38 protein-coding genes and 2 tRNA genes (1 of these 40 running past the window's edge) are annotated in these 57,671 nt (G+C 42.4%); 30 read left to right on the forward strand and 10 right to left on the reverse strand.

All coding sequences use genetic code 11. The annotated features are described in order from the left end of the window. Positions 1-470 precede the first annotated feature (470 nt). The 3 genes from KFO40_RS04285 to KFO40_RS04295 all read right to left on the reverse strand — a co-directional run bounded on the left by KFO40_RS04285 (position 471) and on the right by KFO40_RS04295 (position 2,749). Positions 471-1,058, reverse strand: a complete 588-nt coding sequence (locus tag KFO40_RS04285) for a tyrosine-type recombinase/integrase (protein ID WP_149953342.1) — start codon at positions 1,056-1,058, stop codon at positions 471-473. 157 nt (positions 1,059-1,215) lie between these two features. Continuing rightward, positions 1,216-1,488 (reverse strand): hypothetical protein, encoded by a 273-nt coding sequence (locus KFO40_RS04290; protein WP_118407508.1) that lies wholly within the window; start codon positions 1,486-1,488, stop codon positions 1,216-1,218. 244 nt (positions 1,489-1,732) lie between these two features. Beyond that, the gene (locus KFO40_RS04295) at positions 1,733-2,749 is read right to left on the reverse strand and encodes a DUF3871 family protein (protein ID WP_005681910.1); all 1,017 of its coding nucleotides are present in this window, start codon (positions 2,747-2,749) and stop codon (positions 1,733-1,735) included. A 920-nt stretch (positions 2,750-3,669) separates the two neighbouring features. Between KFO40_RS04295 and KFO40_RS04300 the strand changes: the two genes are divergently transcribed. Next, positions 3,670-5,514 (forward strand): DEAD/DEAH box helicase family protein, encoded by a 1,845-nt coding sequence (locus KFO40_RS04300; RefSeq protein ID WP_195578880.1) that lies wholly within the window; start codon positions 3,670-3,672, stop codon positions 5,512-5,514. An 80-nt stretch (positions 5,515-5,594) separates the two neighbouring features. Here KFO40_RS04300 and KFO40_RS04305 read toward each other — a convergent pair whose 3' ends face one another. Further along, a complete protein-coding gene (locus KFO40_RS04305; RefSeq protein WP_211146111.1) occupies positions 5,595-6,476 on the reverse strand; it encodes a hypothetical protein in 882 nt (293 codons plus the stop codon). Positions 6,477-6,911: 435 nt separating this feature from the next. Continuing rightward, positions 6,912-8,702 carry a site-specific integrase gene (locus tag KFO40_RS04310; RefSeq protein WP_211146112.1) on the reverse strand — a complete coding sequence of 597 codons (1,791 nt, stop codon included), beginning with the start codon at positions 8,700-8,702 and terminating at the stop codon, positions 6,912-6,914. A gap of 174 nt (positions 8,703-8,876) precedes the next feature. Here KFO40_RS04310 and guaB point away from each other — a divergent pair, with 174 nt between their 5' ends. The 8 genes from guaB (at position 8,877) to KFO40_RS04350 (ending at position 19,634) form a co-directional block, all read left to right on the forward strand. Further along, positions 8,877-10,355: an IMP dehydrogenase gene (guaB, locus tag KFO40_RS04315; protein WP_008020388.1), complete on the forward strand. Its 1,479-nt coding sequence runs from the start codon at positions 8,877-8,879 to the stop codon at positions 10,353-10,355. 142 nt (positions 10,356-10,497) lie between these two features. Further along, positions 10,498-12,042, forward strand: a complete 1,545-nt coding sequence (locus KFO40_RS04320; RefSeq protein ID WP_211146140.1) for a peptidylprolyl isomerase — start codon at positions 10,498-10,500, stop codon at positions 12,040-12,042. Positions 12,043-12,096: 54 nt separating this feature from the next. Beyond that, positions 12,097-12,942: a hypothetical protein gene (locus KFO40_RS04325; protein ID WP_009038960.1), complete on the forward strand. Its 846-nt coding sequence runs from the start codon at positions 12,097-12,099 to the stop codon at positions 12,940-12,942. A 9-nt stretch (positions 12,943-12,951) separates the two neighbouring features. Then, the gene (locus KFO40_RS04330; protein ID WP_008641845.1) at positions 12,952-14,334 is read left to right on the forward strand and encodes a peptidylprolyl isomerase; all 1,383 of its coding nucleotides are present in this window, start codon (positions 12,952-12,954) and stop codon (positions 14,332-14,334) included. A 22-nt stretch (positions 14,335-14,356) separates the two neighbouring features. Beyond that, a complete protein-coding gene (locus tag KFO40_RS04335; protein ID WP_008020395.1) occupies positions 14,357-16,123 on the forward strand; it encodes an OstA-like protein in 1,767 nt (588 codons plus the stop codon). A 1-nt stretch (position 16,124) separates the two neighbouring features. Further along, complete coding sequence (locus KFO40_RS04340; protein WP_004314386.1) at positions 16,125-16,424, forward strand: hypothetical protein; 300 nt, start codon at positions 16,125-16,127, stop codon at positions 16,422-16,424. Positions 16,425-16,441: 17 nt separating this feature from the next. Further along, on the forward strand, positions 16,442-18,343 hold the full coding sequence (gene mutL, locus KFO40_RS04345; protein ID WP_211146113.1) for a DNA mismatch repair endonuclease MutL: 1,902 nt from the start codon (positions 16,442-16,444) through the stop codon (positions 18,341-18,343). Positions 18,344-18,446: 103 nt separating this feature from the next. After that, complete coding sequence (locus KFO40_RS04350) at positions 18,447-19,634, forward strand: OmpA family protein (protein WP_004314384.1); 1,188 nt, start codon at positions 18,447-18,449, stop codon at positions 19,632-19,634. Between the two features lie 28 nt (positions 19,635-19,662). Here the strand turns inward: KFO40_RS04350 and KFO40_RS04355 are convergent, their stop codons facing one another. The 4 genes from KFO40_RS04355 to KFO40_RS04370 form a co-directional block, all read right to left on the reverse strand. Further along, positions 19,663-19,836: a hypothetical protein gene (locus KFO40_RS04355; protein ID WP_182425129.1), complete on the reverse strand. Its 174-nt coding sequence runs from the start codon at positions 19,834-19,836 to the stop codon at positions 19,663-19,665. Next, positions 19,802-20,041 carry a DNA-binding protein gene (locus KFO40_RS04360; RefSeq protein ID WP_074708745.1) on the reverse strand — a complete coding sequence of 80 codons (240 nt, stop codon included), beginning with the start codon at positions 20,039-20,041 and terminating at the stop codon, positions 19,802-19,804. The genes KFO40_RS04355 and KFO40_RS04360 overlap by 35 nt, the downstream gene beginning before the upstream one ends. Before the next feature lie 158 nt (positions 20,042-20,199). Beyond that, entirely contained in the window at positions 20,200-20,901 is a 702-nt protein-coding gene (locus KFO40_RS04365) for a hypothetical protein (protein WP_008641853.1), read from the reverse strand. A 37-nt stretch (positions 20,902-20,938) separates the two neighbouring features. Beyond that, a complete protein-coding gene (locus tag KFO40_RS04370) occupies positions 20,939-21,397 on the reverse strand; it encodes a hypothetical protein (protein WP_008641854.1) in 459 nt (152 codons plus the stop codon). Between the two features lie 281 nt (positions 21,398-21,678). On the opposite strand from KFO40_RS04370, the gene KFO40_RS04375 reads away from it, so the two are divergent. Further along, positions 21,679-24,102, forward strand: coding sequence for a DUF2339 domain-containing protein (locus KFO40_RS04375; protein WP_211146114.1), 2,424 nt, complete (start codon positions 21,679-21,681; stop codon positions 24,100-24,102). A gap of 94 nt (positions 24,103-24,196) precedes the next feature. On the opposite strand, the gene trpS is transcribed toward KFO40_RS04375, so the two are convergent. Then, positions 24,197-25,291, reverse strand: coding sequence for a tryptophan--tRNA ligase (trpS, locus tag KFO40_RS04380; RefSeq protein WP_004314379.1), 1,095 nt, complete (start codon positions 25,289-25,291; stop codon positions 24,197-24,199). A 426-nt stretch (positions 25,292-25,717) separates the two neighbouring features. Here trpS and carB point away from each other — a divergent pair, with 426 nt between their 5' ends. From carB to rpsI, 20 genes are all read left to right on the forward strand, one after another. After that, a complete protein-coding gene (gene carB, locus KFO40_RS04385) occupies positions 25,718-28,939 on the forward strand; it encodes a carbamoyl-phosphate synthase (glutamine-hydrolyzing) large subunit (RefSeq protein ID WP_211146115.1) in 3,222 nt (1,073 codons plus the stop codon). 244 nt (positions 28,940-29,183) lie between these two features. Further along, positions 29,184-29,957 (forward strand): peroxide stress protein YaaA, encoded by a 774-nt coding sequence (gene yaaA / locus KFO40_RS04390; protein WP_211146116.1) that lies wholly within the window; start codon positions 29,184-29,186, stop codon positions 29,955-29,957. Between the two features lie 3 nt (positions 29,958-29,960). Then, on the forward strand, positions 29,961-30,515 hold the full coding sequence (locus tag KFO40_RS04395; protein ID WP_211146117.1) for a sugar O-acetyltransferase: 555 nt from the start codon (positions 29,961-29,963) through the stop codon (positions 30,513-30,515). A gap of 312 nt (positions 30,516-30,827) precedes the next feature. Then, a tRNA-Val gene (locus KFO40_RS04400) sits at positions 30,828-30,902 on the forward strand. Positions 30,903-30,937: 35 nt separating this feature from the next. After that, positions 30,938-31,012, forward strand: a tRNA-Val gene (locus KFO40_RS04405). Between the two features lie 142 nt (positions 31,013-31,154). Further along, positions 31,155-32,501 carry an adenylosuccinate lyase gene (gene purB / locus KFO40_RS04410; protein ID WP_008020410.1) on the forward strand — a complete coding sequence of 449 codons (1,347 nt, stop codon included), beginning with the start codon at positions 31,155-31,157 and terminating at the stop codon, positions 32,499-32,501. A 74-nt stretch (positions 32,502-32,575) separates the two neighbouring features. Further along, positions 32,576-34,063 carry a pseudouridine synthase gene (locus KFO40_RS04415; protein WP_138274731.1) on the forward strand — a complete coding sequence of 496 codons (1,488 nt, stop codon included), beginning with the start codon at positions 32,576-32,578 and terminating at the stop codon, positions 34,061-34,063. 138 nt (positions 34,064-34,201) lie between these two features. Then, positions 34,202-35,605: an asparagine--tRNA ligase gene (asnS, locus tag KFO40_RS04420; protein WP_211146118.1), complete on the forward strand. Its 1,404-nt coding sequence runs from the start codon at positions 34,202-34,204 to the stop codon at positions 35,603-35,605. A gap of 139 nt (positions 35,606-35,744) precedes the next feature. After that, a complete protein-coding gene (locus KFO40_RS04425; protein WP_004305582.1) occupies positions 35,745-36,236 on the forward strand; it encodes a DUF4488 domain-containing protein in 492 nt (163 codons plus the stop codon). Between the two features lie 257 nt (positions 36,237-36,493). After that, entirely contained in the window at positions 36,494-37,702 is a 1,209-nt protein-coding gene (locus KFO40_RS04430) for a glycoside hydrolase family 88 protein (protein WP_128859348.1), read from the forward strand. Between the two features lie 195 nt (positions 37,703-37,897). After that, positions 37,898-41,995, forward strand: a complete 4,098-nt coding sequence (locus KFO40_RS04435; RefSeq protein WP_211146119.1) for a hybrid sensor histidine kinase/response regulator transcription factor — start codon at positions 37,898-37,900, stop codon at positions 41,993-41,995. Between the two features lie 973 nt (positions 41,996-42,968). Continuing rightward, positions 42,969-45,572: a DUF4962 domain-containing protein gene (locus KFO40_RS04440; RefSeq protein ID WP_211146120.1), complete on the forward strand. Its 2,604-nt coding sequence runs from the start codon at positions 42,969-42,971 to the stop codon at positions 45,570-45,572. A gap of 26 nt (positions 45,573-45,598) precedes the next feature. Beyond that, positions 45,599-46,333 carry a DUF3575 domain-containing protein gene (locus KFO40_RS04445; RefSeq protein WP_032849642.1) on the forward strand — a complete coding sequence of 245 codons (735 nt, stop codon included), beginning with the start codon at positions 45,599-45,601 and terminating at the stop codon, positions 46,331-46,333. 37 nt (positions 46,334-46,370) lie between these two features. Next, positions 46,371-47,381 carry a DUF6562 domain-containing protein gene (locus tag KFO40_RS04450; protein ID WP_008776688.1) on the forward strand — a complete coding sequence of 337 codons (1,011 nt, stop codon included), beginning with the start codon at positions 46,371-46,373 and terminating at the stop codon, positions 47,379-47,381. Between the two features lie 48 nt (positions 47,382-47,429). After that, positions 47,430-48,983 carry a hypothetical protein gene (locus KFO40_RS04455; RefSeq protein ID WP_211146121.1) on the forward strand — a complete coding sequence of 518 codons (1,554 nt, stop codon included), beginning with the start codon at positions 47,430-47,432 and terminating at the stop codon, positions 48,981-48,983. Between the two features lie 126 nt (positions 48,984-49,109). Further along, positions 49,110-51,656 carry a DUF4962 domain-containing protein gene (locus KFO40_RS04460; RefSeq protein WP_211146122.1) on the forward strand — a complete coding sequence of 849 codons (2,547 nt, stop codon included), beginning with the start codon at positions 49,110-49,112 and terminating at the stop codon, positions 51,654-51,656. Positions 51,657-51,696: 40 nt separating this feature from the next. Continuing rightward, positions 51,697-54,912, forward strand: a complete 3,216-nt coding sequence (locus tag KFO40_RS04465) for a SusC/RagA family TonB-linked outer membrane protein (RefSeq protein ID WP_128859342.1) — start codon at positions 51,697-51,699, stop codon at positions 54,910-54,912. Between the two features lie 21 nt (positions 54,913-54,933). Next, positions 54,934-56,628, forward strand: a complete 1,695-nt coding sequence (locus KFO40_RS04470; protein WP_211146123.1) for a RagB/SusD family nutrient uptake outer membrane protein — start codon at positions 54,934-54,936, stop codon at positions 56,626-56,628. Positions 56,629-56,831: 203 nt separating this feature from the next. Then, positions 56,832-57,293, forward strand: coding sequence for a 50S ribosomal protein L13 (gene rplM, locus KFO40_RS04475; protein WP_087322380.1), 462 nt, complete (start codon positions 56,832-56,834; stop codon positions 57,291-57,293). A gap of 6 nt (positions 57,294-57,299) precedes the next feature. Then, a protein-coding gene (gene rpsI / locus KFO40_RS04480; RefSeq protein ID WP_004297203.1) for a 30S ribosomal protein S9 crosses the window boundary here: on the forward strand, positions 57,300-57,671 show its 5' portion. Its footprint extends 15 nt past the window's final position; only the first 372 of its 387 coding nucleotides appear in the window; its start codon is at positions 57,300-57,302; its stop codon lies off the right edge, out of view.

Raw genomic sequence — 57,671 nt, forward strand, 5'->3', positions numbered from 1 at the left:
TGTTTTACAATGCTAAATTTACCGATGTTAAGAAAATGTTAAACTCATAAAATGACTTGGATAGAAACATAGAATACGTGGGAACTACTGAATATTACTATCATGAGGCTCTGGACTGCCCACTACTTAATAATAAACAATAGCCCACGCCAGAAGAATATATAGTTCATCCCTTAAGATGAATATATAACACTGACGTGAGCGTTCTTGCCTATTATCCTAAGTAGTTGAAATTGTCCAGATTTCATGATAGGATAATATTTTAAACGCTCTTCGTTAACTATGTCCTTTCAGAACTATCTCCATAGAAGTCTGAAATTGCTACAAAGTTACTAAAAGCTGTTTAATTTGCAAGAACTATTGTTTATTAAAAGTTGAGAGCTGTCTCTACTCAATAATTCAAGGTTGGTATGAAACTTGTCAAATCCCCATATAAGTAGAAATTCTGAACTTTCATACCAACCCAATTGTCAGAAGCTAAGACAATCATAGGTATTTAATAATTCTTCTTGCCTTAATCCCAAGTATCTTTTAGTGATTGATACACTGGAATGATTGAATAGCTCCATGAGCTTAACAAGTGCAAGCTCTGAATTATCGTTATTCATGTTGTAGACCTGTCTGCCAAAAGTCTTTCTAAGAGAATGACACGAAAAATTGCCTATTTGTAGCCTGTATTTTTTCTTAATCTCCTTCAACATGACATTGATTCTCTGAACTGTGTACACTGTCCCCTTCTGACTTATCAATACAGGCGCATTTATGCCAACTGGATTTATATGACCGTAACAATCTCTGATATGTTGCTGTAGCTGCATATTAATCCTAATTGTCCTCTGCTTCCCTGTCTTAATCTCTGTAATGGTAAACTCTTCTGCATCTAATATCTGATTCCACCTTAAGGCGAGAATATCAGAAATTCTTAGACCTGTGAAGCAACCTAAAGCAATAAGAAGTGACATCTTATAATTATTATCCCTTGCCAATTTTCTTATTAAGTTCATTGCTTCGCTCCATTGCAGATAATCTGCTGTTGTACTTGAATATTTAAGTGACATAACGTTCTGTTTTATAGTGAAACTAATATAAGTGAATATTAATTTTAAACTGGAATATCTAACCTGCTGATTATTAGCAAAACATTCACTAATAGAGAAAGTGAACATTTTTATAAAGCAAGGACACTAAGTAAATAATGTCCTTACTTCATTCAACCTATATAAAAGGTAAGTGAGCTTCATCCAACACGCCACTGTCAACTATCCGTTTGCAAAGTTCATGCGATGCCTGATTTCTAAGGTCTGTGCCATAGTCCTTATTACCAACCATGCGGATAATCTCCACTATGGTTTTCATTAATTCCTGCTGTAGTGTACGGTGGTAATACCTTGTACTTTCAGCAAACCTTTTAGGATTCCAACTATAATCGTTCAAGGCTCTTTCAAGTTCTTGCGCTGCCTTGTATTCGCGACTGCCTTCTATTACCATATTTATAATATTTAAGAGGTTTATAAATAGAAAGAGTACCTATATATAGTATATAGATACCCTTTCAGTAGTACTATCATCTCTTAGTAAGACAATAGCCAATCAATAGAATATATCCAATTATCATAACTGGATATAATAGCACACTTACAAAGAACGTAGCAATCACAGCAAGTAGATAAAACAAACTCCTCATAGTTTCAGATATTGAGTATTTGACAATCCTGTGTATTCTCAAATACCACTAACTAAGAAACCATTGGTATTTGTCATCACCGTGTAAAGCGGAACATATACCCGTTGCAAGTTCTGTAGCATTATAGGCTCTATCCAAGAATGAATCTATATAGCTGCTCTTATTTGCACCTGTGAGCAAGTTGTAGAACTTCCACATAGACAAATCATTCCCCAAGCTGCCAAAGTTCTCGTCATTGATATACGCTTTAGCCACATTGTTAACCTGTGTATCAGTAAGCAACATTTTAGGTATATCTTTCTGATAGCCTTGCGGTAATGACTGATAAAGTCTCATTCTTCCAAGTAGTTGGCAAAACTGATGCTCCGTCATACTGGTATTGCCTAAAGACTGCATCAAATGTATGTGTTTGGCTGCATCGTATTTGTGGAACATTTCCAATACCGCTTGATATAAATCCCTTGTATTGGTAACTTCCAAGCAACTAAGATAACCGTCTGTAGATACACATAGATTTGTGCAAACCTTACAAGTAAAGCCAATAAACACTTTAAACCGCTCCGCACCCTTCTTTGAATAAAGATTGGTGTGGTTATAAGCTCTTACACCACCAATAGTAAGGGTTAGCCTGTTACCGTGTACTGTCTCATAGATAGTAGGAACTTCAATAACAAAAGCGCACCTTTCGTAGTAGATAGTCTTATCACTTTCTAATAACTGATTGGCTGGTTTGTGTATTGCTTCGGGAATCCTACCTTTGATTACATGAGAAACACGAATATCTGGCGATTCAATTTGTTCACCGCTAAAGAATGTATTGGTTGCATCCTGTACCGCTTCAATGAAAGCCACATGAGATAATGTAGCTTCGTTGTCCTTTGCGAATACGGGTATAATACAATCATTCCTTAGATGCTCCAAACTGGCTTCAATCGTATTGGCTTCAATGAATAGAGGTCGTTTCTGCTTAATAATTGGCTCTTCAATTATTACCGCTTCTTCTGCAAATTCACCAAAGTTTCTACTAGTTCTTTGTACTGGCATAATCTGTAATGTTGATTCCATAATCTGTAATTATTAAGTTAATATTAGAAATTCCTCTGTCTGAAAGCTAAGCAAGCCACAATCAGTATTAATAATCCAATAAAGAACTGTGGCATTAAGACTACTGGCACAATTAGAATTATCCCAAACGTCAATAAAATCTTTAAATTCTCCATACGCATAATAATAGATTAGTAAATAGTGTATTTAAGGACAAAATGAGGGCTTGACATGAAGTTCTTTCTTATCACTTTCCTTTGTGCATCTTTATATGTAGACATATACAAATCGTTGATAAGTCCGCACATTTAAGAAGTTCAAAAGGTTTGTGGGCTGAATAGCAATTCATGCAATCCTTTCATTTTTCCTAATGATTGGTGAGGGGTATTTTGGGTAATAGAAGGGGCTTATGCACAATATACATCTGATGCGCTCACTGACAAATTAAATATTTTACTTGATAGCTGTATAAAGTCTAAATAGAAACACTGCCTAAATCTAAAGGGCGGGGGTATGATTTTAAGTACCTATATTTTTTGAGTTGGGTATCAAAAGGAACTTTACCAGTAATATATATCACTCTCAAATGCCATTATTGGCCTTTAGGATATACTCCCCTATAGAATAACGGACTTATGCCAGTATCAGTATAAAGTTTGCAGATTGTCCACAATTCATGATTTTACTGTCGGAATATTAATTACCTTTGCAATATCAGGACAATGAGAAACACCCCAAATATAATCCTCAAAATTATTCCGATTTCATGTTAGAGATACCCTAAACGGGTATAATTCGACCTGATGCGTATCAGGTTTTATTATTCTTGTGACTGTCCAATATTTCTACCATGACTCCCTTATACTAAAGATAAAAATCCTCTATAAAGTGGACAACGTTAAATTAGATTATTCCAGTCAAATTAACTTTTAACTTAACTTATGAAGAAAGAAATGATTAAAATTCCGGCAAATATCAAGTATTTAACCGAACGGGAGAAGTTCATAGAAGAATTCGGGAAACCGTTTGAACTTCCCAATGGTATTTTGAATAAAGAGATACCCGGCTGTGGAGCAACTACAGTCGCACTGACAGATGAACATAAAACTATTATATGCAGCCCTCGCAATGAACTGTTGAAAAACAAACATGAACAATACCCTGATACCTTGCTTGTAATTGGCGGGGTGGACACCAAAGAGATTGAAGCATATTTGCAGACTGCGGAGCTTCCCAAGATTCTGGTCTCCTACGATTCCGTGTATAAATTGATTGGCTGTATTAAATATAAATCAGATTGGCGTGTAGTAGTGGATGAATTCCAATGCCTGTTGGCAGATAGCAGTTTCAAGTCTGAAATTGAGTTGCACTTTTTGGATAATTCAAGGTCGTTTCCGTATGTTACATTCTTATCGGCAACTCCAATTCTTGACAAATATCTGGAACAGATTGACCACTTCAAAGATATGAATTACTATCAGCTTGACTGGGAGGAAAAGGATATTGTCAGAGTATATAGAGAACGCACAAAGAATCCTATCAATGCAGCATTGGAAATAGTTCGCTATTACCAGAACGGCAATTATCCTTCTGTGTATGTTAATGGGGAAAGGATTTATTCCAAAGAATGTGTTATATTTCTCAATAGTGTAAATAATATTGTGAACATTATTAAACAAACGGAACTCAAACCGGAAGAAGTGAATATCATTGTAGGTAATTCTGACGATAACGATAAACAGATTGCAAGGATTGGGGAAGGATTCAAACGGGGAAGAATTCCCTTGAAGGGGGAGACGCACAAGAAATTCACCTTCTGTACTTCCACCGCTTATGCGGGCTGTGATTTCTACTCCACCAATGCCGCAACTTTTGTCATTAGCGATTGTAGTCGCCCGAACACTGCGGTTGATATAGCAACGGAATTGGTACAGATTGCAGGCAGGCAGCGTCTGGCATGCAACCCCTTCAGGCAGTTCCTCACCTTCGTTTACAATGTCAATGCAGAGGAGGTAGAGCAGGAGACATTCAATGAGCATCTGTGCCGGAAGGTCAATGTGACACTTGACGAGATTAGAGACAACAACAATGCCGGTGAAGCATTGAGAGCCAAACGTATCAAGGATTTTAGGAGAATCCCCGACAATGTAAAATATCAGGATTCATATACAATGTACGATGAACAGAAAGGAGAATTTGTTTTCAACCGTTTAGCCTATGTAAATGAGCAATACTGTTTTGATGTCCAGAAGTTCAATTATCAGAATGGGGTAATTGTAAAGAAACTGCTCCAAGATAGTAGTTTCGATGTCAGTGAGAATCAAACTTATGCCGTTTACCAAGAACAGTTGAAACATCTAATCAAAAAGGAGCCATTTGTAGACAGGATGCAGGCATACTGTGAATATCGTGCCAAGCAAGGGCTGATTGTCAATCTCGCAATGTCAACACTGGAAAGCAAATATCCAGAATTGAGGTATTATTATGAGGCTTTGGGCGTTGACAGGATTAAAGCTCTGAATTATAAAGAGAAGAAACTGCTCAATGAAATCCATATCATGAAAACCAAAAATAAGATTCGTCATGAATTACACGGCATTATTCATATCGGAGACAGAATATTAACTACTGATATTCAGCAAACCTTACATGATGTATATGACAGGCTAGGCATTGACAAGTCACTGAAGGCGACCGACCTCAATGAATTCTTTGAGATTCATCCTGTCAAGATACCGACCGCCAACGGCCGGAAGAATGGCTTTGAGATTCGAGGAATATTGTAAACAAACAGAAAGAGGCTGAACTCAAAAATCAATTTGAGACAGCCTCTTATTTTTATGTATCATGTACAATCCGGTTATTCTTATTGCTGTTGAGCGTTACGCATCTTAATAACTCGCTCGATGATTAGTCGCTGAATACAGCTAATTTTATCTTCACACTTAGCTGCTTCAATCCGCAACTTCTCTGTTGCTTCGATGCTGTTTAACACATTACAGACCGTATTAAAGTCATATTCCGAGATGCAATAATTAATGGCCTTAATATATCTGGTCTGTTTTGCAGCTTTCACGCCAAAGGCTTGTACTGTTGCCTTCATCAATTGCTCTGCCTGCGCATAAGTTCTATATTCTTCTTTAAAAAGAGAAGAACTCATAGCAAGGGCTTTGCTTTGTAATAAAGAAACAGTAGTGCTTATACCAAAATATCCCTGTACGGCAGTACCGGACATAGAGTACATTATGCCAAACTTGCGGATATTCAGAAATAATTCATCTCCCGTTACAATTCCGGCATATCCTATCCACTCATCCTTTGAAGGACATTGGGAGAGATATGCAGTTGTTGCCACTCTGCGGTAAGCGTCAGAAACGCTATCACATTCCACTAATTCAGCTTGCAGTGGCTCATCCGTCAAACCGAGCAAGTTAACATTGTCGGCTTTATCCAGATAGACCATTACGGCCGGAGCATTATCGGGAAGATTCCCTATTTTACTACCTACGTAATCGTATAGAGGAACATTCTCTGCGTAGAATGGTTTTGCATCACAGAAGCAAAACACGGTCGGCAGGAGCTTGCTCTTATCTATAGATTCATAGGTTTTATTCTTCTCAAGGCATTTACGCCTGATAGAATAATCGGTGAAGGCAGGAATGATTTCCAGTTCTTCGCCATTTACTAATATCGTGGCAACAAAGTACCATTTGGGAGCTTCTTCGCTCCCCAAATTTACATGTTTCATAAAAGTTATATTATTATTGAAACTATCAAACGGTATATAAGAGCGGGCATACTTATACCTTCATATATACCCGGCAATCCGAGAATTGCCTAATTAATAATATTAACAATTATGAACTAATTGTTACAGCTTATCACTTCCAAGCAAAAGCGATAGCTTAAAGCACCGAGGTGCTGGGGTCGGATTGTACATGATTTCAAAGAGCGGGTTGTTCAATGCTTACTCATCAACAATATGAGTTAATCATTTAACTGCTGCAAAGATAAACCATTTTACTGATAATATCCAAATTCTACAATCCATTATGGTTAATTTCGTCCGGATTATTGTACAAATATAGACTGTCTGTTAACGTCAGTTAATGAGATTTTATCATACCTCCTTACAGCCGTAGCTGTTCGAGGAGAATATGGCGGTTTGGGTAGTAGAATCACTTTACTTGTCTTTGGCCTTCAATATTGCCGCTACAATTTCTTTCATGTCATTAAGGCTGTCATTATCCAGAATCCCCATTTTGAAAGCCTTATCAACAATCTGCATGACAGTTTCCACATTTACCTCTATCTTTATACATTTGACAATTAACAGCTTAAGCTCGTCCCTCAAATTGGACAGATTACCAACAGACAGCCGTTCCACATATTTATGGGCTACTTCAAGGCCGGAGGCGGGAGATTGCATAAAAGCCTCTATTTCTTTCACAATACCACTTATCTCGCTATTGTAATCATATAGTTTGCCGTCCTTCACATACCCCATACGTTCAAACATGTCACTGGCTTTATTGATTCGGGATGCAAAAAATTGAGTGTCCAACAGAGTATCGAAGGTGATATTATTAGTTGCATCGTTCGTAGGCTTCGCTTCATTGAGAGAATTTGTCTCCACCTTGCCCATATTAAAAATGCCATTATTTAAACTTTTGAAAGCATTAGAGACTTTCTTTGCTTTATCTTTACTGTTTAAATGAGAATAAACTTTGTCTATCATTTTTGTATCTTCATGTCCTGTCGCTATAATAACAGTTTCCTTGGGGATGCCTTTTCTACACAATATTGTGATAAAAGTATGCCTTGCTGTATGTGTATGCAGTAATTTATAAAGAGGTTGGGTTTGTTTAATCCCGTTTTCTTCATAAGTGATAGGCTCGTCTAATCCTGCTTGTTCTGCTACTTCTTTTAAGGCTTCATTGACAATGGACTTTCTTTCTTTATAATATAATAATTCTTTATTCTCATATTTAGATATAATTTCTTTGGCTAATGGCAATAGTGGAATTATAGCTCTGGCTTTTGTCTTTTGTTGTATAATAGAGATAGTTCCTGCTTCTTCGTCCATTTCATTATCTCCATTAAAGAATTTTTGCATATCTCCAATTCGTTGCCCAACTAAACATTGTAATATGAATAAATCTCTAATTTCTGTGTATTTCTTTATTTGTCTTTCTGTTCCCGTGATGATATGCTTGTAGAATTTATTCAGTTGCTCTTCTGTTAATGAAACTTTTTTGTTGTCTGCTAATTCTTTGTTGGATTTATCTTTCACGAACTCAAAACTGTTTAAATTGCTGTCAGACCATTTGAAAGGAATATCCAGTCTTTTATCTGCTATCCCTAGTAAATTAAATATAGTTCCTTTAATTATGTTACGCAAAGTGTTATGAGGATGCAATGGGTTTTCTTTTATGATTTGCTTTTGGTAGCGATTGATAGTATCTAAATTCATGCTCTCCCATGTATTGGGAATTTCATTCTCTTTGAGAAAACGCTCGAATTTGTCTATGTTAGAACGATATTGTTTCTTACTGCTTTCTGCACAAGTCTTTGCTTCTATAATTTGTTTCATTATAAAAGTTACGGGTTTCTGTAATTCTTTCTTCATCTTATCTTTATATATGTGTTGTTTTAATAGTTTCATACTTTCTCCAATCTCGTCTGGATGCATACAAAGATAATGCTTAAATTCGATGAAATATTCTTTTAGTTTTGTGATTTTCTTGTTCACTATAGTGTTATTTATATTATCTAACTCTGATAGGCGTACGCTGATATATGCTTCTTGTCTTTTTTCATTCCAGTGGCCTGGATATATCTTTACCCCTGTAGATAGTTTAACCTGTTTGTTGTTTATTCTGCATACTAAATAGAGATTGGTTGGCTTCTCGCTACGTGGTTTTCTTAAATTGAAACGAGCTTGCATCTCATTAATAAAAATCTGCCTTTCCATAATCTTGTTCTTTAAAGTTGTTCTTTAATTCGGTTCTTTGAATGTGTTCTTTTAAGGCAATTCTTTCTGATAAGTATTAATTAGCTCCCCTCATTAAATATTCTGGCGCACAGTTTGCGCATTTTGAATAAAAACCGTATATTTGCACGCAATAATTTTTAAACGCATAGCCCTATGTCATTTATTGCTGATAAGATTGTAATGGATGGGTTAACTTACGACGACGTATTGTTGATCCCCGCTTATTCTGAAGTTTTACCGCGCACTGTCGATCTCTCGACTAAGTTTTCAAAAAACATTGAGTTAAAAATTCCTTTTGTGACGGCTGCCATGGATACGGTTACCGAAGCGAAAATGGCTATTGCCATTGCTCGTGAAGGTGGTATCGGCGTGATTCACAAAAATATGTCTATCGAAGAACAGGCAAGACAAGTTGCTATTGTAAAACGTGCCGAAAATGGTATGATTTATGATCCCGTAACTATTAAAAGAGGTTCTACTGTGCAGGATGCACTGGACATCATGGCGGAATACAAAATCGGTGGTATCCCTGTGGTAGATGATGAAGGTTATTTGGTGGGTATTGTTACTAACAGAGATTTGCGTTTCGAAAGAGACATGGCTAAACATATTGATCTTGTCATGACTCCGAAAGAAAGATTGGTAACTACAAACCAGTCTACTGATCTGGAATCTGCTGCACAGATTCTTCAGAAACATAAGATCGAGAAACTTCCGATTGTCGGAATGGACGGAAAGTTGATCGGTCTTGTTACTTATAAAGATATTACAAAAGCAAAAGATAAACCGATGGCTTGTAAAGATGCCAAAGGTCGTTTGCGTGTAGCTGCCGGTGTAGGTGTGACTGCCGATACGCTGGATCGTATGCAGGCATTGGTAGATGCCGGTGCGGATGCAATTGTGATTGATACGGCTCACGGACACTCTATGTTTGTGATTGAAAAACTGAAAGAAGCTAAGAAACGCTTCCCGAACATTGATATCGTAGTGGGTAATATTGCTACCGGAGAAGCTGCAAAAGCGTTGGTAGAAGCAGGAGCGGATGCAGTGAAAGTCGGTATCGGTCCGGGTTCTATCTGTACCACTCGTGTGGTTGCCGGTGTAGGTGTTCCACAGTTGTCTGCTGTCTATGATGTAGCAAAAGCCTTGAAGGGTACAGGTATTCCTTTGATTGCCGATGGTGGTTTGCGCTATTCGGGCGATGTAGTGAAAGCGTTGGCTGCCGGTGGATATTGTGTAATGATCGGATCGTTGGTTGCCGGAACAGAAGAGTCTCCGGGCGACACAATCATTTTCAATGGACGTAAATTTAAATCCTATCGTGGTATGGGATCGTTGGAAGCGATGGAGAACGGTTCGAAAGACCGTTACTTCCAGAGCGGAACTGCTGATGTGAAGAAGCTGGTTCCGGAAGGAATTGCTGCCCGTGTTCCTTATAAAGGTACACTTTTCGAGGTTGTCTATCAGTTGTCAGGTGGTTTGCGTGCAGGTATGGGATACTGCGGTGCTGCCAATATTGATAAACTTCATGATGCTAAGTTTACCCGCATTACCAATGCAGGTGTAATGGAAAGCCATCCGCACGACGTGACGATTACTAGTGAATCGCCTAACTATAGCCGTCCGGAATAATAGATAGATACGGTGAACTATTAACGGTGAACGGTGAACAGGCTGTGTTGTCAGCAAGGTGTTCACTGCTCACCGTTTGTTGTTTATCTGTTATTGCCTCTGTGATGTTTGTTGTTTATTGTTTGGAAAATAAAAAATGATGATGAAAAGAAGCCTGTTGTTGGGATGTATTTCTCTCTTTGTTGTCGCGGTCTTTGCGCAAGAAGATCCGGTATTGATGCGTGTTAACGGAAGAGAGGTACTCCGTTCGGAATTTGAAAATGCATACCGCCGTTATGTAGAACGCTCAAATGCCCGGCTTTCACCAAAAGAGTATGCGGCACTTTTCGCTCAATCAAAGTTGAAGGTGGAAGCAGCCAGGGCTGCCGGGCTTGATACGACTACAGTTTTCCGTAAACAACACGAGAAATGTTGGACAGAATTGGTAGAATCTTATCTGATTGACAAACAAGTGATGGATAGTTGTGCCCGTGTCTTGTATCAGAAGATGGGATTGAAAGCACGTAGCGGCCGGGTGCAAGTCATGCAAATTTTTAAACGTTTACCGCAGACGGTTACTTCCCGTCATTTGGAAGAAGAAAAAGCCCGGATGGATTCTATATACCGGGTGATACAGAATCAGCCGGATTTGAATTTTAACCGTTTGGTGGAAATCTATTCGGATGATAAGCAGAGTAGATGGATAGAAGGTCTGGAGACAACGAGTGAATTTGAGGATGTCGCTTTCTCTTTGGCGAAAGGTGCGGTATCACAGCCATTCTTCACTCCTGAAGGGATTCATATCTTGAAAGTGATTGACCGGGAGGAAGCATTTGCTTATGAAAATGTCAGTGGCAGGTTGATAGAGCGGTTACGGCGTAAGGAAATTTTAGACAAAGGCACGGCAGCGATGCTCGACCGATTAAAAAAGTCATGGCAGTATACCCCGAATCAGGCAGCAATGGAAGAGCTGTTGACGAAAGGCCGGACAGAACAAAATCTCTTTACGATTGATGGACAGGCATATACCGGAGCTATGTTCACGCAGTTTGCCTCTTCTCATCCTCAAGCTGCCAAACGCCAGTTGGAAGGGTTTATAGCTAAATCATTATTGGATTATGAAAGTCGGAATATAGATAAAAAGCATCCGGAAATTCGTATTGCCTTGCGGGAATCTGACGAAAACTATTTGGTAAAAGAGATCACACGGCAGAAAATAGAGTTGCCTGCCATTAATGACCGGGCCGGATTGGCTACCTATTTCAAATTTCATTCGTCGGATTATCGGTGGGAGAGTCCCCGGTATAGAGGAGTCGTGCTTCATTGCGTTGATAAAAAGACGGCAAAGCAAGCTAAAAAAATGCTGAAGAAAGTGCCGGAAAAAGAGTGGGCGGACCAGCTTCGGCAAACTTTTAATACATCCGGGACGGAAAAGATACAGGTTGAACAAGGTATTTTTGCCGACGGAGACAATAAATATATAGATAAACTGGTCTTTAAGAAGGGTGGTTTCGAACCCGTGATGTCTTATCCTTTTACCATTGTGGTAGGCGAAAAAATGAAAGGACCGGATGATTATCGGGAAGTAATTGAACAGGTGCGAAAGGATTATCGAAGCTATCTTGACACGTGCTGGGCGCGGGAATTGAGGGAGTTTGGTAAGGTTGAAATAAACCAAGAGGTTTTAAAAACAGTTAATAATAACTGATGTAACCGATTATTCACTATCTTCGTACCTTAAATAAGTAGATTTTAGTTGCCAATGCGAATATTAGTCCTCTTACTGATTACCCTTCTTGGTTGTGGAGCGTGCAAGGAACAGCGCGACCACAAAGGAAAGACTCCTTTGGTAGAGGTGGACGGTAACTTTTTATATAAAGAAGATTTGATGTCCGTGCTTCCGGTCGGATTGTCAAAAGATGATAGTATTCTCTTCACCGAACATTATATTCGTAGTTGGGCGGAAGAGATTTTATTATATGAGAAAGCTGCGAACAATATTCCCGATAATGTGGATGTTGACAAACTGGTGGAGAATTATCGGAAAGCGTTGATTATGCATACTTATCAGCAGGAGTTGATAAACCAGAAGCTGTCGAATGATATTTCCGAACAAGAGATCGCAGAATATTACGGGAAAAACAAAGAACTGTTTAAACTGGAAACCCCGTTGATTAAGGGATTGTTTATCAAAGTGCCGTTGACGGCTCCCCAGCTGAACAATGTGCGCAGGTGGTATAAGTCGGAAAAACAGGATGCTGTCGAGAGCCTGGAAAAATATAGTTTGCAGAATGCAGTGAAATACGAATACTTTTATGACAAATGGGTGTCCGTGACTGATGTACTGGATATGATTCCACTGAAAGTAGAGGCACCGGAAGAGTACGTAGACAAACACCGTCAGGTAGAATTGAAAGATACGGCCTATTATTATTTCCTGAATGTGAGCGATTATCGCGGAATTGGTGAAGAGAAACCGTATGAATTTGCCCGTTCGGAAGTGAAAGACTTACTGGTTAATCAGAAACGGGTGAGCTTTATGGAACAGGTAAAGAACGACTTGTATCAGCAAGCAGTAAGTAAGAAGAAGATTATATATAATTATTAAATACAAAGAATGAAGAAGTTTGTGAACTTTAGATTTGTTGTTACCCTTGTCCTGGCAATATTTGCTAATGTGGCAACCTATGCACAAGATAATGTGGTTGATGAAGTAGTTTGGGTAGTAGGTGACGAAGCTATTTTGAAATCAGATGTAGAAGAGGCCCGTATGGATGCCTTGTATAATGGACGCAGATTTGACGGCGATCCTTATTGTGTAATTCCTGAAGAGATTGCCGTGCAGAAGTTGTTCCTGCATCAGGCAAAGTTGGACAGTATCGAGGTTTCCGAAGCGGAAATCATCCAGCGTGTGGATATGATGACCAACATGTACATTCAGCAGATCGGTTCCAGAGAGAAGATGGAGGAGTATTTCAATAAAACTTCCACCCAGATTCGTGAGACGCTACGTGATAATGCACGTGACGGATTGACCGTTCAGAAGATGCAGCAGAAACTGGTAGGAGAAATCAAAGTGACTCCGGCAGAAGTACGCCGTTATTTTAAAGACCTTCCACAAGATAGTATTCCTTACATTCCGACACAGGTAGAAGTGCAGATCATTACTTTACAACCGAAAATTCCTATCTCGGAGATTGAGGATGTAAAAAAGACGTTGCGTGATTATACGGATCGTGTGACAAAAGGAGAAATTGACTTCTCTACATTGGCGCGTTTGTATTCGGAAGACAAGGCATCTGCCATTAAAGGTGGTGAATGTGGATTCATGGGACGTGGTATGATGGACCCTGCTTATGCGAATGTAGCGTTCAGTTTGCAAGATCCGAAGAAAGTTTCCAAGATTGTGGAGTCGGAATTTGGTTTCCACATTATCCAGTTGATTGAAAAACGTGGTGACCGTGTCAACACTCGCCATATCTTGTTGCGTCCGAAAGTATCGGAAAAAGAACTGACCGAGGCTTGTGCCCGTCTGGATTCTATTGCCGATGATATTCGTGCCAACAAATTTACATTTGATGATGCGGCTGCCGTTATCTCACAGGATAAAGACACCCGTAACAACCATGGTATTATGGTGAACATCAATGAAAATTCAGGTGTGACTACTTCTAAGTTCCAGATGCAGGATCTTCCTCAAGACGTTGCTAAGGTAGTGGATAAGATGAATGTAGGTGAAATTTCCAAAGCCTTTACAATGATTAATGAGAAGGATGGAAAAGAAGTATGTGCTATCGTGAAGTTGAAAGCAAAAATCAACGGTCATAAAGCAACCATTGCAGAAGACTATCAGGACCTGAAAGAAATTGTGATGGAGAAACGCCGTGAAGAGATGTTGCAGAAATGGATTCTGGACAAGCAGAAACATACTTATGTACGCATCAACGAAAACTGGCAGAAGTGTGACTTCAAGTATCCGGGTTGGGTCAAGAAGGACTGATGTAACCTTGCTTTGATTTTATATGCTGAAAACAAATAAAAAAAATAAACAACAAGACAGGCATAGATGGCTCCTTATAGGCTTTCTATGCCTGTTTGGTGTATGTCTTGTAGCACAAGTGAGGCCAACGGGACAGAAACCTGTGACAGGGGATTCAATTAAATCGGCTGCGGATACGTCTAAGTCGGCTTCAAAAGCCAAAACACCGGCAGGCAATAAGAAACAATCGGACAACAAGAAACAACCGGAGAATAAAAAGACCAAAGTTTATCTGCTTCATGCTGATGAAGGTCAGGCGGATAAGTTGGCGCGTCCGGATGTGCAGGTGTTGATTGGTAACGTGAAATTGCGCCATGACAGTATGTATATGTACTGTGACAGTGCACTGATTTTTGAGAAAACCAACTCTGTGGAGGCCTTCAGTAATGTACGTATGGAACAGGGAGACACTTTGTTCATCTACGGTGATTATCTTTATTATGACGGCATGACGCAAATAGCGCAGCTTCGTGAAAATGTGAAGATGATTAATCGGAACACCACCCTGTTAACAGATAGCTTGAACTACGACCGTCTCTACGACCTCGGATATTATTTCGAGGGAGGAACCTTGATGGATGAAGAGAATGTATTGACTTCCGATTGGGGAGAATACAGTCCTGCAACAAAACAGTCGGTATTCAACCATGATGTGAAGTTGGTAAACCCTAAGTTTGTGTTGACTTCCGATACATTAAGGTATAATACGGAAAGCAAAATCGCAGTTATTCTCGGACCTTCCAATATCGTCAGTGATAATAATCATATCTATTCGGAACGGGGATTTTATAACACAATGACCGAACAAGCCGAACTGTTGGACCGTTCGGTACTGACCAATCAGGGAAAGAAACTGGTAGGCGACAGTCTGTTCTATGACCGTATCATCGGTTATGGCGAGGCGTTCGATAATGTGAAGATGACAGATTCCATTAATAAGAATATGCTGACGGGTGATTATTGTTTCTATAATGAATTGACAGACTCCGCGTTTGCGACGAAACGTGCGGTGGCAATCGACTACTCGCAAGGGCCTGACAGTCTTTTTATGCATGGCGATACATTGCAGTTGGTGTCTTACAACCTGAATACCGATTCCGTTTTCCGGTTGATGAAAGCTTATCACAAGGTACGTATGTATCGTACGGATGTTCAGGGAGTATGTGACTCACTGGTCTATAATTCGAAGGATTCCTGTATGACCATGTATACCGACCCTATTCTTTGGAATGAAGGGCAGCAACTACTTGGCGAGCAGATCAAGATTTATATGAATGACAGCACGATTGACTGGGCGCATATCATCAACCAGGCGTTGACGGTGGAAATGAAAGATTCTATTCATTATAACCAAGTGTCCGGCAAAGAGATGAAAGCCTATTTCATTAATGGAGATATGCGTCATATTGAAGTGATTGGTAATGTGTTGACCGCTTTCTATCCGGAAGAAAAAGACAGTACGATGACCGGCTTTAATTGTCTGGAAGGTAGTGTGCTTCATCTTTATATGAAGGATAAGAAGATGGAAAAAGGACTGTTTATCGGTAAATCCAACGGAACGATGTATCCGATGGACCAGATACCGCCTGATAAATTGCGTCTTCCCACTTTTGCCTGGTTCGACTATGTCCGTCCGCTGAATAAGGATGATATCTTTAACTGGCGGGGTAAGCGTGCGGGTGATACACTGAAACCGACCACCGATCGGCGCCCCAAAACAGAAAAGCGAAACTTAATAAATATGAAGTAGTATGGGAATGTTTAACTCAATGAGAAAGCCCCGTGGCTTTAATCATCAATACATTTATGTAGACGAGCGGAAAGAAAAGCTCGCAAAGATGGAGGAGAACGCCAAACGTGACTTGGGGATGCTTCCGGAAAAGGAATTTAATCCGGAGGATATTCGCGGTAAGTTCATCGAAGGTACTACGCATTTGAAAAGAAGAAAAGCGAGTGGCCGCAAACCGGTCTCTTTCGGAATCATACTGATAATCATTGCTTTCCTTCTTTATCTGTGGCATTATTTGGCGACAGGAAGCTGGAACTTTTAATTATTAATTTACGAAGAATGAGCGATATAATTCATTTGTTACCTGATTCGGTAGCTAACCAGATTGCTGCCGGTGAAGTGATACAACGTCCCGCGTCTGTCATCAAGGAGCTAGTGGAGAATGCGATTGATGCAGATGCACAAAATATACATGTATTGGTGACTGATGCAGGTAAAACCAGCATTCAGGTGATTGATGATGGAAAAGGAATGTCCGAAACGGATGCCCGTCTTTCTTTTGAACGGCATGCCACCTCCAAGATACGTCAAGCGGCAGATCTGTTTGCTTTGCGTACAATGGGATTTCGCGGAGAGGCATTGGCTTCCATCGCTGCAGTGGCACAGGTAGAGTTAAAGACACGTCCGGAATCGGAAGAATTGGGTACGAAGTTGGTGATTGCAGGCTCTCAAGTGGAAAGTCAGGAGGCTGTATCCTGTTCTAAAGGAAGTAACTTCTCTGTAAAGAACCTATTTTTTAATGTACCTGCCCGTCGTAAATTTCTAAAGGCTAATTCAACGGAATTGAGTAACATCCTTGCCGAATTTGAACGGATCGCTTTGGTGCATCCGGAGGTTGCCTTTTCGCTTTATAGTAATGATTCGGAGTTATTTAATCTTCCGGTATCACAATTACGTCAACGTATCCTTGCTATTTTCGGTAAGAAGCTCAATCAGCAGTTACTGAATATAGAGGTCAATACTACCATGGTGAAAATCTCCGGATACGTAGCCAAGCCGGAGACTGCCCGTAAGAAAGGGGCACATCAGTATTTCTTTGTCAACGGGCGTTATATGCGTCATCCTTATTTTCATAAGGCAGTCATGGAGGCTTATGAACAGTTGATTCCCACCGGTGAACAGATTTCCTACTTTATCTATTTCGATGTAGATCCGGCTAATATTGACGTGAATATCCATCCGACAAAGACTGAAATCAAGTTTGAAAATGAACAGGCCATTTGGCAGATACTTTCAGCATCCGTGAAGGAGTCGTTGGGTAAATTCAGTGCGATCCCTTCTATTGATTTTGATACGGAAGACATGCCTGACATTCCGGCATTTGAGGAGAAAATGTCTTCCGAGCCTCCGAAGATACATTATAATACAGATTATAATCCGTTTAAAGTTTCTGCCGGTGGCGGTGGTGGCGGATCGTACAGCCGTTCGAAAGTGGAATGGGAAGATTTGTACGGAGGGCTGACGAAAGCCAGTAAGATGAATAACCCGCAACCGGAACCAGAAATGGATTGGGAAGACTCTTCTATTGGCGGCCAACCCACTTTCGTTGAAGAAAAGATGGAGACGGTCACCTCTGCCGCTTCTTCTACTTTGTATGCCAGTGAACCGGTGATAGAGAAAGGAAATCAGCATTTGCAGTTTAAAGGGCGGTTTATCCTGACTTCAGTTAAATCCGGTTTGATGCTAATCGATCAGCACCGGGCACACATACGGGTGCTTTTTGATCGTTATATGGTACAGATCCAACAGAAACAGGGGGTATCACAAGGCGTCCTGTTCCCGGAAATCTTACAGTTGCCGGCTTCGGAAGCTGCTGTACTGCAAAGTATTATGGATGATTTGTCTGCAGTCGGTTTCGATTTGAGTAATCTGGGAGGCGGTAGCTATGCCATTAATGGTATTCCTTCGGGGATTGAAGGTCTGAATCCGGTGGAACTGGTGCGTAATATGCTGCATACGGCGATGGAAAAAGGAAGTGACGTCAAGGAAGAAATCCAAAGTATTCTGGCATTAACATTGGCTCGCGCGGCGGCTATTGTTTACGGACAGGTGTTGAGTAATGAAGAAATGGTAAGCCTTGTAGACAACCTTTTTGCCTGTCCCTCACCGAATTACACCCCTGATGGGAAAACTGTTTTGACAACAATCAAGGAGGAAGACATCGAAAGATTATTCAAATAAAACAAATAATTTCATCTTTTTCTAAAACCTTTTAGTTCGGTTCGTGTTATTTAAATAGTTCAACAAAGAAAAAGATTTAAATAACCACTTAACTATTAGGTATATGAAAAAGATTCTGATGTTGCTGGCATTTGCCGGCGTTGCGTCTGTCGCTTCTGCGCAGCAGACAATGACTGTAACTGAATACGAAGTGATTCAGGTACAAGATAAATATCAAGTAATAACTAATCCTTTCTGGAGTAACTGGTTCTTCTCTGTAGGAGGCGGCGCCCAAGTGCTATATGGAAACAATGACCATATCGGCAAATTCAGAGACCGTGTTGCTCCTACATTTAACGTGTCTGTCGGCAAATGGGTAACTCCTGGATTCGGACTGCGTTTGCAATACAGCGGATTGCAGGCAAAAGGATTCACTACCAGCGAAACTGCTAATTATGTAGTGGGTGGTCCGAGAGAAGACGGTTCTTACAAACAAAGATGGGACTACATGAACTTGCATGGTGATTTGATGATTAACCTGAACGCACTTTTCGGTGGATATAATCCGAACCGCGTATATGAAATTATCCCTTATATAGGTGCCGGTTGGGCTCATGCTTATTCTCGTCCTCACACTAACTCCGCTACTTTCAATGCAGGTATTATCAACCGCTTCCGTTTGTCGAATGCTGTTGACTTGAATCTGGAGTTGAGTGCAACAGGTCTGGAAGGCAAGTTTGACGGAGAACATGGAGGTAGACCCGATTATGATGGTATCTTAGGTGCTACCCTCGGTGTGACTTATTACTTCCCTACCCGCGGATTCCAACGTCCTACTCCACAGATTATCTCTGAACTCGAATTGAACCAGATGCGTAATCAGATGAATGCAATGGCAGCAGCTAATATGCAATTGCAACAACAGTTGGCAAATGCACAACAACCGGTAGAAGTAGAAGATACTGAAGAAGTTGTTATCACAGATACTAACATTGCTCCGCGTACCGTATTCTTCAAGATCGGTTCTGATAAATTATCTCCGCAAGAAGAAATGAACTTGTCATATCTTGCCAGCAAGATAAAAGAATCTCCGAATGCTACATACACAATCAACGGATATGCTGACTCTGCAACCGGTACTCCTGCTTTCAATCAGAAGTTAAGTTTGGAACGTGCACAGGTTGTTAAAGACTTGTTGGTTAAGAAGTATGGCATCTCTGCCGATAGACTGAAAGTTGCAGCCGGTGGTGGCGTTGACAAATTCGGTCAACCGATTCTGAACCGTGTAGTATTGGTAGAATCTGCACAGTAATAAAAAGTAAAAAAAGCGATTTCAGCATTCAGCGATTCTCTGTAATCGCTTGCAGGAAAGAGATAGCGGCTGAAAGCGAACCTTGAAAAGAGAGGTTCATGCTTTCAGCCGCCTTTTTTATATCTGTTATTTTGGGGATCCCCTCTGGTATTTTATTTTGTTTTAGTTTATTTGACAGGCTGATAATCTCTGGATTTTCCATAAAATCTTGGGGCCGGCACATAAATAGGTTGACTGGGAATGCCGATATTCTGCAGCTTGCCTTCCTGACGGAGTCGGCGAATATGAATCATGGCTGTGGAACGTACCATCCCCGTGATGCCTTGAAAGTCGGAACGTTGCATAATCTGATGATCGCTGAAATACTCTCCGTTCAATCGGATTTGTAATCCGATTGCTTTGAGCATCAGGATTTTTAATCCGAACTATATATTAAAGTATAGGTGTATTGCGGATTATAAATCCTGATACTCGGAGAACGGCGGATTGCAAATCCGCCGGGACGCATAATGTTTGGTAACTAGCTAACCTTCCGCTGTTATTTTTTCTAAGTATATGTCCTTCTTTAGCTAAATATCGGCAATGAGACTTTCAAATTAGGATATTTGTCACCCAATTGTTTCAAGAAGTCATTGCCAATGATAATATCCTGTATTGTTTCTTGTAGATCTGTCGGAATCTCCGGGATATTTGTAAATATCAGACAGGAGTAGATAATGAGTTCAACAGGTTTCTCGTCGGTTTGCAATGAAAGTTTGTATGCTTTCACGTTGTTTCCTCTGGCTTGTGCCTGTGCTTGTACTTGTCCCTCCATAGGAATTGCGATGAGACGGGAATTTTCAAGACGCGCCTGATTGAATACAAAATGATTGTCGATTTCTCCATCTGTGTCTGTATCGAATAGGTGCAGATTGTCTCCGCTCAATACCAGATATTTGGGAGTTTGTACGGTATTGAAACGTACAGTTCCTAAAGTGGCCATTCCTTTCAGCTTATCTTTCATCCCGTCTTTGAGTGCGGATGCTACACCATATTCATTGCTGGCATAGTTGAAAGCGTCAATTTTTTCTTCTCCCATAGCTTCTTTCAGGAAAGATAAATCAGAGTTTAAGCAGAGTTTTTTATACTGTTCTGCATTTGCAAATTCAGCTTTGAAATCGGTGTTGTTCACTACTTGTGCCTGTTGCGAGTTTTTGTTTTTCATGTAAAACCAGTATCCTAGATATAGAACAATGAAAATGACCGGAATAAAGGTGTAAATAGACATAGTTTGTACTTTTTAATGTTATTAATAATGGTTTGTTTTATACTTCCACGGGTTTCACTTCTTTCTTTTTTCCAGGAATACATCCCCAAATGATAAGGGCAATTATAAGAAGTCCGACAGCTTTACCACCATAACGGGAATAGAAACCGACCTTGTTCAACTTCTCTCCATCCAAATTATTTTCTTTTAGGATGGTAGCCAGTTGTTCTTCCGTCAGTTCATAGTAAGTGTCTTCCTTTTCGCAATAGCCGACCAGGCGAGGCTCTTTCTCTATGTATAGAGGGAGAAGGTAAGCGATGTTGAACTCCTGATGGAAAGTTGCCAGATCAATGTAGTTTCCATCGTCTGTTTGGTACTCTTCGGTATCAGGCAAATCTGCTACTTTGGTTAATACTTCGCGGTCGCCGAAAGGGATTTTTAAACCACGTGCGGATACTGTTTGGCAAGATAAGAAAAGAATGCCGCCAAGTGCAAATAGAAATTTAAGGTGCTTCATGCTTCTTGTGTTTAAGTGAATAATTTGTGTGATTTTTATTGATATTGTGGCAAAGATAGGAAAAAGAAGAATAAAAGCCGTATAATTGTTTGAAATTTGTAAGCTCTATTCTTTTTTATAAAATGAGGAGATTTTTTTCCTGATTTAGAGGATTTGTATCCTGATTTATGCAATTGATGTAAAATTGCATTGTTGGGATAATCCAAATAATTTAATAACAATTGATTGGAGCTATTAATAATTATCTATATTTGTGCTATAGAACTCAAATCTGGAATATTATGGACGACTTTAATACCGTATATGCACTACTCGTTTTAGTTATGTTATTTATTTTATTGAGTAGGTTGGACAATCGCTTCGGAAAGATAGAGAAAGAGTTGAATGAGATAAAGAAACGGATGGAAGATTATCTCAAGGTTCAGCAAAATTCTGTTGCTGAAGCCTCCAAGCCGAAAGAGGAAATATCAGAAAAAGAAACAAAAGATATTCCTGTGATGCCTCAAGCGGCAGAGCATGTTAAGGCAGTAAAGACCGGACAACGAGAAGAGGCTGTTCAGGAAAAACACGAACCGGTTGTTGAAGCAGTTGTCCGTGAGATATTGGAAAAGACGCCTGAAAAGACGCTTGAAACAAGAATGGAGGAAGTTTGCGTAGAGGCTGTTCGGAAGGAATCCGCTGAATCTTCGACTGTGCCAGTTGTACCGGTTACTCCGGCTACTCCGGTTGTTCCGGTTGCCCCGACTGTTCCGAAACAAAAGAAGCAGGTGAACTATGAAAAATTCATCGGTGAGAATCTTTTCGGAAAGATTGGTATCCTTATATTTGTAATCGGTGTAGGTTTCTTTGTAAAGTATGCCATTGATAAAAACTGGATTAATGAAACCTTCCGTACCGTGCTTGGTTTCTTGACGGGAGCTGTATTGCTGGCTGTTGCCGAACGGTTGCAAAAGAAATACCGAACCTTCAGTTCGCTGCTTGCGGGTGGTGCTTTTGCTGTGTTTTATCTTACAGTTGCCATTGCTTTCCATTATTATCATATTTTCTCGCAGACTATGGCCTTTATTATTCTGATTGGTGTCACAGTGTTTATGTCTATTCTGTCTGTGGTATATAATCGGCGTGAGTTGGCTATCATTTCTCTTGTAGGAGGATTCCTTGTGCCATTCATAGTGAGTAGCGGGGAAGGAAGTTATTTGGTACTGTTCACTTACGTGAGCATATTAAACCTGGGTATGTTCGGACTTTCCATTTATAAAAAGTGGAGTGAACTTCCAATGATTTCATTTGTTTTTACTTGCCTGATAATGGGAATCTTTCTTTTGTTTAACTATACCTCTAGTTCTACGGTTATTTCGAACCATCTGTTTTGGTTTGCTACTCTGTTCTATTTTATCTTTCTACTTCCGGTGTTCTCTATCCTTCGTGGAGAGAATATGCGGACGATGAGCCGGGGATTAGTATTCGTCATTATAACGAATAATTTTATCTATTTGCTTTCAGGAGCCTTATTCTTGCGGAATATGGGATTATCTTTCAAAGCAAGCGGCTTGTTGAGCCTGTTTATCGCTCTTGTTAATTTAGGACTGGTGCTTTGGTTGTGGAAGAATAGGAAGGAATATAAATTCCTCGTGCATACCACGTTGGGGCTTGTGCTGACATTTGTCTCCATTACAGTTCCGATTCAACTGGACGGAAACTATATAACCTTGCTTTGGGCATCGGAAATGGTATTGCTGTTGTGGCTCTATGTTAAGTCGAAAATTAGAGTATATGAGTATGCGGCTAAAGTTCTGGTAGGACTCACTTTCGTTTCTTACTTGATGGATGTGTATAGTGTGATGTTTGAATATCATTCCTTAGATACAATTTTTCTGAATAGTTCATTTGCCACCTCTTTGTTTGTGGGATTAGCGACAGGAGCATTTGCTTTATTAATGGAATATTATCATTCCTTCTTCTCTACGGCACGCCGGTTGAAATACAGCTTTTGGAATCCTTTTATGCTTATCGTCTCCGTAATCATACTTTATTATACATTTATGATGGAATTCAATTTGTATTTTGAAGGGGAGACGAGAAGCGGAGCTATGTTCTTGTTTACAGCCATATCCATTTCGAGTGTTTGCTATGCTTTCAGAAAACGATTCCCGATAACGAAACATCTCACTTCTTATATCTTGACTATTGGGGCAAACGTACTTGTATATATTATAAATATATGGGGCGACCAGAGAATATGGACTTCCCCTCCTGTTGTACTACCATGGCTGACAGCTGTGTTCGTAATAGCGAATTTGTATTATGTAGCACGTATGTACTATACATCAATCGGCATAAAATCCCGTTTCACCGTATATCTGAATATTCTTGCCACGCTCCTTTGGCTGACAATGGTACGCTCTTTCCTTTGGCAAGTAGGAGTGGACGATTTCAGTGCCGGGCTGTCACTCTCATTAAGCATTGCCGGGTTCGTCCAAATGGGGTTGGGCATGCGCCTGCATCAGAAACTACTCCGCATGGTGAGCCTTGCGACTTTCGGATTAGTCCTGCTCAAACTCGTCTTTGATGATTTATGGGCTATGCCGACCATTGGCAAGATTATTGTATTTATCATTCTGGGATTGATATTGCTGATACTTTCATTCCTTTATCAGAAATTAAAGGATGTGTTGTTCAAGAATGACGAGGAAGAAACAAACTGAATCTTTGAAAAATATCCGATAAGAAAGGCTGCCTGTTCTACAAAAGAAGGGCAGCCTTTACCTTATAATTATGTTTATTCCCAGACGAAATCTTTTACTCTTGCGAGAAACGTTTCACCTGCTCTTCGATTAATTCCTTATCATCAAAATAATTAATCTTCATCGCCTTCTTCACGTCAGCCAAAGTCTCGGCAGCCGCAGCCCTTGCCACTTCGCAGCCTTGCTGAAGCATCTCGTAGATAGCAGGGATATCCTTGCTGAACTCCTTGCGACGATTGCGAATCGGTTCCAAAGTCTCCTGCATGATGGAATTTAGGAAACGTTTTACTTTCACGTCGCCCAGTCCGCCGCGTTGATAATGTGCTTTCAGTTCTGCCAGATTCGGATAATCCGGTAAATAACGTTCGAAATGTTCGGGGAGGCAGAAAGCATCCAGGTAAGTAAATACCGTATTACCTTCAATTTTTCCCGGATCTTGTACGCGGAGATGTCCCGGGTCGGTATACATACTCATGATTTTCTTTTGGATTTCTTCCGGTTCTTCCGAAAGGTAGATGCAGTTTCCGAGCGATTTACTCATTTTAGCTTTACCGTCAGTTCCCGGAAGACGCAGACAAGCTGCATTGTCCGGCAACAGGATTTCCGGTTCTACCAATGTCTCACCATATATATAGTTGAAACGGCGAACGATTTCGCGAGCCTGTTCGAGCATCGGTTCCTGGTCTTCACCCACAGGGACAGTCGTTGCGCGGAATGCTGTAATGTCTGCTGCCTGGCTGATGGGATAAGTAAAGAAACCTACGGGAATACTTGCTTCAAAGTTACGCATCTGGATTTCCGATTTCACAGTCGGGTTACGTTGCAGTCGGGATACGCTGACAAGGTCCATATAATAGAAACTAAGTTCGCATAGTTCCGGTATTTGCGACTGGATGAAAATCGTAGCTTTAGTCGGATCAATACCACAAGCCAGATAATCAAGAGCAACTTCGATTACATTCTGACGCACCTTTTCCGGATTGTCTATATTGTCTGTCAATGCCTGTGAATCGGCAATGAAGATAAACATCTTACTATAATCACCTGCGTTTTGCAGGTCAACTCTGCGTTTCAACGAACCTACATAGTGACCGATATGAAGTCTTCCGGTAGGACGGTCGCCCGTCAATATGATTTTTTCTTTTCCCATATTTATTACCTTATTATATAATGGCGACAAAGATAAGGATAAAAACTGAAAGAAACATCAAAATGCAGTTACTTCATGATTTGTGCCTGCTTAAGATAAGAATGTAATCATTAAAAGCCAATGGAAAAACGACTGTTTCATTAACGCGGTAAATTATTTCAGTAAAAAAGTGAACATATCTTTTTGTCATGTGCAAAATATGTCGTTACTTTGCACAAATTTTGAAGTCAACAATGAATCAACAGGAAATTAGAAGCAAGTATTATTTACATTCGGATGTTTTGCACCCGGAAACGGCAGGCTTCTTCTTTTATTTCCAAAAACGATATTTTAGTTCTTTGGTAATGCGTTAATCCTTTTTTGAGGGTAACGCATTTTTTTTATGAACGAACTTAGAAATAACAACTTATTATAACAACAAAAGAAATGGAAAAGGAAATCAAGAAAGTTCTCGTTTTGGGTTCTGGAGCACTCAAAATCGGACAAGCCGGAGAGTTCGACTACTCAGGCTCACAAGCACTGAAAGCTTTGAAAGAAGAAGGTATCAGCTCAGTATTGGTAAACCCGAACATCGCAACCATTCAGACTTCTGAAGGTATTGCCGATAAAGTGTATTTCCTTCCCGTGAATACTTATTTCGTAGAAGAAATTATCAAGAAAGAACGTCCCGATGGTATCCTTTTGGCATTCGGCGGACAGACTGCATTGAACTGTGGTGCTGAACTTTACACACAAGGTGTTCTTGATAAGTATGGAGTAAAGGTACTTGGAACTTCGGTAGAAGCTATCATGTATACAGAAGACCGTGACTTGTTTGTGAAGAAACTGGACGAGATAGAAATGAAGACTCCGGTCAGCCAGGCAGTAGAAAACATGGAAGATGCCATTGCTGCTGCACGCAGAATTGGTTATCCTGTCATGGTGCGTTCTGCTTATGCACTGGGTGGTCTTGGTAGCGGTATCTGTGCCAATGAAGAAGAATTCCTGAAATTGGCAGAGAGCTCATTTGCTTTCTCCAAACAAATTCTGGTAGAAGAGTCTTTGAAAGGCTGGAAAGAAATCGAATTTGAAGTGATCCGTGACGCTAACGACCATTGCTTCACAGTAGCCAGCATGGAAAACTTCGATCCGCTGGGTATTCATACCGGCGAATCAATTGTAGTAGCTCCCACCTGCTCACTGGATGATAAAGAACTGGCTTTGTTGAAAGAACTTTCTACCAAATGTATCCGTCACCTCGGTATCGTGGGTGAATGTAACATTCAGTATGCTTTCAACTCTGAAACGGATGACTACCGTGTGATTGAAGTAAATGCCCGTTTGAGCCGTTCTTCTGCATTGGCTTCTAAGGCTACCGGTTATCCGTTGGCATTCGTAGCTGCTAAAGTGGCACTTGGTTACACACTCGACCAGATTGGCGAGATGGGAACCCCGAACTCTGCATACGTAGCTCCGCAACTTGACTACTATATCTGTAAAATCCCTCGTTGGGACTTGACGAAGTTTGCCGGTGTATCCCGTGAAATCGGTTCAAGCATGAAATCGGTAGGTGAAATCATGTCTATCGGTCGCTCTTTCGAAGAAATCATCCAGAAAGGCCTTCGTATGATCGGTCAGGGAATGCACGGTTTCGTAGGTAATGACGAACTGCACTTTGATGATCTTGATAAAGAGCTTTCTCGCCCGACTGACTTGCGTGTTTTCGCCATTGCACAAGCAATGGAAGAAGGTTACACCATCGAACGTATCCACGACCTGACAAATATCGACCCATGGTTCCTTGGCAAACTGAAAAATATCGTAGACTACAAAGCGAAATTGTCTACTTATAATAAGGTAGAAGATATACCTGCCGATGTAATGCGTGAAGCTAAAGTGTTAGGTTTTTCTGACTTCCAGATTGCCCGTTTCGTACTGAATCCAACCGGAAACATGGAGAAAGAAAACCTGGCAGTGCGTGCTCATCGTAAATCGATGGGTATCCTTCCGGCTGTAAAACGTATCAATACCATCGCTTCCGAACATCCGGAACTGACTAACTATCTGTATATGACTTATGCAGTGGAAGGCTACGATGTAAACTATTATAAGAATGAAAAATCAGTAGTCGTACTGGGCTCGGGTGCTTACCGTATCGGTAGCTCTGTAGAATTTGACTGGTGCTCGGTGAATGCAGTTCAGACTGCCCGCAAACTGGGTTACAAGTCTATCATGATTAACTACAACCCTGAAACGGTTTCTACTGACTATGATATGTGCGACCGTCTCTACTTCGACGAACTTTCGTTCGAACGTGTACTTGACGTAATCGATCTCGAACAACCTCGTGGTGTGATCGTCTCGGTAGGCGGACAAATCCCGAACAACCTGGCTATGAAACTTTATCGTCAGTCGGTTCCTGTATTGGGTACTTCTCCGATTTCTATCGACCGTGCTGAAAACCGTAACAAGTTCTCTGCTATGCTCGACCAACTGGGTATCGACCAACCGGCTTGGATGGAACTGACCAGTCTTGAAGAAGTGAAGGGATTTGTAGAAAAAGTAGGCTACCCGGTATTGGTTCGTCCTTCTTACGTCCTTTCAGGAGCAGCGATGAATGTTTGCTATGACGATGAAGAATTGGAGAACTTCCTGAAGATGGCTGCCGAAGTTTCTAAAGAATATCCGGTTGTTGTTTCCCAGTTCCTTGAAAATACGAAAGAAATTGAATTTGATGCCGTTGCGCAGAATGGTGAAGTGGTAGAATACGCAATCTCCGAACATGTAGAGTTTGCCGGTGTTCACTCCGGTGATGCTACGTTGGTATTCCCGGCACAGAAGATTTACTTTGCAACAGCTCGTCGCATCAAGAAGATCAGCCGTCAGATTGCTAAAGAACTCAATATCTCCGGTCCGTTCAATATCCAGTTCCTGGCTCGTAACAACGAAGTGAAAGTAATCGAATGTAACTTGCGTGCTTCTCGTAGCTTCCCGTTTGTTTCTAAAGTTCTGAAACGTAACTTTATCGAAACTGCTACCCGCATCATGCTGGATGCTCCATACTCACGTCCGGATAAGTCGGCATTCGATATCGACTGGATTGGTGTAAAAGCTTCTCAATTCTCTTTCTCTCGTCTGCACAAGGCTGACCCGGTATTGGGCGTAGACATGTCTTCTACTGGTGAAGTGGGATGTATCGGTGACGATTTCTCTGAAGCATTGCTGAATTCAATGATTGCTACCGGATTCAAAATTCCTGAAAAAGCAGTGATGTTCTCTTCCGGTGCAATGAAGTCGAAAGTAGATTTGCTGGATGCCAGCCGTATGCTGTTTGCTAAGGGCTATCAGATTTACGCAACTGCCGGAACAGCAGCTTTCTTGAACGCTCACGGTGTAGAAACGACTCCAGTTTACTGGCCGGATGAAAAACCGGGTGCAGAGAACAACGTCATGAAGATGATTGCTGACCATAAGTTTGATTTGATCGTTAACATTCCGAAGAATCACAGCAAGCGTGAGTTGACGAACGGTTATCGTATCCGTCGCGGTGCAATCGATCATAACATTCCGTTGATTACCAATGCTCGTTTGGCAAGTGCCTTTATCGAAGCATTCTGCGAATTGAAACTGAATGATATTCAGATTAAGAGCTGGCAGGAATATAAATAAAAACAGCTTTAGCTGTCTATTAGATAAGGAGAACTCTCTCTTTGGCTTGTCCAAAGGGGGAGTTTCTTTTTTATTAGTAAATATAGCACATCAGAGTGTGTTCTATATAGGGAGTGTTTTTGTTATTAATAAATGATTAAAGTTAATTATTGGTTGAAACTAAGTAGAATCTGTCTATCCATCAGTAAGAGAAGCGATTTATTTTTTATTTTTGTTTCTTGAAAAGATAAAATCAGATAAAACAATGTTAGTACTTCTATCTTGTGCCAAGACTATGAGTGAGACTTCAAAGGTGAAAGTACCTTTGACGACAGTTCCACGATTTCAAAAAGAAGCTTCCGGGATTGCTTTGCAGATGTCACAGTTTTCGGTGGATGAACTGGAACGCCTGTTGCGTATAAATGCCAGGATGGCGGTGGAGAATTATAAGCGTTATCAGGCTTTTCATGCAGAAGGCACATCGGAACTGCCCGCTTTGCTGGCTTATACCGGAATTGTATTCAAGCGACTGAATGCAAAGGATTTCTCGAAAGAAGAATTCGAATATGCGCAGGAACATCTGCGGTTGACTTCTTTCTGTTATGGGTTGTTGAGGCCTTTAGATGTCATTCGTTCCTACCGCTTGGAAGGAGATGTAGTGTTGCCGGAACCGGGTAATCAGACCATGTTCTCTTATTGGAAATCCCGTCTGACGGATGTCTTCATCGAAGATATAAAGAAAGCGGGAGGCATACTCTGCAATCTGGCCAGCGACGAGATGAAAAGTTTGTTTGATTGGAAACGTGTGGAGAGAGAAGTGCGTGTCGTTACTCCTGAATTTCAGGTGTGGAAGAACGGGAAATTAGCTTCGATAGTGATCTATATCAAGATGTCCCGTGGTGAAATGACGCGGTTCATTCTGAAGAACAGAATCGAAAATCCGGAGGATTTGAAAAGCTTCTCCTGGGAAGGATTCGAATTTAACGAATCTCTTTCGGATGAAAAGAAGTTTGTATTTACTAACGGTAAAGAAATATAAAGTATGACGGAAGTAGAAAAGATGCGTAGTAGCCAGTTGGCTGATATGGCTGCGCCGGAATTGCAGGTGCATTTTGAACATGCCAAGAAGCTGCTGGCGCGTATGCGGGGAATGAGCACTTATGATGCAGGGTATCGGGAATTATTGGAAGAACTGGTACCGGAGATTCCTGAAACTTCAATAATCTGCCCGCCTTTTCATTGCGATCATGGAGACGGAATCAAATTGGGTGAACATGTATTTGTGAATGCCAATTGCACTTTCCTGGATGGAGGATATATCACGATAGGCGCCCATACGCTGGTTGGACCTTGTGTGCAGATTTATACGCCGCATCATCCGATGGATTACCTGGAAAGAAGAGGCTCTAAGGAATATGCTTATCCGGTGACGATTGGCGAAGACTGCTGGATTGGTGGCGGTGCTATTATCTGTCCCGGCGTGACGATTGGCAATCGTTGTGTGATAGGGGCGGGGAGCGTTGTGACGAAAGATATTCCCGACGACAGTGTGGCAGTCGGGAATCCGGCACGTGTTGTTCGCAAACAGGTTGTTTAACGTTTGACCGGAAAAGTTATTTCCCGGATTTAAGCGTTCCTGCGTTACTATCTTTGTTGGGAATTCGTTTTCCTGCAGATTCTATTTTAATTATTAATGATAGAAAAAGAGGCGCGGCTATCTTTATTTTGTTCTGTTTATTAGATGAACCGGAAGAAGTGAAAGTGACAAGAAAAAAGTTTTTATTATTATTTGCTGATAATCAGAGTGTTTCTTTATTTGATAAAAACTTTCTTGAAAAATAATACATGAAATGTTTGCAGAATTCAAAAAATGCCGTACCTTTGCATCGCTTTTGAAACGGAAGTGTACGGGCGTTTAGCTCAGCTGGTTCAGAGCATCTGCCTTACAAGCAGAGGGTCGGCGGTTCGAATCCGTCAACGCCCACACAAAAAAACGAAACACTTCCGGCTCATTAACAAGGGTGTTTAGCTCAGCTGGTTCAGAGCATCTGCCTTACAAGCAGAGGGTCGGCGGTTCGAATCCGTCAACGCCCACTACAAAAAAGGAGTCTTACGAAGAAATTCGTGAGACTTTTTTTATTTCTTACCTCTTTTATACAAACTTTCTTTCTCCTTTTATCTTATAACTCAGGAAAAAGAGTTAATTTTGCAGTCTGATAATTATCTAAGAAAACGTATGGAACTTGATGTATTAACGGCCATATCCCCGATTGATGGTCGATATAGAGGCAAAACTAAAGCTTTGGCAGCTTATTTCTCTGAATTTGCACTGATTAAATACCGTGTACAGGTAGAGGTGGAGTATTTTATCACCTTGTGCGAACTTCCTTTGCCGCAATTGAAAGGAATCGATAGTAGCGTGTTTGAAACTTTACGGAATATCTACCGTAACTTCTCTGAAGCAGACGCACAACGCATTAAAGATATCGAAAGTGTAACTAACCACGATGTGAAAGCCGTAGAATACTTCCTGAAAGAAGAATTTGACAAGATGGGCGGAATGGATGACTATAAAGAGTTTATCCACTTCGGACTGACTTCTCAGGATATTAACAATACGTCTGTTCCTCTTTCTATCAAAGAGGCATTGGATCAGGTTTATTACCCGTTGATTGAAGAGCTGATTGCACAGTTGAAAACCTATGCGACAGAATGGGCTAACATTCCGATGCTTGCCAAAACTCACGGTCAGCCGGCTTCTCCTACCCGTCTGGGTAAAGAAGTGATGGTATTTGTTTATCGTCTCGAACGTCAGTTGGCTATGTTGAAAGCATGTCCGCTTACCGCTAAGTTTGGCGGTGCTACCGGAAACTACAATGCGCATCACGTGGCTTATCCTCAATATGACTGGAAACAATTCGGCAATCGGTTTGTTGCAGAAAAACTGGGACTGGAACGCGAAGAATATACAACGCAGATTTCGAACTATGATAACCTCTCTGCTGTTTTTGATGCTATGAAGCGTATCAATACCATTATGGTGGATATGAATCGTGACTTCTGGCAGTACATCTCTATGGAGTACTTCAAGCAGAAGATCAAAGCCGGAGAAGTAGGTTCGAGCGCTATGCCGCATAAAGTGAATCCGATTGACTTTGAAAATGCAGAAGGTAACCTGGGCATAGCAACGTCTATTCTGGAACATTTGGCTGTGAAGCTTCCTGTTTCCCGTTTGCAGCGTGACTTGACAGACTCAACAGTGTTGCGTAATGTCGGTGTACCTTTCGGTCATATCGTGATTGCTATCCAGAGTTCTTTGAAAGGATTGCGCAAACTGTTATTGAACGAACCGGCTATTTATCGTGATTTGGATAATTGTTGGAGTGTAGTGGCAGAAGCTATTCAGACCATCCTGCGCCGTGAGGCTTATCCGCATCCGTATGAAGCTTTGAAAGCGTTAACCCGCACCAACCAAGCTATTACAGAAAGTTCTATTAAAGAGTTTATCGAAGAATTGAATGTAAGCGAAGATATTAAAAAAGAGTTAAGAGCAATCACTCCCCATACATATACGGGGCTTTAATTGTTTACTTATATAATAAACGTGTTTTTTAAATAGGCCGTGAGGCCAAAGTCTAATTTTATTCGAATAAAAAAATGAGCACAGAAAACGAAGAATGGCGCGAAAATTCTTTCAATGAAGAGAATACAGGTGCCGGCCGTGATGGTAACAGGTCTTACAACAGAGAAGGTGGAGAACGTCCGTATCGCCCTTCTTACAACCGTGAAGGCGGGGATCGTCCGTATCGCCCGCGATTTAATGCCAACAATGAAGGAGGCGAACGCCCGCAGCGTTCGTACGGTGACCGCTCTTATGGCGACCGTCCCCAACGTCCTTCTTACAATCGTGAAGGTGGAGATCGTCCGTATCGTCCTCGCTTCAATAACAATAATGAAGGAGGTGAACGTCCGCAACGTCCTTACAACCGCGAAGGTGGTTCTTATGACCGTCCTCAACGTCCTTCTTACAACCGTGAAGGTGGTGACCGTCCTTACCGTCCCCGCTTCAATAGCGGCGAAGGTGGTGAGCGTCCGTCTTATGGCGACCGTCCTCAACGTCCTTCCTACAACCGTGAAGGTGGCGACCGTCCTTACCGTCCCCGCTTTAATAACGGCGAAGGTGGCGACCGTCCTCAACGTCCTTCTTACAACCGTGAAGGTGGTGATCGTCCGTATCGTCCCCGTTTCAATAACGGCGAAGGTGGCGGCTATCGCAGCAACAACGGCGGTGGAGGTTATCGTCCGAGATATAATAACGACCGTCAAGGAGGATATCGTCCTCGTCCGCGTACCGGCGATTATGATCCGAACGCTAAGTATAGCGTAAAGAAACAGATCGAGTACAAGGAACAGTTTATTGATCCGAATGAACCGATTCGTCTGAATAAGTTCCTGGCTAACGCAGGTGTTTGTTCCCGTCGTGAGGCTGATGAATTTATCACAGCAGGTGTGGTTTCTGTAAACGGTGAAGTGGTAACGGAATTGGGTACGAAGATCAAACGTTCGGATGTGGTTAAGTTCCACGACGAACCGGTAAGCATCGAACGCAAGGTATACGTATTGCTGAATAAACCGAAAGATACCGTTACTACATCGGACGATCCGCAGGAACGCCGTACAGTAATGGATTTGGTGAAAGGCGCTTGCAACGAACGTATTTATCCGGTAGGACGTCTGGACCGTAACACGACTGGTGTACTGTTACTGACGAATGACGGTGATCTGGCTTCCAAGCTGACACACCCGAAATTCCTGAAGAAGAAAATTTATCATGTTCATCTGGACAAGAACCTGACTAAAGCAGATATGGAGCAGATTGCAGCTGGTATCCAGTTGGAAGATGGCGAAATCCATGCAGATGCGATCAGCTATACAGATGATTTCAAGAAAGACCAGGTAGGTATCGAAATTCACTCCGGTAAGAACCGTATTGTTCGTCGTATTTTCGAATCACTGGGTTATAAAGTAGTAAAACTCGACCGTGTGTTCTTCGCCGGACTGACCAAAAAAGGTCTGCGTCGCGGAGACTGGCGTTACCTGTCGGAAGCAGAAGTAAACTACCTCCGCATGGGATCTTTTGAATGAAGAATTAAGAATTAAGAACGAAGAATTAAGAATTGAAAATGAGGAATGGAACATGAAGAATTATCAGGGCGTGTTTGCATAGCACAGCCAAATTCTTCATTTTTCATTCTTCATTCTTCATTAATCAAAGTAAGTTAAATGGAAAAGATTGGTAGAACAAAAATTGTTGACCTGTTGAAGCGCACAGATATTGGCGCTATGGTCAATGTGAAAGGATGGGTTCGCACCCGTAGAGGTAGCAAACAAGTAAACTTTATCGCACTGAATGACGGTTCTACAATAAATAATTTGCAGATCGTAGTAGATTTGGCTGGTTTCGATGAAGAGATGCTGAAACTGATTACTACCGGCGCTTGTATCAGCGTGAACGGAGAAATGGTAGAATCAGTAGGTTCCGGTCAGAAAGTGGAAGTACAGGCTCGTGAAATCGAAGTGCTGGGTACTTGCGATAATACATATCCATTACAGAAGAAAGGCCACTCTATGGAATTCTTGCGCGAGATTGCTCACTTGCGTCCGCGTACCAATACATTCGGTGCAGTGTTCCGCATTCGTCACAACATGGCGATTGCTATTCACAAGTTCTTCCATGAAAAGGGCTTCTTCTATTTCCATACGCCGATCATTACGGCTTCCGATTGTGAAGGTGCCGGACAGATGTTCCAGGTGACTACCATGAACCTGTATGACTTGAAGAAAGACGAGAGAGGTTCTATCTCTTATGAAGATGATTTCTTCGGTAAGCAGGCAAGTCTGACTGTTTCCGGTCAGCTGGAAGGTGAGTTGGCAGCTACTGCTTTGGGATCTATCTACACATTCGGTCCTACGTTCCGTGCCGAAAACTCCAACACTCCCCGCCACTTGGCAGAGTTTTGGATGATTGAGCCGGAAGTTGCTTTCAACGACATTACAGATAACATGGACTTGGCAGAAGAGTTCATCAAATATTGTGTGAAATGGGCGTTGGATAACTGTGCGGATGATGTGAAGTTCCTGAACGATATGTTCGATAAAGGCTTGATTGAACGTCTGCAAGGTGTATTGAAAGATGATTTCGTACGTTTGCCTTATACAGACGGTATCAAGATTCTTGAAGAAGCTGTTGCGAAAGGACATAAGTTCGAATTCCCGGTTTACTGGGGCGTGGACCTGGCTTCCGAACACGAACGTTTCTTAGTGGAAGAACACTTCAAACGTCCGGTGATTCTGACTGACTATCCGAAGGAAATCAAGGCCTTCTATATGAAGCAGAACGAAGACGGTAAGACAGTACGTGCCATGGACGTTCTTTTCCCGAAAATTGGTGAAATTATCGGTGGTTCTGAACGTGAAGCCGACTATAACAAGCTGATGACCCGTATTGAAGAAATGCACATCCCGATGAAGGATATGTGGTGGTATCTGGATACCCGTAAGTTCGGTACTTGTCCTCACTCCGGTTTCGGATTAGGGTTCGAACGTCTGTTATTGTTTGTAACAGGTATGGCGAATATCCGTGACGTGATACCGTTCCCGCGTACACCAAGAAATGCTGATTTCTAATATTTCGGTATATTTATGTAAAACTCGCATAATCTTCAGGTTATGCGAGTTTTTTTATGCTCTGAATTGCTGTATTCTCAAAATAAATCTTTATATTTGGAAATACGCATTCGAGAGTGTTAACTAAAATAATACAACAATGAAAAAGCTCTATTTCTTTACCATGCTTTCAATAATGTTGTTAGCGGTAACAGGTGCGACGGCCCAGAAGAAAACCAAATTCAAAGCGGCCGATTTGAAAGGTATTTGGCAGCTCTGCCATTATGTATCCGAGTCTCCCGATGTTCCGGGAGCGTTGAAACCCAGTAATACATTTAAAGTATTGAGTGATGACGGACAAATCGTTAACTTTACCATTATTCCCGGTGCGGATGCAATTATTACTGGATATGGTACTTATAAACAACTCACGGACGATTCTTATAAGGAAAGCATCGAGAAGAACATTCATCTCCCGATGCTGGACAATCAGGACAATATTTTGGAATTTGAGATTAAAGACAATGATTATCTCCATCTGAAATATTTTATCAAGAATGATTTGAATGGAAATGAGTTGAACACCTGGTATTATGAAACCTGGAAGAGGGTGGAAATGCCGGCTAAATTTCCGGAAGATATTGTGAGATAGAAGAGCGCGTACTTTTGGGTGGAGGCACGGATTTTGCAAAAGGCTGCATAGTTGTTTGGTTATGCCTGACAACAGCTTATTTGGTAAAATCCGTGCCTGTTTTTCTATAAAAGATAAAAACAAAGCACTTTTGGACAAAATCAAAGTCCGTAGAAATAGAAACAAAAATGAAAAAATAGATTTGCAAAGGGTTTGTCTGCGACTTGCTCTAACTTTGTTGCCAGTAATAGAATACAGTAACAAAATAAAGTGGAACAATGAAAAACAAACTTTTACTGGCGGTAGGGAGTATGGCGCTCCTGACTGCTTGCGATGCTTCAAAAGGAAATGAGATGGCATGGTTTGATCATGCAGTGAAAACATCGGGACATCAGTTGCTCTATATGGCAGAACAATTGAAGAATGAACCGGATACCGCCTGTTTTCCCCGTTCTATTAAAGAAGGAAAGTACAGACTGGAGCACCCCACAGATTGGACGAGTGGTTTCTATCCCGGTTCCATGTGGCTGGCATACGAGTTGACCGGTGATGAGGCTCTCGCAAAAGAGGCGCGTAAATATACGGACCGTCTGCAGGATATGCAATATTATACGGGTAATCACGATTTGGGTTTTATGATGTTTTGCAGTTATGGGCAGGGCATCCGTTTGAAACCGGAGCCAACGGACAGTTTGATTCTGATTCATTCTTCAGAAAGCTTGTGCTCCCGTTTTCGTCCGGAAGTCGGACTGATTCGTTCGTGGGATTTCGGCGATTGGAGTTATCCGGTGATTATTGATAATATGATGAACCTTGAAATGCTGTTCTGGGCTTCGGAGCAAACCAATAATCCGAAATATCGTGAAATAGCCATCTCTCATGCCGACAAAACGTTGAAGAATCACTTTCGGGAGGACATGACCTCCTACCATGTGGTGAGCTATCTGGCAGATAGCGGTGAGGTAGAGTCGAAAGGAACCTTTCAGGGATATGCCGATTCTTCTGCTTGGGCGCGTGGACAGGCTTGGGGAGTGTATGGTTATACCATGTGTTATCGCTTCACTAAGCAACAGAGCTATCTGGATGCCGCTCATAAAATAGCGCGGTTCATTATCGATCACCGTCCGTCCGAAAATGACTATGTACCTTATTGGGATTATGATGCTCCTAATATTCCGAATGAACCGCGGGATGCTTCTGCGGCTGCCGTAACAGCTTCTGCATTACTGGAGTTGAGTGGTTATGGCGACAAGAAACAAGGGGAAGAATATTTCCGTTATGCGGAGCATATCCTGAAACAGTTATCCTCTGATGATTATTTGGCCCAGGAAGGAGAAAATCATGGCTTCATCCTGTTACATTCGGTTGGCAGTTTCCCGCATGACAGTGAAATTGATACTCCGCTCAATTATGCTGATTATTATTATCTGGAAGCCTTGAAACGTTATAAAGATCTGAAAGAAAAATCAGAAAATCCGTCTTACTAACTTGAAGAGAAACCGTAAAAAATTTAAAGTTCAGGGCAACCGCATCTAAAATATGAATTTATAACTGTCGGACTTTGGCGCAGTTGTCCTGTTTTGAGCCGATGCCGGTCCTTTATATGAGTTAAAAAACGGGATTCATTTATCAGATTGAATTGAAAATACTTATCTTTACGATAAATTCTTCAATATTAGCTCATGAAAGACCGACATTTGCTATTTAGATACCTATTCGGATTAACCGTTTGCATTTTATTTTTTCCTTTGGCTGTATCGGCCGCCGACAGCTTCATCCATTTTAAGCGATTATCCGTAGATGACGGGCTGTCGCAAAATACTGTGCTCGCTCTGACACAAGATCATAATAATAAGATTTGGGTAGGCACCATAGACGGACTGAACTGGTATGAAGGTTCCCGCTTCGTTTCGTATTATAAAGCGCCGGATGATACGACCAGTCTGGCAAACAATCATGTCTATTCACTTCATACCGATTTGAAAGGTACGGTATGGGTAGGCACACAGGTCGGTTTATCCCGTTATAATATAGTAGGGAATAATTTCACCAATTATTCTTCACCGGACAATCAGCCGATGCAAGTATTGGCTATCGGAGAACCGGAGGAAGGCGACCGGCTTTTGCTTGCTACCAATATCGGTCTGGTGATTTTTGATAAAAAGACCGGGCGGATGAAAGTGCAGCCGGAACTTGCCGGAAAAACGATCTATTCTGTTTGCCGGATGAATGACGGTTTCCTGTTGGGAACTTCGGAAGGTGTCTATTTCTATTATGTACGCAACGAAAACGTGACCCGGCTTCTTCTCCAGTTGAAAGGAGAAACCATCTCCGATATGCTCTATGACGACAAAACCGGCAACTGTTGGCTGGCTTCATTGACAAACGGGGTGTATTGTGTGGATAACAACTTTCAAATAAAACATCATTATAACAAGCAAAATACTCCTGCTTATTTCCTTACGAACTCGGTCAGGACATTGTCCGGAGATGATAAAGGAAGGGTTTGGATAGGAACCATGGAAGGTTTGCTTATCCTTGAACCGGAGACGGGAACTTTCCGTATCTGTCGTTTTTCTCCTGAAGATCCGACTACCTTGGGCCATAATTCCATCCGTTCTATCTTGAAAGATAATCAAGGGGGAATGTGGATCGGTACATTTTACGGCGGGCTTAATTATTATCATCCTCTCGCTCCGGCATTCGGACGCTTGCAACATTCCGCCTGGAGGAATTCGTTAAGTGATAACACAGTGAGTTGTATTGCCGAAGACCCGGATAATGGCAATCTCTGGATTGGCACGAACGACGGCGGATTAAATTATTATAACCGGAAAACCGGAGTCTTTTCATATTACCGGACGGGTACTTCCGCCAATGCTTTAAAGTCGGACAATATAAAATGTATATGGACGGACAAGGATGGAAGTGTCTATATCGGCACTCATGGAGGGGGAATGAGTCGTCTGCATCACCGGAGTGGCAGGATAGAAACATATTCCTTTCCCCATTCTACTTCCCTGACTAACAGTTGTTACTCCTTATTGGACGGAACGGATGGAACGCTTTGGGTAGGCGGCATGAGCGGGCTTTACCTTTTCGACAAACAGACCGGCGAACTGTCACAGCATCCATTAGCTAAAAAGCATAAAAAGTTGGAGAATGTATTGATATATACCTTGTTTCGCGATTCAAAAGGAAGAATCTGGATTGGTACGGAAGAGAGCCTGTTTTTGTATGCCGGCGGGAAACTGGAAGAACTGCATCTTTCTTCTTCGGCTTATCTGCATGGGTTGATACAGGCTTTCTGTGTACAGGAGGATAGCCGTCATGAAATCTGGATCGGTTCTTCCACAGGATTATATTGCTATAAGGAAGGAGCACCGACTGCCTGGAAACACTATACGATGAAAGACGGTTTGCCAAATGACTTTATTTATAATATACTGGAAGATGAACGGGGGCGTTTATGGTTGACAACTAACAAGGGACTGGCTTGCTTTAATACGGAGGAGGGTACTTTCCTCAACTATACGAAGCAGGACGGATTGCCTCACGATCAGTTTAACTATTTCGGAGCTTGCAAAGCGCACGATGGTACATTCTTCCTGGGGTCTCTTGGGGGCGTTGCCTATTTCAAGCCATACGAATTGGGTGATAATCCATATTCCCCGGATGCGGTAGTGACAGGAGCCGTTGTCTTAAATCAGGTGATTACGGATATGAAAAGTGAACGGGTACGTTATTATCAGGACGAGCAAGGGCGGATGCTGGGTATGTCGTTCCCTTCCGATCAGAAACTTTTTAATATCCGGTTTGCCGTTATCAACTATTTGGCTGGCAAACGGAACCAGTTCGTTTACAAATTGGAAGGCTTTGAAACCGAGTGGAACTACTCCCGTCATGTTTCCTTTGCACGGGCGAGTTATTCCAATCTCCCGCCCGGTGAGTATGTATTCAAGGTGAAGGCATGTAACAACAATGGAAAGTGGAGCGAGGCGACCACTGAATTTTTTGTGCATATCATTCCGATGTGGTATCAGACCTGGTGGGCAAAGACACTTTTCATCTTCTTTTCTGTAGGGCTTCTCGTCTTTGTGATCTATTTCTTTATTGCCCGTGCCAAAATGAAGATGCAAGTCCGGATCGAACAGATAGAACGAAACAAGATAGAAGAAATCAGTCAGGAGAAAGTACGTTTTTACATGAATATGTCTCATGAGTTGCGTACTCCGTTGAGTCTGATACTGGCTCCGTTGGAGGAACTCTTGGGGCAAAGCAATCTGAAAGGTACTCCGGTACAACAGAAGCTGGATTACGTTTATAAGAACGGTCGTAAGTTGTTGCACATTGTCAACCAGTTGCTGGATTTCCGTAAAGCCGAAGCAGGTGCAATGCCTATTCATGTTGCGCAGGTGGATGTAGAAGAACTGTTGCAAGATGCTTTTGCCCTGTTTAAAGAAAATGCGCAGAAGCGTGCTATCAGCTTTCATATAAAATCCGATCTGGAAGGACGATTGTTTCCGGCGGACCGGACGTATGTAGAGACTATCTTGATGAACCTGTTGTCTAACGCCTTTAAGTTTACACCGGACGGCGGAAGTATTTCGCTTTCCTTATGGACAGAGGGAGATACCTATGGCTTCACGGTAAGAGATAGCGGAATCGGTATGTCTCCGGAACAGCTAACCCGCATTTTCGAACGTTTCTATCAGGTAGACGGTCAGCGAAAAGGGACGGGTATCGGGCTGTCATTGGTGAAGATGCTTGTAGAAAAGCATCACGGCACTATTACCGTAGCAAGCGAACCTGCTCAATATACCGAATTTAAAGTCACGCTACCTGCTGATATGGCTGCCTTCACGGAGAAAGAATGTGAATTGCCGGCACATGAAGTCGAAACATCTGCTTCTCTCCGGGAGCTTCCGGTGGCTGATGAATATTTCTCTGGTGATGCGTCGGCTATAGTTGCAGAAGAACTATCGGACGGTGATCAGATAGAAGCCAGCAGTGAGGAAGAGCGTCCTACTATCTTGTTGGTAGATGACAATAAAGAGATGGTGGATTACCTGAAAGATAATTTCCGGCAGAACTATGTGACGCTGACCGCCGGAAACGGCGAAGAAGCATTGGCTATTATGAAAGAGCATCGTGTGGACATTGTCCTTTCCGACGTGATGATGCCGGGTATTGACGGTATCAAACTTTGCCAGCTTATTAAACGAAATCTGCAAACCTGCCATATTCCCGTCCTGCTGTTGTCTGCCAAAGGAAGTGTCGATGCACAGACGGAAGGCATTCAGGCTGGGGCGGATGATTACATTGCCAAACCGTTCTCGATTCATTTATTGAAAGGAAAAATAGCTAATCAACTGAAAGCACGCCAACGGCTGAAACACTATTATTCGAATACGATTGATATAGATACTGCAAAAATGACTTCGAATAATCTGGATGAGGAATTTATGAGCAAAGCTATTCAGGTGGTAGAAGAAAATATCAGTAATGAAGACTTCACCTCTGATGAGTTGGCAAGCCAACTTTGTATGAGCCGTTCGTCACTGTATCTCAAGATGAATTCCATATCCGGTGAACCGCCTGCCAACTTTATCCGGCGCATCCGTTTTAATAAAGCGTGTAAATTGTTGCTTGAAGGGCGCTACTCCATTTCGGAGATTAGCGGAATGGCAGGGTTCGGATCTTCTTCTTATTTCTCTACCAGTTTCAAGAAGTATGTCGGTTGTCTGCCATCGGAGTATGTGAAGCAGCATACTAAGTAATTGTTTTGCGGTTATGCATTTGTTCACCACAGAGGACGCGGAGGACACAGAGGTGAATCTTGTTCATGCGGGTGCAGAAATGAATGAGAGTTTTTTGTCTACTATAAAGTTGAAAAACATAAAAACATCTGCCACCTGCAACGAAACGCGTGTAATGCACTAATTGACAAATAGTTGGAACGTGGCAGATACTGTGGCAGATAGGTTGCAGATAAAGTATCTGCAACGCGTTATATAATCAAAGAAAAAGCCTTGATTCCTTTATGCAAAGCTATGGGATAATTGGGGTGACTCTATGGATAATTTGTGGTGTCTCTACGGGGAAACGACAGTATCCTTGCGTAGAAACTGTAGTGTCCCGCCTTAGAAACTCTCGTTTCCTACCGTGGAAACTGTAATTTCTAATGCCGGAAACGACAGTTCCCCGCCTGGAAACGGGAAGTTAATGCATACAATAAACTTTTGCCCTCCTGGAGAATTGGCTTATGCAAGGCTTATACTGTGTTGCAGATACTTTATCTGCAACCTATCTGCAACAGTATCTGCAACAGTATCTGCAACGCTACAACTGTTTGTCAACTAGTGTATTACACGCGTTTGGTTGCAGGTGGCAGATGTTTTTATATTTTTTCAACTTTATGGTAGGAGGATTACGCATCAAAATTAGGGTCACCACCGTAAGTCATAAACCAAATTCACCTCTGTGTCCTCCGCGTCCTCTGTGGTGAAAACCTAAACAAGAACTAATAACCTTCATTTTTCTATCAATTTCAGTCATTCCGTTTTGGGGGCTATTTTACCCTTTTACCCTCTTTGTAGCCTCCTGTAACGCTTGTTTTGGACGAATTTTAAGTTGAAATGAACGAAAACAAAGTCCTGTTAGACAGTATCAGAGAAGGAAGAAATGAATTGAAAGTTCCGTTTCGGACGGTTTATCTACATTTGCCTACAGAAAAACCAATCATTTGATATCATGAAAAAAGTATTATTGATTTCATTCGTAATCTTGTCTGTGGCTGCACAGATGACACATGCGCAAAAACAAGCAGTCATCAAGTTGACGGAAACAACGTTGATGCATGAAATGCGTGCCACTCCTTATCCTCTTGATAAAGCGGTGGTAAATGACCGTGCGGTTTCTTTTCAATGGCCGCTCCGTTCGGACATGAACTCGCAGGACAGTCCGTTGGATGGATTCGAACACAAAGTAAAGAAGGTAGATAAAACGAAGATTACCTATCGGTTACGTTATTCGCAGGATGCCGGATTGAAGTCCGGAGTTGTTCAGGTGGAAACTCGTTGGCCGTTCTATAATCCGGAACAACCGCTTGCGCCGGGGGTATGGTACTGGCAGTTCGGTTACGTAGAAAACGGACAAGTGACTTGGGGAAGCACACAGCAAGTCACCGTAGAAGATCGTCCGGGCAAATTCTGTCCGCCTTCATTGAAAACTGTGTTGGCAAAATTACCTGCCGACCATCCGCGTGTGTGGATCATGAAGAACGAATGGAAGGACTTTATAAGTCACAGCAAACAAAAGGCAGAAAGGCAATGGTATCTTGAACGTGCAGATCAGGTACTTCAGACTCCAATGAAATCAGTGAAAGATATTAATGTCTCGCAGGTGAAGAATCTGAAGAACGAGATGCAGATAAATTCATACCTCACTCGTGAAAGCCGTCGCATCATCGATGCGGAAGAGGGAAATACCGAAGCATTGATACGGGCCTGGTTGCTGACGCAGGATACTAAATATGCTGACGAAGCCATCAAACGGGTATTTATCATGGCCGACTGGGATAAAGATAAGAATGTGAAAGGAGATTTTAATGCTTCTAGCTTATTGTCTCTCTGCTCTATGGCTTATGATTCTTTCTACGACCGGTTGAATACATCACAAAAGAAAGCATTACTGGAAGCCATCAAAAATAAAGGTGGTGAAATGTATGAGAACTTTAATAACAAGATGGAGAACCACATCGCCGACAATCATGTGTGGCAGATGACACTTCGCATCCTTACAATGGCGGCATTCAGTGTATATGGCGATCTGCCCGAAGCCAACACATGGGCGGATTACTGTTATAACGTCTGGTTGGCACGTTTTCCCGGATTGAACAAAGACGGTGGCTGGCACAATGGCGATTCTTACTTTACGGTCAACACCCGTACATTAGTAGAAGTACCTTACTATTATAGCAAACTGACCGGTTACGACTTCTTTTCCGATCCTTGGTATCAGGGAAATATCATGTATACCATCTTCCAGCAGCCTCCTTTTTCCAAATCCGGAGGAAACGGAAGTTCGCATCAGAATGTGGGGCGTCCAAACAGTATCCGTATAGGATATTTGGATGCACTGGCACGCCTTACCGGAAACACTTATGCCGCTGATTTCGTACGCCGTACATTGAAAGTGGAACCGGATTATATGAAGAAAGCCTTATTGAGTAAGCCCGGTGATCTGGCCTGGTTTCGCCTGCAATGTGATAAACCTCTGCCGGAAGGTGAAGGATTGACAGCACTCCCTGCAGGATACGTCTTCCCCGCAACAGGACTTGCCTCTTTCCAAACGAACTGGGACAGAGTAGGTGGAAATGCGATGTGGAGTTTCCGGTCAAGCCCTTATGGTTCTACCTCTCATGCACTTGCCAATCAGAATGCTTTCAATACGTTCTATGGTGGAAAACCCTTATTTTACAGTAGCGGACACCACATTGAGTTTACCGACGTACATAGTATGTTGTGCCATCGTGCCACACGTGCTCACAATACGATTTTGGTGAACGGTATGGGACAACGTATCGGTACGGAAGGATATGGATGGATTCCCCGTTATTATGCCAGCGAGAAGATCGGGTATGTGCTGGGCGATGCTTCCAATGCTTACGGAAAAGTGATTTCACCGCTTTGGCTGACACGCGGCGAACAGTCGGAGGTGCATTATACGCCCGAAAATGGCTGGGATGAGAACCATGTGAAAACGTTCCGCCGTCACATTGTCAATTTGGGAAAGACTGGACTCATCTTTATCTATGACGAACTCGTGGCAGACGAACCTGTAAACTGGAGTTATTTGCTGCATACCACAGAAAATCCCATGACAGTGGATCAATCGAATCATCGCTTCGTGCATATTCAAGCCACGAACCGCGGAGGAGCATCAGACGCTTATCTTTTCTCCACCGGAACATTGCAGACTGATACGACGAGCCGTTTTTTCTATCCGGCAGTCAACTGGCTACGTGCTGATGACAAAGGGGTGTTCAAGAAGTATCCTAATCACTGGCATTTCACCGCTACATCGGAAAAGGCACAAGTATATCGTTTTGCCACTGTCATCAATACACATGCACTGAAATATCCTGCCAAAGATCCCGAAATCTTGTCCGACGGACGTATCAAAGTGGGCGGATGGCTGATCAGTGTTAACCTGAAATCCGACGGTGCTCCTTCATTCTTTATCCGCAGCACTCAAGAGAAGGTGAATATCACTTATAAAGGTGAAGCTACTGTCATCAATGAGGATGGGTACGAAACGGTAATGAGGGATACAGTGCCCGAACTGGAAATCTGATCAATGAACATGAAAGATACGAATATATGAGACACTCTACTTTTAATATGAGAACTATATGTCTGTTGGCTGCATTATCGGGCATAACCGTCTTGTCGGCACAGACTCCCGGTAAACCCCGTGTACAGACTTCGGCAGCTCCGGAGGAAACTACGGTTTACAAGCCCGGCGGGAAAAAGCAGGAAACAGCAGTTGCGACTTCTTCAGAAAAGGAGGATAAACGCCAATCCGGCAAAGAGAATGCAGGAAAGAAAGCGGCTGCCTTTGATGGTCAACGCTATCTGGCACTGAAAACGAATGTAGTATATGATGCTTGTGCTTTGCTGAACCTTGCCGTGGAAATGCAGGTGCATAAAAAGATCACGGTAGAGTTGCCGTTGACTTGCAGTTTGTGGGACTTGGGGGATAAGCACGGCGTGCGTACGGTAGCATTGCAACCTGAAGCCCGCTGGTGGATAGGAAATGAAACAGGACGGGGACACTTTGTCGGACTGCACGCCCACGTGGCATGGTTTAACGTGAAGTGGAACGATGACCGTTATCAAGATACGGATCGCCCGCTGTTGGGAGCCGGAATAAGCTACGGTTACAAACTCCCTCTTTCCAAACACTGGGGAGCGGAATTTAATCTGGGAGTGGGATATGCCAACATGAAGTATAACACCTATTATAATGTAGACAACGGAGCACAGCTGGATACGCGTGTCCGTCATTACTGGGGGATAACCCGTGTGGGAGCATCGTTGGTCTACCGCTTCTAACCTTAGATAGGAACATACATATAAATAAGATAACAATATGAGAAGAAATTTATATATACTGGCACAGTGCACTTTCTTGTTGTTCAGCACCCTGCTGGTGAATGGATGCAGCCTGCACGAAGAACCGGAAATGACTCCCGAAGGAGAATTGGGAGTGGACCCGACAGCTGTAACACTCAACCTTAATCTGGCAATGAATCTAAGTTTGGCAGAAAGAGCACCGGTGACCATCACCCGTGCGTCGGAAACCAACTATCTGCGTCGTTTCATCGTAGAAGCCTATCTGGATAGACAGGTGGCGGCACGGCAAACGGTATATGAAGAGGATTTTAACCGTGCCAGTCTGTCTGTTAGTATGAAGCTGCACACCCGTAATTACCGCATCCTGGTGTGGACCGATTATGTGAATGCGGAGACACCTGAACAGGGACTTGTTTACGATGCCAAGAATCTGGCTTTTATCCTTCCTGCCGGAAAGTATATAGGGAATAGCCGTTATAAAGATGTTCTTGCTGCTTCTGCTATGGCGGATCTGACTTCTTTCCGCAATCATTGGGGAGCTGAAACAAGTCTTGACGTTGAACTGTATCGTCCTGTAGCACGCTATGAACTGGTGGCTAAAGATGTGGCTACGTTTCTCAATAAACTGTCCACAGGCGGACTGAAAGGTGAAAGTTTTACCGCTCGTGTGAAGTACAGTGATTATTTGCCTACCGGCTACAATTTGTGGGACGATGTACCCAAGAACTCGCTCATGTACATGGAATATAAAGTGGCCTTTGAACGCCCTGCTGATGGTACGAAAGAACTGATACTGGGATTCGACTATGTATTAACCGATGCCGGAGAAACCGTTTCTATTCCTGTAGAACTCGAAATCTTGAATGAGAAGAATGAAGTGCTGGCACGTACAGCTTTCCGTATTCCTTGTGAACGGGGCAAAAACACAACGGCACGTGGTAACTTCCTGACTTCCGATGCCAATGGAGGAATAGGGATCGACCCCGATTATGACGGTGATCTGGAGGTAGATCTTGGAGAATTATAAAATAGACAAATCAATTAAAAATAGCTTAACCATAAAACAATTAAGATCATGAAAAAGAACTTATTTTATTCGCTAATGGCTTTGTTCGTAGTGCTTTTCGCATCCTGTGGACAAGAAGAAATCGTTTCGGATAACGGAACAGAAATCAATGCTCCTGTTACTATCTCTGTACAGGCTCCTGTAAATAACGTCTTTAGCCGTGCGGGTGTTACCATCCCTACCGGTTATACGATGCAATGTATCATGCAATTACTGAATGCTGATGGCAATAAGATAGGCGATCAGGTAATTAAACCGATTACGGATGGTAAGGTATCTTTCACCATTTCCGTAGATGAACAAAAAGAAGTGTCGAAGGCATTGTTTTGGGCTGAATACGTACCAGAAAGTGGTGCCGCTAATAAAGTATATAACACTGCTGATTTGAGAGCAGTAGGATATAATACTGCATCATTCGATCTGACAAATGATGCGTTGATGGCAGCCAGCGACGCTTTCTGCGGAAAATTGGAAACGATTGGTAATGCCAGTGTGACATTGAAACGCCCGTTTGCTAATGTAAGCGTAAAACCGAAAAATCCGGAAGTAGCTGCGGCAGCTAATAAACTGGAAATAAAATATAACGCTTTGAGCGGATATGATATTTTAGAGGGTAAATGTTCTGCTACAACTCCTGTGACTTATACAAATGCAGGTTTTGCTTCTGCGGATGGCAATTGGTTCGCTAATTTCTTTTTTGCTCCTTCAAATGTTGGTAAATTTACAGCAGAAATAACCATGGCATTGAGTGGGGGATATAGTAAAGAGATTAAAATACCGGCAAATACATTACCTTTGGACGCTAATATGCAGATTATGGCTAAATTTGAAATCGGCGATGGAAACTTTGACATTGAAGTAGGAGTAGACCCGGATTATGAAGCATTGGAAATGAAAGTTGGTAGCTATATCAATGCTGAAGGTAAAGTGGTACGTGATGCAGCGGATGCTGTCGGTATTGTTTTCAAAATGGAGGCTATCGGTAGTGATGTGCCGGCTAATTATCCTGTAGCACTTCAGGGCAAGACAATAGCCGGATATGCAGTAGCGATTGAAAATGTGGCGACTGGTCGTCAAACTCTTAATACTGAATTATTGACTACTTTGGCCGAAACTGTTGCAGGTATGACAAATGGCACACAAACTACGGACGTCTTATTAACAGGTCTTGGAGATGTTGCGTTTAAAACAACTTATGAGAAATGGGTGGGAGAACATGCTCCTGCTAGTGAGAATTTGAGTGCATGGTATATTCCTACATTGTCGCAATTGAGTGCATTTATGGGTACATTGTTTACAATGAAAGATGTGCCTGCTACTGGTAGTGAGGACTTCAAAAATATTCCGGAGTTTGAATTTGTCAATGGCAAAATGTTTGATAGAGAAACGATTGCTACAGTGAATTATGCTTCTAGTACTATCAATAACCAAGGTAATGTTTCTGGTGTACGTATTAATGTAGCTGATGGTGTTGTTACTAATGCACAAGAGGCGGGTATCAGTGTTAAGACAGCTCTTAATCAACAAGCTCTTTGCCGTCCAATGATTACGATTTTTAAATAGTCACTATTCGACCTTACTCAATAGAAATTCAAGGAAAGTGGGATCCCCCCATCCCGCTTTACCTTCTTCTTACATTGAAACTTTTGAAAATAGCCCTCTAATCTTATACCAAGAAAAGAAAATAATATGCACACCACATTTCGCCTATCGGTTTTTCTTTTGTTCATGGTACAGCTGTTCTGTAGCTGTACATCTGACTCGCTGCCCGAACCGGACAGTACGCAGCCAGAGACGCCTGCCGGAATTCCCGATGCCTATCAGGATAAAATACGGACGCAACCTTATCCCAAAGCAGATAATGAATTGTATCTGAATCCTGCTCCTCTTATTGTTCCTCAAGCCATGAAGACGGGCGAAAGACTGCAATTTTCCCTTTCACGTACTGAAGATTTCAGCAGTTCCGAAACGCTACTTTCCGAACCGCAGGAATGGTGTATGTATAATCTTCATCGTCGTTTGGAGGTCGGCACATGGTATTGGCGCTTTCGTTCCACCAATCTTAATGGAACTACGCCCGGTGAATGGAGTGCTATCTATCGTTTCGAAGTAAAGAATGATACACCGGAATTTGTAACACCTCCTTTTCAGACATTCTTAGCAAATGCTCCCCGTCTGCATCCTCGTATTTACTGTTTTTTAGACGACCGTATCGAAGAGGCTCGTAACCGTGTCACTTCACACCCTGAATATGCAGAACTACAAAGTCGTGCTTCACAGGCATTGAAAGCCGAATACACCGGAATGACTGATTTATATAGCCGTGCAGAAGAGCTCCGGCAACATGCCACTTATCTTTATCAGGCCTATCATTTAACCCAAAAAGAAATTTATGCCGAAAAGTTACGCCAGCTTCTCGAAGCGTTGATTGTCGCTCCCCCTGCTGATGGACAGCTTTTTGCATCCAACTTTACTGCTAGCAACATCGCATGGTGTCTTGTTGCAGCCTACGATCTGCTTTATAATAACTTGTCTGCTTCCGATCGTACTGCTGCCGAAGAACTGATGATGCGTGTGGCACGTTACTATTACAAGGTAAATTGCGGTTTTCAGGAAAACCATCTCTTTGATAATCATTTTTGGCAGCAGAATATGCGTGTCCTCTTTCAAGTGGCTTTGTCGCTTTACGACAAACCGGCTTATTCTTCCGAAGTGCTGCCCATGATGGAGTATTATTACGAATTATGGACAGCCCGCGCTCCTGCCTCCGGGTTCAATCGCGACGGTATATGGCACAATGGTACCGGTTATTTCAGTGCCAATATATTGACTTTGGCGTATATGCCGTCTCTTCTTTCATTTGTCAGTCGGTACGATTTTCTATCACATCCGTGGTATCAGAATGCCGGACGTTCGTTGGTTTATACTTGCCCGCCGGGATCGAAAAGCAACGGCTTTGGTGACAGTAGTGAAAAGGGGAGTGAACCCAACCGTTTGGTTGCTGCCTTTGCTGACTATCTGGCGTGTGAAACGGGTAATTCCTATGCCGGATGGTATGCCGGAGAATGTCGGGACCTGTTGCGTCGGGATTATGAATTGCGTCTTTACCGGATGTGCACCGATCAGGATTACAACACTGCTTTTCCTGCCGGGGCTGATAAAATGGTATGGTATAAAGACGCTGGTGAAGTAGCCATGCACAGTGCTCCGGAAGATACGGGAAAGGATCTTGCGCTCTCGTTCCGTTCCAGTACATTCGGGTCCGGCAGTCACACTACTGCCAGTCAGAATGCTTTTAACCTGTTGTATAAAGGTGTCGATGTGTATCGCAGTACGGGCTATTATCAGAATTTCAGCGATGCTCATAATCTGATGTCCTATCGCCATACGAGGGCGCATAATTCACTGTTGGTAAACGGTATCGGACAACCTTATTCTACCGAAGGTTATGGCAGTGTGATGCGTGCTATGGGCGGACAGCATATCAGTTACTGTTTGGGGGATGCTTCACATGCTTACAGAGGTATCAGCAATGACCCGATGTGGGTTGGCTACTTCAAGCAGGCAGGTATTGAGCAGACACCGGAAAATGGATTCGGTGCCACCCCGTTGACTAAATACCGCCGGCATGTGTTGATGCTTCATCCTCATACGGTGATTGTGTATGATGAACTGGAGGCTTCGGAAGCTGTCCGCTGGGAGTGGTTGTTGCATAGTCCTACGGAATTTAAGATGGATGTAACAAAGAAAACGTTGTCTACAAATAATAAAACCAAAGGATGGGTGGCAGTGACGCAACTGTTTGGAGGACATGTTTTTACGCTGTCTCAAACGGACCGTTTCGTAGTGCCGCCCGCCATCACCGGAGCGGAGTATCCTAACCAGTGGCACTTGACTGCACGGGTTGACGGTTGTTCTGCCACCCGTTTCCTGGCTATTATCCAGGTAGGAGATGAGGCTGTCCCTATTATCAACCGTGACGGTGATACCTTTAACGTAGGCGACTGGACGATTAAAGCGGTTTTGGATGCTTTCAAAGCACCCGAACTTGCAGTGAGTCATCGCACCGAACAGGCGGTATTTAGTTATGGAACAGACAATCCTGCGTTGAATGGCAATTTTTACTCTCGACAATATACGGGTTCTTCGTTGCTTTACGACGAGATAGACGGGGCTTATCAGGTGGTAGAAATGACCGACCGGAGTCCTATATCTACCCGGGTAGTAAATCAATGATAAACAATGAAATATAGTGAATATAAATAACAAACAGAATATGATGAAAAGTAGAATTATTTGCATTTTGTTGCTTCTTGTCGGTGTATCCGGCATTTATGCCCAGAGTTTGACCGTTACCGGTAAGGTGGTGGACAACGAAGGCTTGGAAGTGATTGGAGGAAATGTAACCGTGAAAGGAAAACAAAACACGGGTACCATTACTGATATCAATGGTAAATACACCATTACCGTTAGTGATCCGCAGAAAGATGTCTTGGTTTTCTCTTTTATCGGATTGGAAAATATGGAAGTACCCGTGAAAGGAAGAAAACAGATTGATGTGACCATGAAAGCTGCGTCGGTATTGTTGGATGAGGTGGTAGCTATCGGTTATGCAACAGTAAAGCGTAAAGACCTGACCGGTTCTGTGGCTTCTGTGAGAAGCGACGATTTGCTCAAAGTTCCTTCGTCTGATGTAACCCAGGCTTTAGCGGGACGTATGGCGGGTGTGCAGATTATACAAACAGACGGTCAGCCCGGTGCTACGATGTCAGTGCGTGTTCGTGGCGGTATATCAATTACGCAAAGCAACGAACCGCTTTATATTATCGACGGATTTCCGACGGAAGATGGCATGTCCAGCCTTGATCCTGCCGATATTGAAAGTATCGACGTGTTGAAAGATGCTTCGGCAACAGCCATCTACGGCGCCCGGGGAGCGAATGGCGTAGTGGTAATCACCACCAAAAGCGGTGCGAAAAGTGAAGGGAAAGCGACTCTTACTTTCGATTCTTATGTCGGTGTGCGTACGCTTGCCAAGCGGTTGGATGTATTAAGTGTAGAGGAATTTGTGTTGGCGGATTATGAAAGAACATTAGGAGATGCTACTGATCCCGAGGAAAGTATGCGGTCATGGCAGAATCGTTACGGTGGTTTTGTCGATCTTCATGAGAACTATGGCAATCGTAAAGGTATCGACTGGCTGGACCGTACGATGGGACGCACTACCGTTACGCAAAATTACCGGGTAGGCGTCAACGGTGGCAATGATAAGTTGAACTACAATATGTCTTATGGTTACTTCAAGGATGAAGGTGCGATGGTATATAGCGGCAGCGACAAACATAATATTGCGCTTAGCGTGAAAAGCGAAGTGAATAAGCGGCTCTCCGTTACAGGACGTATCAACTTCGATTATCTGAAAGTGTATGGAGCAGGTGTTGCCGGAAACGGTACGAATGAAGGCGGAAGTAATGTAGATGCAAAGTTTAATAAAATGGTTCAGATTTTGCAATACCGTCCTACCATTGGTATACGTGGCAATGACTCGGATTTGTTGGCAGGAGAAGACCCTGTATTAAGCGATGCGGACGGGAACGTGATGCAGAACCCGTTGATTGCCGCCGCTGAAGAAAAGGATAATAAGGAAACACGTACTTTGCAAGCCAATGGCGGACTGACTTTCAAAATCATCAAAGGATTGACCTTCCGCAACAATACGGGTATGCGTTATCAGCTTTACCGCCGGGAACTTTTCTATGGCGACCAATCTATAATGGGAAGACGTAACGGTATTTACGGCTCTATCAGAAATACGGAGACCGGAAGTTTTCAGACTTCTAACGTCCTGACTTATGACAAACGTTTTCAGAAGAAGCATAAAGTGGTGGTACAATTGGGACAGGAATTTGTAAAACGCTGGACTCGTGTACTCGAATCCGGTGTCAGTGGGTTGCCTACCGATGAGTTCATTTTGGGAGATATGAGTCTGGGTACTCCATCCGTTGCTTCGTCCGATGAAAACTATGATGATAATCTGCTCTCTTTCTTCGCTCGTCTCAACTATGACTTTACCGATAAGTATTTGTTTTCCGCAACTTTCCGTGCGGATGGCTCTTCTAAATTCGGTAAGAATAATAAATGGGGATATTTTCCTGCCGTATCAGCAGCATGGCGTGTGGGTGAAGAGGATTTTATAAAGAAACTGAATGTTTTCTCCGACTTGAAATTCCGTATCGGATACGGTTTGGCGGGTAACAACAGAATCGGTAGTTATAACAGCCTTGCTTTGATGTCTTCCATCATCACAGCTATGGGAGATCAGCTTACTCCCGGTTATGCTTCCAAGCAGATACCGAATCCCGATCTGAAGTGGGAAGCGAACAAGACTTTTAATATGGGGGTCGATTTAGGATTTCTGAATCAACGTATTACCATTTCACCCGAATTCTATATAAATAGGAGTAGTAACTTGCTGCTCAACGCCCAGTTGCCTTATTCTTCCGGTTATCAGAGTATGTTGATTAATGCCGGAGAAACGAAGAATGTAGGTGTGGAACTGACTGTGAATACTGTGAATTTCTCTACAAAGAAGTTTAGTTGGAACACTACACTGACGCTGTCTCACAATAAAAATTCAGTGAAAGCATTGACCGGTGAGGCGGTGCAACTCTATGAAGCCAGGTTCGGCTTTAACCAAAACACTCATCGTATTGCTGTCGGAGAACCATTAGGACAGTTCTATGGTTACATCACCGAAGGGCTGTATCAGGTAGATGATTTCAATTATGATGCTTCTACGCAGACCTATACCCTGAAAGATGGGATACCTTATCATGGTGATAAAGGCCGGATTCGTCCGGGTATGTGGAAGTTTAAGAACTTGACCGGAGACGATAATGTGATTGATGAAAATGATAAAACGGTCATTGGTAACGCTCAACCGAAATTCTACGGAGGATTGAACAACTCTTTTACTTACAAAGGATTTGATTTGAGTATATTCCTGACTTTCAGCTATGGCAACGAAGTGCTGAATGCGACCAAACTGGTTACCAGTAAGGTAGGTAGCTTGAACTACAACGCATTGGATGTGATGAATAGCTCTAATCGTTGGATGACCATCAATTCGGATGGACAGAAAGTGACAGATCCCGGAGAACTGTCTGCTCTGAATGCTGGTAAAACCGTAGCTGCTTATCATGATGCTCAACAAGGAGACAATTATATTCATTCATGGGCAGTGGAGGATGCTTCCTATTTGAAACTAAGTAATGTGACTTTGGGATATACATTCCCTAAAAACCTGATTGCAAGGGTAGGATTGAAGAACTTGCGTTTGTATGCCACCGGTAATAATCTCTTGACTTGGACTAAGTATTCAGGTTTCGATCCGGAAGTCTCTACGATGAAAAGCGGTTTGACACCGGGTGTTGACTTTGGGGCATATCCGCTTAGCCGTTCTTTTATTTTTGGTCTCAACGTAGCATTTTAATTCTTTAAATACATAGTAATCATGAAAAAGATACATCTATTATATGCCGTATTCGCCCTATTGGCAACAGGATTTTCCTCTTGTGAGGATTTGCTGACGGAAGAACCTAACTCAAAATATGACCGGGACCGCTATTTCGATTCGGAAGATAAAGCGGAAATGTCAGTGATGGGAATATATAGTTCATTGTCGGACTTTAATCATTACGGTTGGTACGAAATGGCTTCTCCCGCATCGGATGATACCTATTATACGGCTCGCACACAGTCTGACAATCAGGTTCACGATATTGCACATTATCAGCTAAACTCCACGAATACGTGGATTGAAAGTATCTGGAAACTGAAATATGAGGGAATCGACCGGGCTAACCTCACCATTGACGGAATCTGTGGCATGACAGGATACGCAGAAAATACCCGTCTGAAAGCATTGGAAGCGGAAGCTCGCTTTCTGCGTGCTTTCCTCGCATTTGATTTGGTGAGATATTGGGGAGATGTGCCTTTCAAAACATCTTATTCATCATCCTACGAATCTGCTTTTGGTGAACGTGTGAACAGGGAAGTGATTTATGACGAGATTATATCCGACCTTACTTTCGCTAAAAACAATCTGGATTGGGCAACTGCTTCTTCCAGTCCCGAACGGGTGACGCAAGGGGCTGCCCGTGCATTGCTGATGCGTGTATATTTGCAACGTGCAGGATATAGCCTTCAATCGAATGGACAGTTGCAGCGTCCGGAGGACAGTAAGCGGATGGAATATTTCGATGCAGTGATAAAAGAGTGGGAGGCTTTTGAAAAGAAAGGGTACCATGATTTTTATGACGGTGGTTATGAGGCACTCTTTAAAAGCTACTCGCAGGGGGTACTGAATAATAAGGAGAGCCTTTGGGAGATTGCTTTCTATCATTCGCAAGGACGTCGTAACGGTGGAGCATGGGGGATTTATAACGGTTCGCAGGTGGCGGAACCTACCGGAGTTTCTGCATCTGAATCAAGTCAGTATATGGGACGTGCCAATGGTTTCTTTATAGTCGTTCCCGAATGGCGTAACTTCTTCGAAGCGAGCGATAAACGCCGTGATGTTGCTATTTGCACCTATCGTTATACTTGGAATGGTACTAAAAAAGAGCATGTAAAAGAAGAAAGAAGCGCAGGAAGCTGGTATGTGGGAAAATGGCGTCGGGAATGGATGCCGAAAGAGTCATGGAACAAGAATATCAATTATGCGGATGTGAACTATTGCCCTTTGCGTTATGCTGATGTGGTATTGATGGCTGCCGAAGCGTATAATGAAACAGGAACAGATAGACAAAAAGCATGGGATTTGTTGAATAGCGTACGTACACGTGCTGAAGCAACTTCTATTACAGAAGCGAATTATGATGAAATGATGAGCGCACGGAAAAAGACACATAACCTGACTTTCATTGACGACTCTGCACCAGAAGGAAAGTTCCGTACGGCTCTCTACTGGGAACGTGGCTTTGAACTGGCTTTTGAAGGACAACGCAAATATGATCTGATACGTTGGGGAGTGTTGGGAAAGGCTCTGAAACTGTTTGGTGAGATCAGTTCCGTCAATCAGAAAGAGAACAAACCATATCCGGCTTACCGGAATTTTACGGAGGGTAAACATGAACTTTTCCCTATCCCTCTGAAAGAGATACAAAGTAATCCGAAACTCAATGGAATGAATAATAACGGGTATTGAGAAGACTCTCAATAGAATAGGCGACTGGAAAAATATACAAAAATAGTTTGCCAATTCAAAGAAAAGCCGTACTTTTGCAAGCCGATTATTATCACAAAATGATAAGAGATTAATTCATAGCAAGTTAGTATTCCTTTGTCCGGGGAAGACTAATGAGTGGTGAAGAAAATTTTTAGTAGTAACATTTAAAAAACAAAATTAGAGTGGATACTTTAAGTTACAAGACCATTTCTGCAAACAAAGCGACTGTAACCAAAGAATGGGTTATCGTTGACGCTACAGACCAAACATTAGGCCGTCTGGGAGCAAAAGTTGCAAAATTGCTGAGAGGAAAGTACAAACCAAACTTTACTCCTCACGTAGACTGCGGTGATAACGTTATCATCATCAATGCAGACAAAGTAAAACTGACTGGTAACAAATGGAATGACAGAGTTTATTTGTCATATACAGGTTATCCTGGTGGTCAGAGAGAAATGACTCCTGCCCGTTTGATCACAAAACCGAACGGTGAAGAGAGATTACTGAAAAAAGTAGTGAAGGGCATGCTTCCTAAGAATATCCTGGGAGCTAAATTGCTGAATAACTTGTATGTTTACGCTGGTAGCGAACACAAACAGGCTGCTCAGAACCCGAAAAAGATTGATATTAATTCATATAAATAAGATATAATGGAAGTAGTAAATGCATTAGGCAGACGTAAACGTGCTATTGCACGCATATTCGTAAGCGAAGGTACAGGAAAGATTACTATTAACAAGAGAGACCTTGCAGAGTACTTTCCATCAACTATTCTTCAGTATGTTGTAAAACAACCATTGAACAAGCTGGGTGCTGCTGAGAAGTATGACATCAAGGTGAACTTGTGTGGTGGTGGTTTCACTGGTCAGTCTCAGGCATTGCGTTTGGCAATCGCTCGTGCACTGGTTAAGATGAACGCTGAAGATAAAGCCGCTCTTCGTGCAGAAGGCTTCATGACTCGTGACCCTCGTTCTGTTGAACGTAAGAAACCGGGACAGCCGAAAGCTCGTAGAAGATTCCAG

It is taken from the genome of Bacteroides sp. 1001302B_160321_D4 (assembly GCF_015667765.1).
GTDB classification, from domain to species: Bacteria; Bacteroidota; Bacteroidia; order Bacteroidales; family Bacteroidaceae; genus Bacteroides; species Bacteroides xylanisolvens.

What these genes read in the sequence shown, in the direction of transcription:
- KFO40_RS04295 (WP_005681910.1), bottom strand. Translation starts at nt 2,749, where the DNA reads ATGGAATCAACATTACAGATTATGCCAGTACAAAGAACTAGTAGAAAC.
- KFO40_RS04415 (WP_138274731.1), top strand. Translation starts at nt 32,576, where the DNA reads ATGAGCACAGAAAACGAAGAATGGCGCGAAAATTCTTTCAATGAAGAG.
- KFO40_RS04350 (WP_004314384.1), top strand. Translation starts at nt 18,447, where the DNA reads ATGAAAAAGATTCTGATGTTGCTGGCATTTGCCGGCGTTGCGTCTGTC.
- KFO40_RS04340 (WP_004314386.1), top strand. Translation starts at nt 16,125, where the DNA reads ATGGGAATGTTTAACTCAATGAGAAAGCCCCGTGGCTTTAATCATCAA.
- KFO40_RS04310 (WP_211146112.1), bottom strand. Translation starts at nt 8,702, where the DNA reads ATGGAAAGGCAGATTTTTATTAATGAGATGCAAGCTCGTTTCAATTTA.
- KFO40_RS04445 (WP_032849642.1), top strand. Translation starts at nt 45,599, where the DNA reads ATGAGACACTCTACTTTTAATATGAGAACTATATGTCTGTTGGCTGCA.
- KFO40_RS04455 (WP_211146121.1), top strand. Translation starts at nt 47,430, where the DNA reads ATGAAAAAGAACTTATTTTATTCGCTAATGGCTTTGTTCGTAGTGCTT.
- KFO40_RS04330 (WP_008641845.1), top strand. Translation starts at nt 12,952, where the DNA reads ATGAAGAAGTTTGTGAACTTTAGATTTGTTGTTACCCTTGTCCTGGCA.
- KFO40_RS04425 (WP_004305582.1), top strand. Translation starts at nt 35,745, where the DNA reads ATGAAAAAGCTCTATTTCTTTACCATGCTTTCAATAATGTTGTTAGCG.
- KFO40_RS04360 (WP_074708745.1), bottom strand. Translation starts at nt 20,041, where the DNA reads ATGCTCAAAGCAATCGGATTACAAATCCGATTGAACGGAGAGTATTTC.
- KFO40_RS04300 (WP_195578880.1), top strand. Translation starts at nt 3,670, where the DNA reads ATGAAGAAAGAAATGATTAAAATTCCGGCAAATATCAAGTATTTAACC.
- KFO40_RS04305 (WP_211146111.1), bottom strand. Translation starts at nt 6,476, where the DNA reads ATGAAACATGTAAATTTGGGGAGCGAAGAAGCTCCCAAATGGTACTTT.
- KFO40_RS04430 (WP_128859348.1), top strand. Translation starts at nt 36,494, where the DNA reads ATGAAAAACAAACTTTTACTGGCGGTAGGGAGTATGGCGCTCCTGACT.
- KFO40_RS04395 (WP_211146117.1), top strand. Translation starts at nt 29,961, where the DNA reads ATGACGGAAGTAGAAAAGATGCGTAGTAGCCAGTTGGCTGATATGGCT.
- KFO40_RS04375 (WP_211146114.1), top strand. Translation starts at nt 21,679, where the DNA reads ATGGACGACTTTAATACCGTATATGCACTACTCGTTTTAGTTATGTTA.
- KFO40_RS04465 (WP_128859342.1), top strand. Translation starts at nt 51,697, where the DNA reads ATGATGAAAAGTAGAATTATTTGCATTTTGTTGCTTCTTGTCGGTGTA.
- asnS (WP_211146118.1), top strand. Translation starts at nt 34,202, where the DNA reads ATGGAAAAGATTGGTAGAACAAAAATTGTTGACCTGTTGAAGCGCACA.
- KFO40_RS04365 (WP_008641853.1), bottom strand. Translation starts at nt 20,901, where the DNA reads ATGTCTATTTACACCTTTATTCCGGTCATTTTCATTGTTCTATATCTA.
- KFO40_RS04355 (WP_182425129.1), bottom strand. Translation starts at nt 19,836, where the DNA reads ATGGAAAATCCAGAGATTATCAGCCTGTCAAATAAACTAAAACAAAAT.
- KFO40_RS04435 (WP_211146119.1), top strand. Translation starts at nt 37,898, where the DNA reads ATGAAAGACCGACATTTGCTATTTAGATACCTATTCGGATTAACCGTT.
- KFO40_RS04460 (WP_211146122.1), top strand. Translation starts at nt 49,110, where the DNA reads ATGCACACCACATTTCGCCTATCGGTTTTTCTTTTGTTCATGGTACAG.
- KFO40_RS04370 (WP_008641854.1), bottom strand. Translation starts at nt 21,397, where the DNA reads ATGAAGCACCTTAAATTTCTATTTGCACTTGGCGGCATTCTTTTCTTA.
- purB (WP_008020410.1), top strand. Translation starts at nt 31,155, where the DNA reads ATGGAACTTGATGTATTAACGGCCATATCCCCGATTGATGGTCGATAT.
- mutL (WP_211146113.1), top strand. Translation starts at nt 16,442, where the DNA reads ATGAGCGATATAATTCATTTGTTACCTGATTCGGTAGCTAACCAGATT.
- KFO40_RS04290 (WP_118407508.1), bottom strand. Translation starts at nt 1,488, where the DNA reads ATGGTAATAGAAGGCAGTCGCGAATACAAGGCAGCGCAAGAACTTGAA.
- trpS (WP_004314379.1), bottom strand. Translation starts at nt 25,291, where the DNA reads ATGGGAAAAGAAAAAATCATATTGACGGGCGACCGTCCTACCGGAAGA.
- KFO40_RS04335 (WP_008020395.1), top strand. Translation starts at nt 14,357, where the DNA reads ATGCTGAAAACAAATAAAAAAAATAAACAACAAGACAGGCATAGATGG.
- KFO40_RS04450 (WP_008776688.1), top strand. Translation starts at nt 46,371, where the DNA reads ATGAGAAGAAATTTATATATACTGGCACAGTGCACTTTCTTGTTGTTC.
- KFO40_RS04320 (WP_211146140.1), top strand. Translation starts at nt 10,498, where the DNA reads ATGAAAAGAAGCCTGTTGTTGGGATGTATTTCTCTCTTTGTTGTCGCG.
- KFO40_RS04470 (WP_211146123.1), top strand. Translation starts at nt 54,934, where the DNA reads ATGAAAAAGATACATCTATTATATGCCGTATTCGCCCTATTGGCAACA.
- KFO40_RS04440 (WP_211146120.1), top strand. Translation starts at nt 42,969, where the DNA reads ATGAAAAAAGTATTATTGATTTCATTCGTAATCTTGTCTGTGGCTGCA.
- carB (WP_211146115.1), top strand. Translation starts at nt 25,718, where the DNA reads ATGGAAAAGGAAATCAAGAAAGTTCTCGTTTTGGGTTCTGGAGCACTC.
- KFO40_RS04285 (WP_149953342.1), bottom strand. Translation starts at nt 1,058, where the DNA reads ATGTCACTTAAATATTCAAGTACAACAGCAGATTATCTGCAATGGAGC.
- KFO40_RS04325 (WP_009038960.1), top strand. Translation starts at nt 12,097, where the DNA reads ATGCGAATATTAGTCCTCTTACTGATTACCCTTCTTGGTTGTGGAGCG.
- guaB (WP_008020388.1), top strand. Translation starts at nt 8,877, where the DNA reads ATGTCATTTATTGCTGATAAGATTGTAATGGATGGGTTAACTTACGAC.
- yaaA (WP_211146116.1), top strand. Translation starts at nt 29,184, where the DNA reads ATGTTAGTACTTCTATCTTGTGCCAAGACTATGAGTGAGACTTCAAAG.